This window comes from Streptomyces sp. NPDC050759, assembly GCF_044456945.1.
Taxonomy (GTDB): Bacteria; Actinomycetota; Actinomycetes; order Streptomycetales; family Streptomycetaceae; genus Streptomyces.
This window is the reverse complement of the sequence record NZ_JBITGI010000001.1, coordinates 1,236,892-1,283,026: the sequence shown is the minus strand read 5'-3', so window position 1 is coordinate 1,283,026 and position 46,135 is coordinate 1,236,892. Positions and strand designations below refer to the sequence as shown.

The 46,135-nt window shown below is 70.2% G+C and carries 38 protein-coding genes, 1 tRNA gene and 1 pseudogene (1 of these 40 cut by a window edge); 15 read left to right on the top strand and 25 right to left on the bottom strand.

Annotated elements, in window-relative coordinates; translation table 11 throughout:
- The 4 genes and pseudogenes from ACIBJB_RS05670 to ACIBJB_RS05655 form a co-directional block, all read left to right on the top strand.
- A pseudogene (locus ACIBJB_RS05670) lies at positions 1-94 on the top strand (carbohydrate ABC transporter permease); the annotation flags it as partial.
- A 26-nt stretch (positions 95-120) separates the two neighbouring features.
- Positions 121-1,434: a glycoside hydrolase family 36 protein gene (locus tag ACIBJB_RS05665; protein ID WP_398926777.1), complete on the top strand. Its 1,314-nt coding sequence runs from the start codon at positions 121-123 to the stop codon at positions 1,432-1,434.
- Positions 1,431-3,419 (top strand): beta-galactosidase, encoded by a 1,989-nt coding sequence (locus ACIBJB_RS05660; protein ID WP_398926775.1) that lies wholly within the window; start codon positions 1,431-1,433, stop codon positions 3,417-3,419. The genes ACIBJB_RS05665 and ACIBJB_RS05660 overlap by 4 nt, the downstream gene beginning before the upstream one ends.
- Before the next feature lie 75 nt (positions 3,420-3,494).
- Complete coding sequence (locus ACIBJB_RS05655; RefSeq protein ID WP_398926773.1) at positions 3,495-4,595, top strand: hypothetical protein; 1,101 nt, start codon at positions 3,495-3,497, stop codon at positions 4,593-4,595.
- A gap of 68 nt (positions 4,596-4,663) precedes the next feature.
- On the opposite strand, the gene ACIBJB_RS05650 is transcribed toward ACIBJB_RS05655, so the two are convergent.
- The 4 genes from ACIBJB_RS05650 to ACIBJB_RS05635 all read right to left on the bottom strand — a co-directional run bounded on the left by ACIBJB_RS05650 (position 4,664) and on the right by ACIBJB_RS05635 (position 9,479).
- Positions 4,664-6,103 carry a GH1 family beta-glucosidase gene (locus tag ACIBJB_RS05650; RefSeq protein WP_398926771.1) on the bottom strand — a complete coding sequence of 480 codons (1,440 nt, stop codon included), beginning with the start codon at positions 6,101-6,103 and terminating at the stop codon, positions 4,664-4,666.
- A 120-nt stretch (positions 6,104-6,223) separates the two neighbouring features.
- Complete coding sequence (locus tag ACIBJB_RS05645) at positions 6,224-7,129, bottom strand: carbohydrate ABC transporter permease (RefSeq protein WP_199873685.1); 906 nt, start codon at positions 7,127-7,129, stop codon at positions 6,224-6,226.
- The gene (locus ACIBJB_RS05640; RefSeq protein ID WP_398926769.1) at positions 7,126-8,157 is read right to left on the bottom strand and encodes a carbohydrate ABC transporter permease; all 1,032 of its coding nucleotides are present in this window, start codon (positions 8,155-8,157) and stop codon (positions 7,126-7,128) included. The genes ACIBJB_RS05645 and ACIBJB_RS05640 overlap by 4 nt, the downstream gene beginning before the upstream one ends.
- Positions 8,154-9,479, bottom strand: a complete 1,326-nt coding sequence (locus ACIBJB_RS05635; RefSeq protein WP_398926767.1) for an ABC transporter substrate-binding protein — start codon at positions 9,477-9,479, stop codon at positions 8,154-8,156. Before ACIBJB_RS05635 ends, ACIBJB_RS05640 begins: the two co-directional genes overlap by 4 nt.
- A 355-nt stretch (positions 9,480-9,834) precedes the next feature.
- Here ACIBJB_RS05635 and ACIBJB_RS05630 point away from each other — a divergent pair, with 355 nt between their 5' ends.
- Both ACIBJB_RS05630 and ACIBJB_RS05625 read left to right on the top strand, forming a co-directional pair.
- On the top strand, positions 9,835-11,124 hold the full coding sequence (locus ACIBJB_RS05630) for an RNA-guided endonuclease InsQ/TnpB family protein (protein ID WP_398926765.1): 1,290 nt from the start codon (positions 9,835-9,837) through the stop codon (positions 11,122-11,124).
- 119 nt (positions 11,125-11,243) lie between these two features.
- Complete coding sequence (locus ACIBJB_RS05625; RefSeq protein ID WP_326668117.1) at positions 11,244-12,299, top strand: LacI family DNA-binding transcriptional regulator; 1,056 nt, start codon at positions 11,244-11,246, stop codon at positions 12,297-12,299.
- Positions 12,300-12,611: 312 nt separating this feature from the next.
- Here the strand turns inward: ACIBJB_RS05625 and ACIBJB_RS05620 are convergent, their stop codons facing one another.
- Positions 12,612-13,508 carry an SDR family oxidoreductase gene (locus ACIBJB_RS05620; protein WP_398926763.1) on the bottom strand — a complete coding sequence of 299 codons (897 nt, stop codon included), beginning with the start codon at positions 13,506-13,508 and terminating at the stop codon, positions 12,612-12,614.
- Between the two features lie 159 nt (positions 13,509-13,667).
- On the opposite strand from ACIBJB_RS05620, the gene ACIBJB_RS05615 reads away from it, so the two are divergent.
- Complete coding sequence (locus ACIBJB_RS05615) at positions 13,668-14,543, top strand: LysR family transcriptional regulator (protein ID WP_398926761.1); 876 nt, start codon at positions 13,668-13,670, stop codon at positions 14,541-14,543.
- 49 nt (positions 14,544-14,592) lie between these two features.
- Here ACIBJB_RS05615 and ACIBJB_RS05610 read toward each other — a convergent pair.
- From ACIBJB_RS05610 to ACIBJB_RS05595, 4 genes are all read right to left on the bottom strand, one after another.
- Positions 14,593-14,668: transfer RNA gene (locus ACIBJB_RS05610), tRNA-His, on the bottom strand.
- A 77-nt stretch (positions 14,669-14,745) separates the two neighbouring features.
- Entirely contained in the window at positions 14,746-15,348 is a 603-nt protein-coding gene (gene orn / locus ACIBJB_RS05605) for an oligoribonuclease (protein ID WP_069764164.1), read from the bottom strand.
- 99 nt (positions 15,349-15,447) lie between these two features.
- The gene (locus tag ACIBJB_RS05600; protein WP_398926759.1) at positions 15,448-16,671 is read right to left on the bottom strand and encodes a GlxA family transcriptional regulator; all 1,224 of its coding nucleotides are present in this window, start codon (positions 16,669-16,671) and stop codon (positions 15,448-15,450) included.
- A gap of 386 nt (positions 16,672-17,057) precedes the next feature.
- Positions 17,058-17,363: a hypothetical protein gene (locus ACIBJB_RS05595; protein WP_398926757.1), complete on the bottom strand. Its 306-nt coding sequence runs from the start codon at positions 17,361-17,363 to the stop codon at positions 17,058-17,060.
- Between the two features lie 336 nt (positions 17,364-17,699).
- Here ACIBJB_RS05595 and ACIBJB_RS05590 point away from each other — a divergent pair, with 336 nt between their 5' ends.
- Positions 17,700-18,227, top strand: coding sequence for a universal stress protein (locus ACIBJB_RS05590; RefSeq protein ID WP_398926755.1), 528 nt, complete (start codon positions 17,700-17,702; stop codon positions 18,225-18,227).
- A gap of 246 nt (positions 18,228-18,473) precedes the next feature.
- On the opposite strand, the gene glmS is transcribed toward ACIBJB_RS05590, so the two are convergent.
- Positions 18,474-20,291, bottom strand: a complete 1,818-nt coding sequence (gene glmS / locus ACIBJB_RS05585) for a glutamine--fructose-6-phosphate transaminase (isomerizing) (RefSeq protein WP_398926753.1) — start codon at positions 20,289-20,291, stop codon at positions 18,474-18,476.
- A gap of 12 nt (positions 20,292-20,303) precedes the next feature.
- The gene (locus ACIBJB_RS05580; protein ID WP_057609677.1) at positions 20,304-20,561 is read right to left on the bottom strand and encodes a hypothetical protein; all 258 of its coding nucleotides are present in this window, start codon (positions 20,559-20,561) and stop codon (positions 20,304-20,306) included.
- Positions 20,562-20,726: 165 nt separating this feature from the next.
- Between ACIBJB_RS05580 and ACIBJB_RS05575 the strand changes: the two genes are divergently transcribed.
- Entirely contained in the window at positions 20,727-22,289 is a 1,563-nt protein-coding gene (locus ACIBJB_RS05575; protein WP_398926751.1) for a purple acid phosphatase family protein, read from the top strand.
- A gap of 11 nt (positions 22,290-22,300) precedes the next feature.
- Here the strand turns inward: ACIBJB_RS05575 and ACIBJB_RS05570 are convergent, their stop codons facing one another.
- The 12 genes from ACIBJB_RS05570 to ACIBJB_RS05515 all read right to left on the bottom strand — a co-directional run bounded on the left by ACIBJB_RS05570 (position 22,301) and on the right by ACIBJB_RS05515 (position 37,640).
- Complete coding sequence (locus ACIBJB_RS05570; RefSeq protein ID WP_398926749.1) at positions 22,301-23,194, bottom strand: DUF4429 domain-containing protein; 894 nt, start codon at positions 23,192-23,194, stop codon at positions 22,301-22,303.
- 23 nt (positions 23,195-23,217) lie between these two features.
- Positions 23,218-24,738: an RICIN domain-containing protein gene (locus ACIBJB_RS05565; RefSeq protein WP_398926747.1), complete on the bottom strand. Its 1,521-nt coding sequence runs from the start codon at positions 24,736-24,738 to the stop codon at positions 23,218-23,220.
- A gap of 84 nt (positions 24,739-24,822) precedes the next feature.
- Entirely contained in the window at positions 24,823-26,595 is a 1,773-nt protein-coding gene (locus ACIBJB_RS05560; protein ID WP_398926745.1) for an IucA/IucC family protein, read from the bottom strand.
- Positions 26,592-27,134 (bottom strand): GNAT family N-acetyltransferase, encoded by a 543-nt coding sequence (locus ACIBJB_RS05555; RefSeq protein WP_398926743.1) that lies wholly within the window; start codon positions 27,132-27,134, stop codon positions 26,592-26,594. The genes ACIBJB_RS05560 and ACIBJB_RS05555 overlap by 4 nt, the downstream gene beginning before the upstream one ends.
- Positions 27,131-28,408, bottom strand: a complete 1,278-nt coding sequence (locus tag ACIBJB_RS05550; protein WP_398926741.1) for a lysine N(6)-hydroxylase/L-ornithine N(5)-oxygenase family protein — start codon at positions 28,406-28,408, stop codon at positions 27,131-27,133. The genes ACIBJB_RS05555 and ACIBJB_RS05550 overlap by 4 nt, the downstream gene beginning before the upstream one ends.
- Positions 28,392-29,834, bottom strand: coding sequence for a lysine decarboxylase DesA (gene desA, locus ACIBJB_RS05545; RefSeq protein WP_398926739.1), 1,443 nt, complete (start codon positions 29,832-29,834; stop codon positions 28,392-28,394). Before desA ends, ACIBJB_RS05550 begins: the two co-directional genes overlap by 17 nt.
- Positions 29,835-29,972: 138 nt before the next feature.
- Complete coding sequence (locus ACIBJB_RS05540) at positions 29,973-30,800, bottom strand: siderophore-interacting protein (protein WP_398926737.1); 828 nt, start codon at positions 30,798-30,800, stop codon at positions 29,973-29,975.
- 33 nt (positions 30,801-30,833) lie between these two features.
- Positions 30,834-31,880: an ABC transporter substrate-binding protein gene (locus tag ACIBJB_RS05535; RefSeq protein ID WP_398926734.1), complete on the bottom strand. Its 1,047-nt coding sequence runs from the start codon at positions 31,878-31,880 to the stop codon at positions 30,834-30,836.
- Between the two features lie 129 nt (positions 31,881-32,009).
- Positions 32,010-33,170 carry an acyl-CoA dehydrogenase family protein gene (locus tag ACIBJB_RS05530; protein ID WP_398926732.1) on the bottom strand — a complete coding sequence of 387 codons (1,161 nt, stop codon included), beginning with the start codon at positions 33,168-33,170 and terminating at the stop codon, positions 32,010-32,012.
- Positions 33,171-33,177: 7 nt separating this feature from the next.
- Positions 33,178-34,098, bottom strand: a complete 921-nt coding sequence (locus ACIBJB_RS05525; protein WP_398926730.1) for a hydroxymethylglutaryl-CoA lyase — start codon at positions 34,096-34,098, stop codon at positions 33,178-33,180.
- The gene (locus ACIBJB_RS05520; RefSeq protein WP_398926728.1) at positions 34,095-36,017 is read right to left on the bottom strand and encodes an acetyl/propionyl/methylcrotonyl-CoA carboxylase subunit alpha; all 1,923 of its coding nucleotides are present in this window, start codon (positions 36,015-36,017) and stop codon (positions 34,095-34,097) included. The genes ACIBJB_RS05525 and ACIBJB_RS05520 overlap by 4 nt, the downstream gene beginning before the upstream one ends.
- Before the next feature lie 6 nt (positions 36,018-36,023).
- Entirely contained in the window at positions 36,024-37,640 is a 1,617-nt protein-coding gene (locus tag ACIBJB_RS05515; protein ID WP_398926726.1) for a carboxyl transferase domain-containing protein, read from the bottom strand.
- 97 nt (positions 37,641-37,737) lie between these two features.
- On the opposite strand from ACIBJB_RS05515, the gene ACIBJB_RS05510 reads away from it, so the two are divergent.
- The 3 genes from ACIBJB_RS05510 to ACIBJB_RS05500 all read left to right on the top strand — a co-directional run bounded on the left by ACIBJB_RS05510 (position 37,738) and on the right by ACIBJB_RS05500 (position 40,557).
- Entirely contained in the window at positions 37,738-38,331 is a 594-nt protein-coding gene (locus ACIBJB_RS05510; RefSeq protein ID WP_326668149.1) for a TetR/AcrR family transcriptional regulator, read from the top strand.
- A gap of 165 nt (positions 38,332-38,496) precedes the next feature.
- Positions 38,497-39,654, top strand: coding sequence for an acyl-CoA dehydrogenase family protein (locus ACIBJB_RS05505; RefSeq protein WP_307075651.1), 1,158 nt, complete (start codon positions 38,497-38,499; stop codon positions 39,652-39,654).
- A 36-nt stretch (positions 39,655-39,690) separates the two neighbouring features.
- A complete protein-coding gene (locus ACIBJB_RS05500) occupies positions 39,691-40,557 on the top strand; it encodes an acyl-CoA thioesterase (protein WP_398926723.1) in 867 nt (288 codons plus the stop codon).
- Positions 40,558-40,564: 7 nt separating this feature from the next.
- Here the strand turns inward: ACIBJB_RS05500 and ACIBJB_RS05495 are convergent, their stop codons facing one another.
- Positions 40,565-41,353: a phosphatase gene (locus ACIBJB_RS05495; protein ID WP_398926721.1), complete on the bottom strand. Its 789-nt coding sequence runs from the start codon at positions 41,351-41,353 to the stop codon at positions 40,565-40,567.
- A gap of 246 nt (positions 41,354-41,599) precedes the next feature.
- Between ACIBJB_RS05495 and speB the strand changes: the two genes are divergently transcribed.
- The gene (speB, locus tag ACIBJB_RS05490) at positions 41,600-42,568 is read left to right on the top strand and encodes an agmatinase (RefSeq protein WP_398926719.1); all 969 of its coding nucleotides are present in this window, start codon (positions 41,600-41,602) and stop codon (positions 42,566-42,568) included.
- A complete protein-coding gene (locus ACIBJB_RS05485) occupies positions 42,565-44,250 on the top strand; it encodes a thiamine pyrophosphate-binding protein (RefSeq protein ID WP_398926717.1) in 1,686 nt (561 codons plus the stop codon). Before speB ends, ACIBJB_RS05485 begins: the two co-directional genes overlap by 4 nt.
- 70 nt (positions 44,251-44,320) lie before the next feature.
- Here ACIBJB_RS05485 and ACIBJB_RS05480 read toward each other — a convergent pair whose 3' ends face one another.
- Positions 44,321-44,710, bottom strand: coding sequence for a peptidoglycan-binding protein (locus ACIBJB_RS05480; protein ID WP_398926715.1), 390 nt, complete (start codon positions 44,708-44,710; stop codon positions 44,321-44,323).
- Positions 44,711-45,396: 686 nt separating this feature from the next.
- Here ACIBJB_RS05480 and ACIBJB_RS05475 point away from each other — a divergent pair.
- A protein-coding gene (locus tag ACIBJB_RS05475) for a PaaX family transcriptional regulator C-terminal domain-containing protein (RefSeq protein WP_398926713.1) crosses the window boundary here: on the top strand, positions 45,397-46,135 show its 5' portion. It continues 113 nt past the right edge of the window; only the first 739 of its 852 coding nucleotides appear in the window; it begins with the start codon at positions 45,397-45,399; its stop codon lies beyond the right edge, outside the window.

Sequence of the window (46,135 nt, the reverse complement as noted above, 5' to 3'; positions counted from 1 at the left end):
CGCCCTGCTCACCGCGATCCCCACCCTGATCGTGTACTTCGTGCTCCAGCGCCAGTTCGTCAGCGGACTGACCCTCGGCGCCAACAAGGGCTGACCGCCCTCACCTGAGAGAGAACCACCGTGCCCCACCCCTTCACCCCGCTCGCCTCCGTGCCCGTGGATCCCCGAAAGGCCCGCGTCCACGAGGAGGGCTGGCAGTCCTGGAGCCCCAGCGGCGCCTACGCCCTCGGCGACAAGCCGTACCGCCCGACCAACGAGAACTGGGCGACGGTCTGCTACCGCCCGGGTGTCACCGTCCCCGAAGGCGCCTTCCAGGGCGAGGGGCTGCTGGCGCTCGACCCGGGCGACGGATCGCCGGTACGGCTGTGGGCGGCGACGGACCCGCTGCACGAGGTCCCGTCGATCCGCCTGGTCGCCGAGGGCTCCGTGGCGGAGATCGCCGCCGACGGCCCGGTGAAGGAGTTCACGGGTACGGACATCCAGTCGGCGCTGGCCGAGTGGGCCGCCGGACTCGGGGTCGACGCCCCGCGCCCGGCGCCCACCGTCTGGTGTTCCTGGTACGAGTACTTCACCAGCGTCACCGAGGACGACATCCACGAGAACCTCCGTGCGATGGACACCCTCGACCTGCCCGTCGACGTCGTCCAGATCGACGACGGCTACCAGAAGGCCCTCGGCGACTGGCTCACCCTCTCCGGCCGCTTCCGCTCCCGCGCGGGCATCGCCGACGCGATCCGGGCCCGCGGCCGCCGCGCCGGCATCTGGACGGCCCCCTTCCTGGTCGACCCGGCCAGTGACCTGGCCGCCGAGTACCCCGACTGGCTGGTCGAGGACCTCGACGGAGGCTTCCTGCACGCCGGCCGCAACTGGGGCCACGACCTGTGCGTCCTGGACACGACCCACCCCGAAGCCGCCGAGTACCTGGCGTCGGTCTTCAGGACCCTGGTGTCCGAGGGCTACGACTACTTCAAGGTCGACTTCCTGTACGCGGGGGCGCTGGACGGCGTACGGCACTCCTCCGTGGACGCGCTCACGGCCTACCGGGACGGCATCCGGCTGATCCGCGAGGCGATCGGCTCCCAGGCGTACCTGCTCGGCTGCGGCGCGCCCGTGTTGCCCTCCATCGGCCTGTTCGACGCGATGCGGGTCAGCCCCGACACGGCCCCGCACCGGCGCCCCGAGGCCGACGACTACAGCCAGCCCGGCCAGGACCCGGCCGAGTTCACCGGCGTCGGCCGCCAGTGGCAGCACGGCCGGCTCTGGGTCAACGACCCCGACTGCCTGATGGCCCGCCCGGCCGTGGAGACCCGCGAGCGCTGGGCGGCCCACGTGGCGGCGACGGGCGGCCTGATGGCGTCCAGCGACCGCCTGCTGTCGCTGGACCAGTGGGGCGTGGAGACGACCCGGCGACTGCTCGCGGGAGAGACCCGATGATCCCGGAGGGCATCGCCTACGGCGGCGACTACAACCCCGAGCAGTGGCCCGAGGAGGTCTGGGCCGAGGACGTACGCCTCATGCGCGAGGCGGGCGTGAACATGGTCAGCGTCAACATCTTCGCGTGGGCGCTCCTCGAGCCCCGCGAGGGCGCGTACGACTTCTCGCGCCTCGACAAGATCCTCGCCCTGCTCAACGAGAACGGCATCGCCGCCGACCTGGCCACCCCGACGGCGGCCCCGCCGGCCTGGTTCTTCCGGGCCCACCCGGAGGCGCTGCCGGTCGACAAGGACGGCAGGAGACTGTCGTACGGCAGCCGCCAGACGTTCTGCCCGTCGAGCCCCGCCTACCGGGAGGCGGCCCTGCGGATCACCCGGGTACTCGGGGAGCGGTACGCCGACCACCCGGCCGTCGTGATGTGGCACGTCCACAACGAGTACGGCTGCCACAACGCGGAGTGCTACTGCGACGTGAGCGCGGGCGCTTTCCGGGTGTGGCTGCGCGAGCGGTACGGCGACCTCGACGCCCTCAACCACGCCTGGGGCACGGCCTTCTGGAGCCAGTGGTACTACGACTGGGACGAGATCATCCCGCCCCGCGCCACCGGTGCCGTGCCCAACCCGACCCACCAGCTGGACTGGCGCCGCTTCTGCAGCGACGCACTGCTGTCGCTGTGCAAGGCGGAGCGTGAGGTGCTGCGGGAGGCCGCCCCCTCCGTGCCGGCCACCACCAACTTCATGGTGATGTACAACTTCGACGCGCTGGACTACTGGCGCTGGGCACCGGAGTTGGACGTCGTCTCCAACGACCACTACCTGCGGTCCACCGACCCCGAGTCGGAGATCGACATCGCGCTCAGCGGCGATCTGGTCCGTTCGCTGGCGGGCGGCCCGTGGCTGCTGATGGAGCACTCGACGGGCGCGGTGAACTGGCAGCCGGTCAACAGGGCGAAGAACGCGGGCGAGTTGCGCCGGAACGCCCTGGCGCACGTCGCCCGGGGTGCCGACGGCATCGCCTACTTCCAGTGGCGGGCCGCGAAGGCGGGCGCCGAACAGTGGCACTCGGCGATGCTCCCGCACGCCGGCACCGACAGCCAGATCTGGCGGGACGTGGTGGCGCTGGGCGCGGACCTGAAGGCGCTGGCGGAGGTGCGGGGCAGCACCAGCCCCGCCTCGGTCGCCGTCGTCTGGGACTGGAACGCCCGCTGGGCCCTGGAACTCCCCTCCCAGCCCAGCGAGTCGGTCCGCTACCTCGACCTGGTCCGCTCCTGGTACGAGCCGCTGTGGCGGTCCGGCGTGGCCGTGGACTTCGTCCACCCCTCGGCGGACCTGTCGCGGTACCGCCTCGTCCTCGCCCCCGCCCTCTACCTGGTCGACGACGAGGGCGCGGAGAACCTGACCGGCTTCGCGTCGGACGGCGGCACCCTGGTCGTCGGCTTCCACAGCGGGGCCGTCGACACCAACTGCCATGTCCGCCTGGGCGGTTACCCGGGCGCCTTCCGCGAGGCACTCGGCGTCAGCACGGACGAACTGTTCCCCCTGCTGCCCGACGAGACGGTGGCCCTCGACGGCGGCGGTACGGCATCCCTGTGGTCGGAGCGAGTGCGCCTGGCCGGCGCGGACGCCGTGACGTCGTACACGGAAGGCCCCCTGGCCGGCGTCCCCGCGGTGACCCGGCACACCTACGGCGAGGGCGTGGCCTGGTACCTGGCCACCCACCCGGACCCGGACACCCTCGCCGCTCTGCTGGACCGCGTCCGCACCGAGGCGGGTGTGGTGCCGGTACGGGAGACGCCGGAGGGCGTGGAGACGGTGCTGCGCAGGGGTGAGGACGCGGACTATGTCTTCCTGATCAACCACGGTGAGCGGAACGCCGAGGTGCAAGTGGCGTCGCAGGCAACCGAGTTGCTGAGCGGGAAGCGCGTCGACGGCGGCCGGGTGACGGTGGCGCCGGGCGACGTGGTGGTCGTACGGGAATCACGCTGACACGACCTTGCTGGCCGGGCAGGCCGCTCCTACCCTGATCGTCCGACCGTCCGGTCGTCGACAGGGGGAGCGGCCATGGACCGAAGACCGTCCGACGCGGAGATCCTCCAGGCGGTCGAGGCGTACACCCGCCGGCGCGGAGTCCCCGAGCGCCCGGCCGGTCCCGGCGCCGAGGACCCGACCTGGCAGGTCCTGCTGGACTTCCGTATCGTCCGGTCCGTCGAGACGCGGGGTGAGCGTCCGATGCGGGAGCCGGGCAGCCGGGACGACATCGCCGGCCGCCCGACGTACACCGAAATCGGCTCGCACCGGGTTCCTCCGCCCGACGATCCGGAGCTGTCCCGCACCTGGCTGCTGGTGCGTAGCGGGTCGCTCGGCGAGGAGCGGTGCGCGGACTGCGACGGCGGTACCAACAAGTGCGGAGCCTGCGGTGGGCGCGGTGTCCGTGACTGCCCCCGCTTCGTCGACTGCCCCGTCTGCGAGGGCGGCCCGGACGCCTGCTGGGAGTGTGAGGGCACCGGCCGCTCACGCTCCCGAAGGCCCCCGCACCTGCGGGCCGGGACGAGCTCCGCGGACCGGGCGGCGCGGGTCCGCTGCGCGCGCTGCCGCATCGACGACGTGGCCTGCCCGAAGTGCCGGGGCCGCCGCCAACTCGACTGCCCCGACTGCAAGAAGAGCGGCCATGTGGAGTGCACCGCCTGCTCGGGCACGAAACGCGTCACCCACCAGGAGTGCCAGGGCACCGGTCGCTTCACGGTGTGGACCGAGGGCTGGATCCGGCACAACCCTCACCGGGCCAAGGAACGCCGGCTCGGCCGGCTGGACCTCAGACGCGCGACGGGCAACACCGGCCACTGGCACGAGACCGTCCTGCGGAAGACCACCGACGAACTCCCGGACGACCTGGACGACTCCGACGAAGCCCTGCTCGCCCCCCACCTGACCCCGCGCAAGGACGAGGTGGCCCGCCGCGCGACCCTCCGCCGCCTCCCCCTGGCCCACGTCCGCGTCCCCGCCGACCCGCACCGCGACTACTTCGCCTTCCCCTCCCACACCGGCATCGAGGTCACCTCCCGCCCCACGACGGAACGCGTCCGCTACTTCGCCGCCGTCGCGGGGGCCTCGCTGACCCTGGTGGCCCTCGTCGCGGCGCTCGCGGTGGCGTTGCTGCGGTGAGACCGGCGGGGCGCGGCACCCCCCTCGGCTGCCGCGCCCCGCTCCCCCGACCCCCGTCTCCGCAGTGGCTACTGGATGCTCTGGACCTCCGGAAGCGTGCCCGTCCGGGCTGCCCGGCCGTACCAGAGGGCGCTGGACTTGGGTGTCCGCTCCAGCGTCGCGTAATCCACGTAGACCGCGCCGAAACGCTTCTCGTAGCCGTACGCCCACTCGAAGTTGTCCAGCAGGGACCACAGGTAGTAACCCCGGACGTCCGCGCCGTCGGCGATCGCGCGGCGGACCGCCGCGAGGTGGCCCTGCAGGTAGGCGATCCGCTCGGGGTCGTGGACACGGCCGTCGGGGTCGGGCTTGTCGTCGTAGGCCGCGCCGTTCTCCGTGATGTACAGCGGCAGACCCGGGGCCTCGCGCGTGTAGCGCATGATCAGGTCGTGCAGGCCCGTCGGGTCGATCGTCCAGCCCATCTCCGTGCGCTCACCGGGGGTCTGGTGGAACGTGACGTCGTCCGCCCCGGGCCACGGGGAGTGCGCACTGCTGCCGTGCCCGTCGGCGCGCGGCCCGCCGGTGTCCGCGTCGGCGGCCGAGACCAGTGCCGGCGTGTAGTAGTTGAGGCCCAGCGCGTCCAGCGGCTGGTTGATCAGCGCGAGATCGCCGTCCTCGACGAACGACCAGTCGGTGATCAGCTCCGTCGCCGTGAACAGCGTCTGCGGATACGCCCCGTGCAGGATCGGCCCGTGGAAGACACCGTTGGCCAGGTCGTCGATCTTCTGCGCCGCCGCCAGGTCGGCCGCGTCCTGCGAGAAGGGCCTGACCACCGAGGAGTTGAGGCTGAGCGCCACCGAGTTGCGGGCCGGCATCGACGCGCGCAGCGCCGACGTGCCCAGGCCGTGCGCCAGGTTCAGCGTGTGCGCCGCCTTCAGCGAGGCCGCGGGGTCCGTACGGCCCGGCGCGTGCACCCCGGACGCGTAGCCCAGGAAGGCCGCGCACCACGGCTCGTTGAGGGTGATCCACTGTTCCACCCGGTCGCCGAGCGCCTCCCCGACGATCTGCGCGTACTCCGCGAAGCGGTACGCCGTGTCGCGCTCCGGCCAGCCGCCCGCGTCCTCCAGCTCCTGGGGCAGGTCCCAGTGGTAGAGCGTCACGGCCGGCTTGATGCCGTGCGCGAGGAGCTCGTCCACCAGCCGGCGGTAGAAGTCCAGACCCCGCTGGACCGCGGGACCGCGGCCCGTCGGCTGCACCCGGGACCAGGAGACCGAGAAACGGTACGCCGTCAGGCCCAGGTCGGCCATGAGCGCCACGTCGTCGCGGTAGCGGTGGTAGTGGTCGACAGCGATGTCACCGTGGTCGCCGCCGGCCGTCTTGCCCGGGGTATGGCTGAAGGTGTCCCAGATGGAGGGCGTACGGCCGTCCTCCCGCACCGCCCCCTCGATCTGGTAGGCGGAGGTCGCGGCGCCCCACAGGAAGGCGGGGGGAAAGGTCACCGGGGTCGCCGGCGATTCGGGTTGAGGCATGGAAGCGCTCCCATTGGAGGTCGTCAGACCGACTGATGGAGGGGGAGGGGGAGGGGGGAAGGGGCCGAGGCGGCGCCGGCCCGGCCCCAGGAGAGATGGCGGAAAACCGTATGAAGGGTGTCAGCCCTTGATCGCGCCCTGCATGATGCCGCCCACGATCTGCTTGCCGAACAGGATGAAGGCGATCAGCAGCGGCAGCGTGCCGAGGAACGCGCCCGCCATGATCACGGCCTGGTCGGGGACATAACCGGTGCCCAGCGAGTTGAGGGCGACCTGCACGGTCGGGTTCTGCTGGTTCAGGGCGATGATCGGCCACAGGAAGTCGTTCCAGGCGAACACGAAGGTCAGCAGCCCGAGCACGGCCATCGCCGGCCGCGCGGCCGGGAACACCACGTGCCACACCACCCGGATGCTGCTCGCGCCGTCCACCCGGGCTGCCTCGATCAGCTCGCTCGGCAGCGCCTGCACCAGGTACTGCCGCATGAAGAAGGTGCCGAAGGCCGTCACCAGAGTGGGCAGGATGACCGTCTGGAGCTGGTTCGACCACCCGAGATCGGCCATCCACAGATACAGCGGTACGACCGCCAGCTGCGGCGGGATCATCATCGTGCCGATCGTCAGCAGCAGAAGAAAGCCCGAGAACCTGAACCGCAGCTTGGCGAAGGCGAATCCGGCGAGCGTGGAGAACAGCACCGTGCTGATCGTGATGGCGCCCGCGACGATCACGCTGTTGAGCATCGCGGTGCCGAGGCCGGCCTCGTCCCACGCGGTCTGCATGTTCTTGAACAGGTTCCCGCCGAACCACAGCGGCGGCGGTGTCTCGGCGAGCCGGTGGTCGGTGCGCGAGGCCGCGATCGCCGTCCACACCAGGGGCGCCAGCGAGACGAGCGCGAAGACCGCCAGGACCAGATAGGTCACCGGGCCCGCGTGCAGCTGCTTGCCCGCGCCCATCACCCGACGGGAGGGGCCCCGCTTCTTCCCCGCCTGAGGCTCTGCCTGAGGCAGCGTCAGTTCACTGGTGGTCATTGGGACTTCCTCAGACGTCGGGTGACCAGCAGGTTGATCGCGGCGACGATCAACAGGATCAGGAACATTGACCAGGCGATCGCGGACGCCTTGCCGAGGTTGCCGATGATCCAGCCCTGGTCGTACATGTACAGGCCGAGCGTCTGGTACTGGTGCTCGGAGCCGCCCTTGGAGCCGCTGACCCCGCCGAACAGCAGGGGCTCACCGAAGAGCTGGGTCGCGCCGATGGTGGAGACCACCACCGTGAACAGGATGGTCGGCCGAAGCTGCGGGACCGTCACATGGATGAACTGCTGCCAGCGGTTGGCCCCGTCGATCGCCGCCGACTCGTACAGGTCGGCCGGGATCGCCTGCATCGCCGCGAGGTAGATCAGCGCGTTGTAACCGGTCCACCGCCAGATCACGATCGACGACACCGCGAACTGCGAACCCCAGTCGGACTCCCGCCAGTTGATCGGATCGATGCCCACGAAGTCGAGGAGCCAGTTGACCATGCCGCCGTCCCACGAGTACAGCAGCGTGAAGACGAGGGTCGCCGCCGCCACCGAGGTGGCGTACGGGGTCAGCATCACGACCCGCCAGACGGTCGAGCCGCGCAGCCGGTAGTTGAGCATGTGGGCGAGCCCGATCGCCGCCATCAGCTGCGGCACGGTCGAGATGAGACCGATGGTGAAGGTGTTCTTGAGGGCGTTCCAGAAGAAGTCCGAGGACAGCAGGTTCTTGTAGTTGTCCAGGCCTGCCCAGGTCTGCGTGTCCAGCGAGGACAGCTGCACGTCGTGCAGCGAGTACCAGGCCGTGTACAGCAGCGGGATCAGCGAGAACGCCCCGAAGATGATGAAGAAGGGGGCGATGAACACGTACGGAGACGCCTTCATGTCCCAGCGGTACAGCCGGCTGCGCCAGGGGCCCTTGCCCTCGGGCGGCAGCGTACCGCGACCGTGAGCGCCCCGGGCCGCGCCCGGCTGGGAGCCGGGCGCGGCCTCGGCGCTCGACGCGGGATGCGCGAGTGCCTGCTTGGGGCTTGTCACTGGCCGAGCACGTCCTTGATCTCGTTCGTGGCCGCGTCCCAGCCCTGCTCGGGCGACTTGCCCTTCTGCTCGACCTGGAGGATGCCGATGTCGGTCAGCGCGGTGTTGATCGGCTGGTCCTTGACGCCGAAGACCTGCGCCGGGATCGTCTTCGCCGCGTCGGAGAAGATCTGCGTGATCGGCGCGTTGCTGAAGAACTCCGTGGTGGCGGGGGCCGGCTTCAGGGTCGAGTAGGCCGCCGGGGCCGACGGGAAGCTCGCCTGCTTGGCGAAGACCTTCGCCTGCTGCTCGGGCGCGGTCAGCCACTTCGCCAGCGCGATGGCCTCCTTCTGGTGCTTGCCCGCCGTCGGCACGCCGATGAAGGCACCGCCCCAGTTGCCCGCGGTCGGCGCGGCCGCCACGTCCCACTTGCCCTTGCCCGCGTCACCGGACTTCTCCTGGATGTAACCGATCATCCAGGCGGGGCAGGCCACGGTGGCGAAGGAGGCGTTCGCGTAGCCCTGGTCCCACGGCTTGTCGAACTGCTTGAGCTTCGCCGACATGTTGCTGGTCGCCACGGACATCGCGACGTCCCAGGCGTTCTTCACGCCGCTGGACTTGTCCCAGACGACCTTGCCGCTCTTGTCGTAGTAGCGCTCGCTCTCACCGTTGAGCACCGCGTTGTAGACGGAGGAGGCCGAGTCCACGAACTTGGTGCCGCTCGGCGCCTTCTTCATGTACTGCTTGCCGAGGTCGACGTACTTGTTCCAGTCGCCCTTCCACTGTGCGGCGAGCTTGGTGCGGTCGGTCTCCAGACCGGCCTTCTGGAACAGGTCCTTGCGGTAGCAGATCGCCATCGGGCCGATGTCGGTGCCGAGCCCGATGAGCTTGCCGTCCGCGGTCGTGGCCTGGGCGTTCTTCCAGTCCAGCCACTGCGACTTGTCGACGTCCTTGCCGAGGTCGACGAACTTGGAGCCCTGCGTCTGCACGGCCTCGGTGATGTTGCCGACCTCGATGGCCTGGATGTCGTCGGTGCCGGAGCCGGCCTGCAGCCGGGTGAGGACCTTCGGCCAGTAGACGTCGGTCCGGGTGGTGACGTTCTCCTTGATGGTGATGTCCGGGTGCAGCTTCGTGTACTCGTCGTAGAGACCGGCCTGCTTGTAGCCGAAGACTCCGAAGGTGCCGACGGTCAGCGTGGTCTTGCCGCCGCCGGAGTTGTTGCCCGACCCCGACGAGTCGCCGTCGTCCGAGTCGCCGGCACAGCCGGCCAGCACTCCCGTAGTCAGTGCGGCGACGGCCGCCAGGGCCAACAGCCGGTGGGACCGGCGGGTAGTCGTGCGCATTGCGTCCTCCTGTTGCCTGACGTGCCGACCCCCCGGCCAACTGCGTTGTTGGACCCGTTACTTGACTGCTGCGGCTCGGGCGGGGAACGTGCGGGATGTTTATGTGTCAGGTACCGTGGGAGCGCTCCCACTCGTGATGTGTTGAAGGTTCGCGGGTTGGAGCGAGGGTGTCAAGGGAGCGTGCAGGGCGATATCGCTTTGAGATGTTTCCTTCGCTGGGGTCGGGTCTTTGGCCGCTGCGGAGGGTGGCGCCGTCGAAGCGGGTGGACGGAGACTGTTCGGTGGCGATCACTCATTCGAGGGAGGCTGATCTGTTCTCATGCGACGTGGTCGTGGCGCCGATAGCTTCCTTGTCGTGAAGCTGGTCGTGCAGGTCAAACTCCTGCCGACGCCTGTTCAGGCGGCGGCTCTCGAGACGACCCTGCGCGCCTGCAACGAAGCCGCCTCATGGGTGGCCGAGGTGGCGTTCGAGAGCTCGGTGTACAAGAACTTCACACTGCGCAAGCACTGCTACGCCGAGCTCAAGAGCCGGTGGGGGTTGGGCGCGCAGGCCGCCCAGCACGTGATCAAGAAGACGGCCGACGCATACACAGCTCTGCATGCAAACCTGAACACACACAGTTCCGGCAAGAGGAACTCGAAGCGGAAGCGGAGGGATGCGAAGCGTCCCCTCGCGTTCCGTCCGGAATCTGCGCAACCTTACGACGACCGCATGCTCTCCTGGCAGACGGAAGCACGCACCGTCTCCGTGTGGACGACGCGCGGCAGGATCAAGGACGTCGCCTTCGTTTGCGGTCCTGAGCAACTCGCCACACTGTCCCGGTACCGCAGGGGCGAGTCGGACCTGGTGCACCGCGACAATGCCTGGTTCCTGCTGGCCACGTGCGAGGTACCGGAAGCGGCGCTCAAAGACAGCCCTGTGGACTTCCTCGGAGTCGACCTGGGGATTGTGAACATCGCTACCACCAGTGACGGCGAGATCATGTCCGGGCGTCGGCTCAACCGCTCACGGGCCCGTGACGGCGCGCTGCGGAGGAAGCTACAGAAGAAGGGCACCAAGTCCGCCAAACGACGCGCGCAGCGTCGACGCCGGAAGGAGGCGCGGCGGACTCGGGACATCAATCACAAGATCGCGAAACATGTGGTGGCCGAGGCGGAACGCACCGGTCGTGGGATTGCCCTGGAGGACTTGACGGGCATCCGCGAGCGGGTACGGCTTCGTAAGCCCCAACGGGCCACGCTCCACTCTTGGGCCTTCGCCCAGTTGGGGAGGTTCATCGCGTACAAGGCCCGCCGGGCGGGTGTGCCGGTGGTGCACGTCGATCCGGCGTACACCTCGCGCACCTGCGCCGAGTGCGGCCACGTGGACAAGGCGAACCGGGTCTCCCAGGCGTGGTTCGCGTGCCGGTCCTGCGGATTCGTTGATCACGCGGACCGGAACAGCTCCCGCAACATCCGCGCCCGTGCGTGGGAGTTGTGGCGAAGCGGGGCCCGGTCAGTGGCCCCTGCCGGCCCCGGACGGGGCCGGCTGAACGCGGGCGAAGCATCACCGCCAGTGGTGCCCGCAACGCAAGCTTTGCCGCGCAAGCGGCGGGCGGCTGACTTATCAGCCTGTTACCGGCCCACCGAGGCTGTCAGCGTTTGAGGTCAGGCCGATCAGGCTGAGCGCGGATCGGTGGAGGTAGCCCCCGCGACCGTCACGCCCGCACGCGGGACTGTTAAATTCCAGGCCAGCCTAGAGAACATGGTGGGAAGGCGGAGCCCATGGCAAGCCACGGAGCGCGGAGCCGAAGCGGTGGCCGGCCCACCCTCGAAGAGGTCGCCGCGCGCGCCGGCGTCGGCCGCGGGACCGTTTCCCGGGTGATCAACGGCTCGCCCCGGGTCAGCGACGCCACCCGCGCGGCGGTCGAGGCGGCGGTGGCGGAGCTCGGGTACGTCCCGAACACGGCGGCGCGCGCCCTGGCGGCCAACCGCACGGACGCGATCGCGCTGGTCGTGCCGGAACCGGAGACGCGGTTCTTCGCGGAGCCGTACTTCTCGGACATGCTGAAGGGCGTGGGCGCCGAGATCTCGGAGACCGAGATGCAGCTCCTGCTGATCTTCGCGGGCAGCGACCGCGAACGCCGGCGCCTGGCCCAGTACCTGGCGGCACACCGGGTCGACGGTGTCCTGCTGGTGTCGGTCCACGCCGACGACCCGCTTCCCGACCTGCTGTCCCAGCTGGAGATCCCGGCGGTGATCAGCGGCCCGCGCTCGGCGGCGGAAACCCTCCCCTCCGTGGACTCCGACAACTACGGCGGCGGCCGCTCGGCCGTCGAGCACCTCCTGGCCGGCGGCCGCCGCGCGATCGCGCACATCACCGGCCGCCTCGACGTGTACGGCGCCCAGCGTCGCGTCGACGGCTACCGGGACGCGCTGCGCGACGCGGGTCACGAGGTGGACGAGCGGCTGATCGAACCCGGCGACTTCACGGAGGAGGGCGGCCGCAGGGCGATGACGAAGCTGCTCGCCCGCCGCCCCGACCTGGACGCGGTCTTCGCCGGCTCGGACGTCATGGCGGCCGGCGCCCGCCAGGTCCTGCGCGAGGAGGGCCGGAGCATCCCCTCCGACGTGGCCCTGATCGGCTACGACGACTCGGCCATAGCGCGCCACATGGACCCGCCCCTGACCAGCGTCCGCCAGCCCATCGAGGAGATGGGCCGCCACATGATCGACCTCCTCCTCACGGAGATCGCCGACCGCCGCCCGGCGGTCTCCCGGGGTCTGGAGCGCAGGCAGGTGGTGCTGGCCACGGAACTGGTGGCGCGGGCGTCGTCCTGACCTCGGCGGCAGAGGTCGCCGACGCGACCACGAGCCGCAGCGGCATCAAGAGGTTGAACGCAACGATCTCCCACCGGACGGTCCGGCACCCGGCGATCGTCCCCCAGCTGCACCGGATCACCGCGGGAGATCGCCGTACGACACCCGCACCGCCCGCCTCCTCCTGGACGTCGGCCCGGGTGAGGACGTCTTTCGCGGTACGGCCGCACAGCTCGCGGTCGTCGAAGGGCCAGGCGTCCGGGACAGGGCGAACGGTTCGACGGTGTACGGGAGTTGGTCGAGGCGTGGCGGGCGGTGTCGTAGCCCGGTGGCTCAGGCGGTCTTGAAGTAGTGGCCCGCCTCCAGGTCCGGGATCAGTGCGGGGTGCTCCGGCTGCCAGTTCAGCAGCTTCCGGGTGAGCGTGGCGGACGCCCGCATGTCGACGGCGGCGAAGTGGCCGAGCCAGCCGAAGTGGTCCGTCGCCTCCTCGGGGGCCACGCTCGTGACCGGCACATCGAGTCCCCGCCCGATCGTCTCGGCGATCTCGCGGAACGGCACCCCCTCGTCCCCGATCGCGTGCAGCCGTACGCCCGCCGGTGCCGCCTCCAGGGCCAGCCGGAACAGCCGGGCCGCGTCGAGCCGGTGCACGGCCGCCCAGTGGTTGGAGCCGTCGCCCACCATGGCCGAGACGCCCTTGTCGCGCGCGAAGTCGATGAACATGGGCACGAAGCCGATGTCGCCCTCGCCGTGCACGCTCGGGGGAAGTCGCAGCACCGACGAGCGCACCCCGCGCTCGGCGAGCGCGAGCGTCGCGAACTCCGAGGCGTGCCGGTGCTTGGCGGGGGAGTCCGGGTCGGCCGGGTCCTCCTCGGTGCCGAGGCGCCCCGGTGCGGTCAGCAGCCCCGAGGTGACCACGAAGGGTTTGCCGGTGCCTTCGAGCACGGACCCGATGGCCTCGATCGCCCGCAGGTCGGCCTCGCCCGAGGCGGTCAGGTTGGTGAAGTCGTGGATGAACGCCAGGTGGGCGACCCCGTCGGCCGCCTCGGCACCCCGGCGCAGACTGTCGAGGTCGTTGAGGTCCCCGCGGTGCACGTCCGCTCCCGCGGACTTCAGTGCCTCCGCGGACCGGTCCGAACGGGCCAGGCCCAGGACCTCGTGCCCGGCGTCGAGGAGTTCACGGGTGACGACGGAACCGACCCAGCCGGTCGCGCCGGTGACAAATACACGCATGGTGATCCTTCGCTGTGACGAGTGAGGGTTCCAGCGTGCGGAGGAGCGACCGGGCGAGTCCAAAGCTTGTTCCGTATGGCGCAATACGGATCAGGCATGACCGCAGGTGGAGGCCTTTTCGGCGGGGACCGGCCGTGAACACCGGCGTACGCTTCGGGCATGACCGACCTCGACCTCCGGCTGGTCCGGTACTTCACGGCCGTCGCCGAGCACCGGCACTTCGGCCGGGCCGCCGACGCGCTGCACATCACCCAGCCGTCGCTGAGCCGGCAGATCCGGCGCCTTGAGCAGCAGCTGGGCGCGCGGCTGCTGGAGCGGACCCCGCAGGGGAGCAGTCTCACCGAGGCGGGGGAGGTCTTCCTGCCCCGGGCGAAGGCGCTGCTGCGCTCGGCGGCCCAGGCGGCGAGCCTGGCCCGGGCGGCCGCCGAGCCGAGCCGGATCACCGTGGGGTACACGGCGGGGATCATCGTCACCCCGGCGGTGCGCGCACTGCGCGAGCGCTTCCCGGACGCCGACGTCAGGACCGCGCACGTCGACTGGGGTGAGAGGACCACGGCCCTGTCCGAGCTCAAGGTCGACGTCCTGGTGACCCGGCTGCCCTTCCCGACCGACGGGGCGCAGGTGACGGTCCTCTACGACGAGCCCCGGGCCCTGGTGCTCCCGGTCGGTCACCGCCTCGCCGGCAAGGAGTCCGTCACCCTCGACGACATCGCCGACGAGCCGCTGGTCCGGGTGGCCGACCCGGTCTGGAACGCGTACTGGCGCATCGACCCCCGCCCGGACGGCCGGCCGGCACCCGACGGCCCCCTGGCCGACGCCCTGGAGGACAAGTTCGAACTCGTCGCCTCGGGACAGGCCCTGGCCATCACGGCGTTGCCCCGGGCCGGTGCGCTCCGCCCCGACGTCACCGCGGTCCCGCTGCACGGTGTCGATCCGGCCCATGTGGTCCTCGCGACCCGCGCCGAGGAGCGGAGCCGGCTGGTCGCGGCCTTCCGCAAGGCCGCGCGCGCCTTGCTCAGGGCGTCCGACTCCTGAAACGACCTCAGCCGGTGACCCTGTCTCCAGGATCACCGGCTGAGGTGAGTGGGGTGAGTGACGGGACTTGAACCCGCGGCCACCTGGACCACAACCAGGTGCTCTACCAACTGAGCTACACCCACCATGTTCGGCTGTCCTGGGTTTCCCCGACCGGCCGAGAAAAAGTGTACAGGGTCTGAAGGGGTGCTCGCGCCCGGCTTTACCGCCCGGGCAGCACGTGCTTCGCGGCGATCGTCTTCGCGGTGTCGGAGTCGGGTCCGGGCTGCGGGACGAAGATCGCCTCGCGGTAGTAGCGCAGCTCCGCGATGGATTCGCGGATGTCGGCGAGGGCGCGGTGGTTGCCGTTCTTCTCCGGGCTGTTGAAGTAGGCCCGCGGGTACCAGCGCCGGGCGAGCTCCTTGACGGAGCTGACGTCCACGATCCGGTAGTGGAGGTACTCCTCCAGCGTGGGCATGTCCCGGAGCAGGAATCCGCGGTCGGTGCCGACGGAGTTGCCGCACAGCGGGGCCTTGCCGGGTTCCTTGACGTGCTCGCGGACGTAGGAGAGGACCTGGTCCTCGGCGTCGGCGAGCGTCGTGCCGCCGGACAGCTCCGTGAGCAGTCCGGACGCGGTGTGCATCTGACGCACCACCTCCGGCATCGTCTCCAGCGCCTGGTCCGGCGGCCGGATGACGATGTCCACACCGTCGCCGAGCACGTTGAGCTCGGAGTCGGTGACGAGGGCGGCAACCTCGATGAGCGCGTCGTCGGACAGCGAGAGGCCGGTCATCTCGCAGTCGATCCACACCATGCGATCGTTCATGCGAACACCCTACGGCTGACGTCTGTTTTTGGGTGCCCCGCGTCGGCGCGAGCACCGGTGGCACCGGGCGGGCCGTGGGGCCCGCCCGGCGTCAGGACGTCATGTGCCGCTGCGCTGCCCCGGCAGGCTCGCCCGGCCTCCGACGTACAGCTCGCGGCCGTTCTCGGAGTGCGGGCCCACGGGAGCCGGGGTGCGGCGGGTCTGGATCGGCACCGGACCGCTGTCCGGGTGCAGCTGCACCGGCGGGCTGGGCGCGGGACCCGTCGGACCCACCGAGCTCTCGTTGTCCACCGGCTTGTCGCCCTGCGGACGGCGGGCCCGGTACGCGGCCCGGTAGGCGGCCGGGGACGAGCCCAGCTGCCGCCGGAAGTGCCCGCGCAGCGCCACCGGCGAGCGGAAGCCGCAGCGGCCCGCGACCTCGTCCACCGAGTAGTCGGACGTCTCGAGGAGGCGCTGCGCCTGCAGCACCCGCTGCGTGATGAGCCACTGCAGCGGGGCCGAACCCGTGAGCGAGCGGAACCGGCGGTCGAACGTACGACGGCTCATGTACGCCCGCGCCGCCAGCGTCTCCACGTCGAACTGCTCGTGGAGGTGCTCCAGCGCCCAGGCGACGACCTCGGCGAGCGGGTCGGCGCCGATCTCCTCTGGTAAAGACCTGTCGAGGTAGCGCTCCTGACCGCCCGAGCGGCGCGGCGGGACCACCAGCCGGCGGGCCAGCGCGCCGGCCGCCTCGTTGCCGTGGTCCGTCCGCACGATGTGGAGACAGAGGTCGATTCCGGCCGCGGTACCGGCCGAGGTCAGTACGTCGCCGTCGTCCACGAAGAGTTCTCGCGGATCGACGTGCACCGACGGGTAGCGCTTGGCCAGCGTCGGTGCGTACATCCAGTGTGTGGTCGCGGGGCGGCCGTCCAGCAGGCCCGCCGCGGCCAGAACGAAGGCGCCGGTGCACAGTCCGACGATGCGGGCGCCTTCCTCGTGCGCCCGGCGCAGAGCGTCGAGCGCTTCCTCCGGCGGCGGTGAAGTGATCGAGCGCCAGGCCGGTACGACGACCGTGCCCGCGCGTGAGATCGCTTCCAGGCCATGCGGTGCGGTGAGTTCCAGGCCCCCTGTGGTCCGCAGTGGGCCTTCTTCGCCGCCGCACACCAAAAGGCGGTAGCGCGGCACGCCGGCGTCCTGGCGGTCAATCCCGAACACCGACAACGGTATGGAACTCTCGAAGATGGGGCCGCCGCTGAACAGCAGCACCGCGACGATCTCCTTGCGGCGTCGCCCGGAAAGCTTCCGGGCCGCGGCTTCCGGCGCGGCAGTGGAGTCGTGGCTCATACTGCTAAGCCCCCCTCGGTGGTCGCGGCGCCCCTAACTTGTCGGGCATGTCGCTCCAGCACGTTTCCCCTCGGTCCTGCACGAGTCCCCCGCCGTAAGACGTCAAGATCGAATCTACTGTGTCCCGTGGTGTCGGCGTGGCCAGTTCGTCATCCGGCACATTGTCGACATGGCAACTTGGCGTAAAGCATTCGATCACGAAGCGTTGCACTCGTGGGCCGTGCAGGGAAGTGCGCCTTGTGGCGGTGGCTAATCCACGTAGGGTGCGCAGGGCGCCGGAGACCCTATCCGTGCAGGTGGAACGGGGGTTGAGGGGTGGTCGGACCAAGGGACACGCCCAACGCGGAAGTTGGCTGAAAAGAATCGTCCGCGTGCATGGAAACCGGTCAACCGACCGGTGTATTTCCCCCGGTGTGACGACCGCCTCGATGGGCCCCGGCGCCGCTCCTGTGACGACGGCCACGACGGGGCGCCCGCTCCTCGGCCCGCAGTCGGGCCGCGCCGCGTTCCGACTGGCGCAGGAGGATACGGCAGACGGCCGTGACGGCGGCGAGACCGAGGGCCGTGCCCGCCGCGCCGGCCAGCGAGGTGCCGTAGCAGACGAGCACCACGGGAACGAGGACGCAGCTGAAGGCCGCCCAGCGGACCACGTCCGTGGTGGAGTCCTCGGAGGGCGGTCGGTGTCCGGTCATCGCGTGCTCCCTGTGGCGTCTCCCTGCGGGGTGGCTCACGGAGGTCAACGCGCGTTCGACCGGTCGGTCACTGTATCGAGGGGCCGTCCGGTGGTCCGGGGCAGGAGCGGCCGCGTGAACCCTGTGCAAACCGCCTGTACAGCGCAGCAACCATTGCGTTACGGGCGCCCCCTCGTGCATGCTCCCTGGAACCCCCACGGACCGGGGACGGGCTCTGGGCGAAGGAGGCTTGCCGCCGTACCCTTGGGGGTATGGGGTTGGGAAGATGATTCCCGGACACAGCTCCGCCGCACACTGTCGTCCCTCCCACACAAGGATCACAACGCCGAGACAGCCATGGCCGGTCACGAATTCTTCGAACCAGCGGACCGCAAGCGGCCCGTCGCCGACCCCACGGCGGCCGAGCCCCTGGCGGCGGACGAGCCACGCCACTCCTGCGACCCCGCCTTCAAGCACGGCGTCGTGGTCGGCTTCGACGGCTCCACATCCAGCGAGCGCGCCCTCGCCTACGCGATCGGCATGGCCCATCGCTCCGGCTCGGGCCTGATCATCGTGCATGTCGCCAACCGGCTGCCCACCACCGTGTGGGCCGGCTGTGAGCCACCGGTCTTCGTCGACGTGCCGGATCACCGCACCGAGGTGCTCGGCCTCGAGCTCGCCTGCGCCGACTACCTGGCCGAGGTGCCCTGGATCCTCGTCGAGCGCGGCGGAGACATCTGCCACGAGCTCGAGGAGGTCGGGCGGGAGTACGAGGCGGACGCGATCGTCGTCGGCTCCACCCACGGCATCGTGGGGCGGATCTTCGGCTCCGTCGCGGGGCGGCTCGCCAAGCGGGCGAAGCGGCCCGTCATCGTCATTCCGTAACTCGCCCTTCAGTCAGGCGAGATGGGCGAATCTACCCGCGCGTAGAGGTGTTTGTGCCCTTGTGAAGGGCATATAGCCGTCACCGCACCACCGCACCACCGCACCACCGCACACCGAAGCGTGCTGCCGGCCGGGGCGTGACGGCCACCGGTCAGCCGCGCGGGGCCGGGAGTCGGGCGGCTTCCCGGCGATGAGACGGACCCCCGTGAAGGGTGGCATCACGTGGGGTCCGTCCTCTTCGGGGTGCTACTCGACCGTCACCGACTTGGCGAGGTTCCTGGGCTTGTCGATGTCCCGGCCCAGCGCCAAGGCCGTGTGGTACGCGAGGAGTTGGAGGGGGATGCCCATGAGGATGGGGTCCAGTTCGTCCTCGTTCTTCGGGACCACGATCGTCTCGTCGGCCTTCTCCTGATGCTGGTGGGCGACCGCCAGGATCCTGCCGCTGCGGGCCTTGATCTCCTCCAGGGCGGCGCGGTTCTTCTCCAGGAGGTCGTCGTCGGGGACGATCGCCACCGTCGGAAGGGCCGGCTCGATCAGGGCCAGGGGACCGTGCTTGAGCTCGGAGGCGGGGTAGGCCTCGGCGTGGATGTAGGAGACTTCCTTGAGCTTCAGGGAGGCCTCGCGGGCCACCGGGTAGCCACGGACCCGGCCGATGAAGAGCATCGAGCGGGACTCGGCGTACTGCTCGGCCAGCTTCCTGATGTGCTCCTCCTGCTCGAGCATCTCGGTGATCTGCGCGGGGAGTTTGCGCAGGCCCTCGATGATCCGCTTGCCGTCGCGGACCGAGAGGTCACGGGTGCGGCCCAGGTGCAGCGCGAGGAGGGCGAAGGCCACCGTCGTGTTGGTGAAGCACTTCGTGGAGACCACGCAGACCTCCGGGCCCGCGTGCACGTAGATGCCGCCGTCCGCCTCCCGGGCGATCGCCGAGCCGACCACGTTCACCACGCCCAGGACGCGCGCGCCCTTGCGCTTGAGCTCCTGGACGGCCGCGAGGACGTCGTAGGTCTCACCGGACTGGGAGACCGCGATGTAGAGGGTGTCCGGGTCCACGACCGCGTTGCGGTAGCGGAACTCCGAGGCGGGCTCCGCGTCCGCGGGGATGCGGGCCAGCTCCTCGATCATCTGGGCGCCGATCATGCCCGCGTGGTACGAGGTGCCACAGCCGAGAATCTTCACCCGGCGGATCTGGCGGGCCTCGCGGGCGTCCAGGTTGAGGCCGCCCAGGTGCACGGTGGAGAAGCGGTCGTCGATGCGGCCGCGCAGGACGCGGTCCACGGCGTCGGCCTGCTCGTGGATCTCCTTGTGCATGTAGGTGTCGTGGCCGCCCATGTCGTAGGAGGCGGCCTCCCACTCGACGGTGGTGGGCTCGGCCGTCGTGCGGGTGCCCTCCGTCGTGTAGGTGCGGAAGTCGTCGGCCTTGAGGGTGGCCATCTCGCCGTCGTCCAGCGTCACTATCTGCCGCGTGTGGGCGACCAGTGCGGCGATGTCCGAGGCGACGAACATCTCCTTCTCGCCGATGCCGAGGACGACCGGGGAGCCGTTGCGGGCCACCACGATGCGGTCGCCGAAGTCGGCGTGCATCACGGCGATGCCGTAGGTGCCCTCGATCACCCGCAGGGTGTCGCGGACCTTGTCCTCCAGCTTCTCCGCCTGGGAGCGCGCGATGAGGTGGACGAGGACCTCGGTGTCCGTCTCGGAGAGGAACTCGACACCGTCCGCCTCCAGCTTGCGGCGCAGGTCGGAGGCGTTGTCGATGATGCCGTTGTGGACGACGGCGACCTTGCCCTCGGCGTCCAGGTGCGGGTGGGCGTTCACGTCGGACGGGGCGCCGTGGGTGGCCCAGCGGGTGTGGGCGATGCCGGTCGTTCCCTTGAAGCGGGCCGGGACCTTCGCCTCCAGGTCGCGCACCCGGCCCTTGGCCTTGACCATCTTCAGGCCGGCCGTCTTCGGCGAGGTGACGACTATGCCGGCCGAGTCGTAGCCGCGGTACTCCAGGCGCTGCAGGCCCTCCAGGAGCAGGGGGGCGACATCACGCTTCCCGATGTAACCGACGATTCCGCACATATAGGTGTATTCCTAGCCGTAGACGATGCGCCGTAGCTGCCTGAGCGTGAGCTCGGGCGGTGCCACCGCTCGGTATTTCAGATCCGCCTCGATCCGTCCGAAGATCTCCGTGTTCACCAGGCCCTGTGCCTGGAGCTCGCGGTGGCGGCGACGGACGAACTCCACGGTCGTCTCGTCGAAGTAGGCGAGCACGTCCTGGATCACCCGCAACGCCTCGCCCCGGCTCAGGGGCGTGGACCGCGTCAGATGATCAACCAGGTCGTCGTGCACCCGGTAGATCCTGGGGTACCGCGAGCCGTTTCGCAAGAAACCTGCCCGATATCGGGCAGAGTGCTGTTGATGTTCTTATGGACGTCTGTTCGCAAGCTGTCCATCCTGCGTCCCACACCTCGTTGCTCATGGCGACCAGTTTCAGACGTCATGGACATTCCTCGTATGGGCGTACCCGACCAGCTCGCCGAGCACATGAGCATGGCCGAGCAGCACGAGTACCTGCGCGCCAGATTCTCCCGGCGCACCATGATCAGGGGCGGCGCCGTCACGCTGGGCGCCGTCGCGGGTGGCGCGTTTGTGCCGGGCGCCGTCGCCCAAGCCGCCACGCCGACCCAGACCTTCGCCAGTACCGAGAGCGTCGACGGCGCCCTCGTCGCCCCCTTCGGCCGACACCTCGCCTACGGCAACGACGCGCGCACCGAGATGACCGTCTCGTGGCAGGTGCCGGTCGCGGTCAAGAAGCCGTTCATCCGGATCGGCGCCCGCCCCTGGGACCTCTCCCGCAAGATCGAGGCCGAGGTGCGCACCCTGTACACCCCGGCCGGCGTCGGCGCCAGCGGCGACCACACGCAGTACTACCTGCACGCCAAGCTGAGCCACCTGCGCCCCGGCCAGACCTACTACTACGGTGTCGGCCACCAGGGCTTCGACCCCGCCGAGCCGCACCTGACCGGCACCCTGGGCACCTTCACCACCGCGCCCGCCCACAAGAAGCCGTTCACCTTCACGGCCTTCGGCGACCAGGGCGTCAGCTACCACGGCCTGGCCAACGACAGCCTGCTCCTCGGCCAGAACCCGGCCTTCCACCTGCACGCCGGCGACATCGCCTACGCCGACCCGGCCGGCCAGGGCAAGTCCGCCGACACCGGCTTCGACTCGCGCGTGTGGGACCAGTTCCTCGCCCAGACCGAGTCGGTCGCCAAGTCCGTGCCGTGGATGGTGAGTTACGGCAACCACGACATGGAGGCCTGGTACTCGCCCAACGGCTACGGCGGCGAGGAGGCCCGCTTCACGCTCCCCGACAACGGGCCGGACAAGGCGCACCTGCCGGGCGTGTACTCCTTCGTCTACGGCAACACCGCGGTCATCTCGCTGGACCCGAACGACGTCTCCTTCGAGATCCCGGCCAACCTCGGCATCTCCGGCGGCACCCAGACCACATGGTTCGAGGGGCAGCTGAAGAAGTACCGGGCCTCGAAGGACATCGACTTCATCATCGTGTTCTTCCACCACTGCGCCTACTGCACCTCCACCGCGCACGCCTCGGAGGGGGGCGTGCGCCAGGAGTGGGTGCCGCTGTTCGACAAGTACACGGTGGACCTGGTCATCAACGGCCACAACCACCAGTACGAGCGCACCGACGTCATCAAGGGCGACAAGGTCGCCAAGAAGCTCCCGATCGGTGAGACGGCCTACTCCGAGACCGAGGGGGTCGTCTACGTCACGGCGGGCGCGGCGGGCCGCAGCCTGTACGCGTTCAGCGCGCCGGACTCGTACGAGGGCCACCTCAACGAGCAGGACTCGGTCGCCTCCTTCATCAACACCAAGGACGGCAAGGTCAATGAGACCGTCGCCTGGTCCCGGGTGCGCTACCTCAACTACTCCTTCCTGCGCGTGGACGTGGAGCCCGCCCCGCGGGGCCACTACGCCAAGCTGAAGGTGTCGGGCATCGCCGAGACCGGTGACCGCATCGACCACTTCACGGTGGCCCGCAAGGCGAAGTAATCCGCCTCGGATCACATCCGCTTGAGGATTGCCTGCTTGGCCATGGTGAACTCCTCGTCCGTCAGGACACCCGTGCGGTGCAGCTCGCCGAGCTCGCGCAGCCGGCGCAGGAGGGCATCGTGACCGTCCTCGGCGGTGCCGACCGGAGAAGAAGGCGTTTCCGGTCGTACGTCCCGCGTTGTGCGTACGTCGATGGCGGCGGCCCGGGCCGGGTGCGGAAGCCTGGCCTGGACCGCCGCCGCGACCAACGCCATCAGCGGGTCCTTCTTGAAGCCCCACAGCTCCACCGCGTTGGGGTCGTACTTCGGCGGGGCCTTCGTCGGGGCGTGCCGCACGGTGAAGCGCAGGTGGCCGTTCTCCAGGCCGGCCGCGGGCTGCCACTCCACGGCGACGACGTCGGTCAGGGCGAGGGTGCGGGGCCCCGCGGAGGCCTTGGCGTCCTCCGTCTTCCAGTTCCACTCCAGCCGGATGTGCTCACCGTCGAAGGCGGCGGTGCCGTCACCCGCGGACACGGCGAGGGGGACGGCCGGACCCGGGAGCAGATACCCGTCCACGGGGTCGGTGGGGACCTGGTCCAGGAGCAGTGCGCTGCGGACCTCGTCCACGAAGTACTCGGCCACGCCGTAGCGGTCCGACTCCACGGTCAGCTGGTAGGGGTCGTGCGGCTCGGTCAGCCGGCCGCCGGTCGCGTGCAGCAGGGGGTCGGCGCCGTCGCGCAGCCGTAGCCTCAGCCGGCCCGTCTTCTTGCCCTGTTCGAAGGAGATGCCCGCCAACGCGCCGAGCGGGACGACGAGTTCACCCAGTTCTCGGCGCAGCAGCCCGACGTTCTTGTCTCTTCCCGGAGTCAGCCGCAGAGCGTCGCCGTCGAAGACCCATGTGCCGTCCTTCTGGAGGATTTCCGCCATGGGGAAATTCTGGCATTCGGGGCTCAGTTGCCCAGCGCCTTGTCCAGGACGTCGTCGAGGGCGAAGCGGGTCGCCGGGCCGGAGGTCCCGGTCGGCAGCATGCGGATCTCGCCGTTGGTCATCCCCACGGCGATGGCGGGCTTGTCCTGGCAGACCAGGGTGAAGGTCTTGTCCTGGTGGGTCTTGAGGAGGAACGCCTGGTCCTCGGGGTAGGGGGCGGCGTCCCCCTGCGCGTAGGCGCACGGCCGCAGCTGCATGGGGTCGCCCACCGCCCGGTCGCCCGCGATGTCCAGACAGAACGTCGACGCCACGTGCTGCAAGGCGACGGCCCCGCCCCCGATGTCGACGACCCGCCACCGCTGTGTCGTACCTCCGTCGCAGGCGCTAGGCGCGGGGACGCCGTCCAGGGCCGCACCGGCGGCTGCGCCGACGCAGGTCCCGGGCCCGGCCGCGCTCGTCAGCGTGACGGCGGCGAGCACGGTCCCCGTCCCCTGGGGGACCGCGGGCGAGAGGGAGGGCGAGGCCGAGGGGGACCGCTGGGGCCCGGCGGGCGGCGGACCGTAGGAACGGGCGGTCCGCTCGCTCTGCCCGACCCCGGACAGCAGATTGAGCGCTACGGCGGTGGCGGCGGCGGTCACCACGACGGCGACGGCGATGGCGAGCACCGGTCGGCGGGGGCCGGGGTCGGCGGGGAGGGGTTCGGTGGGGGTGGCCGGGGCGCCGGGGGCTGAGGGTGCTTTCGGTGCGCCGGGGGCGCTCGGCGCGTCGGAGGCGAGGAGGTTCGCGGCGGTGTCCCGGATCCCGGGCCGCGCGGCGCGGTAGGCCGGGCCGCCCCACACCAGGAGCCGGTCGACGAGCAGGGGCCGCAGCTCCTGGGTACTCCCCGAGGTGAGCGTGCGCAGCAACGCGATGTCGTGGGCGCAGAACTCGCAGTTCCCCAGGTGCTGTTCGAGATCCGCGGGGGTCTCGCGATGCGTGCCGCGGGCGATAGCGCCGAGCATGCCGCCGTAGTGGACGCAGCGGGCGTCGGCCGTGTGCTCGGCACGCAGCCGCAGGAAGGTGTCGGCGAGACGGTTGCGGGCCGACTCCGCCATCGACTCGGCGAATTCCCGCGAGGTGTGCAACGCACGGGCGGCGAATTCCGGTTCGCCCTCCGCCAGGCACAGCCACAGCGCGGCCTGGGACTGGTCGGCCAGTTCCCCGAACGCCCGCAGCAGTGGCGCGTCGTGTTCCACGAGCCGCAGCGTGTCCGTCGTACCGAAGGTCTCGTCCGTGCGCCGGGCCCAGTCCCGGAAGTCGCGGCGGAGCAGTCCTGAACGGCTGTCCCGCAGCCATCCGAAGGCCGTGCGCCGTACGTCGGCCAGGAGCGCCGGACGCGCGGCGGGCCCCCGCTGTCCGGCCAGCGCCTCCGCGGCGAGGTCCGCCGCCGTGGCGGGCCTGCCGCAGAAGGCGCCCGCGTAGGCGTGGACGGCCGCGACGTCCTCCGCCGGTAACCCGGTCGCCGGGTCGTGCAGGACTTGCTGTGGCGTGTGCTCGGACGTCATCGTCTCGTCTCCCAAGGAGCGCGGTCACGGCAAGATGTGGACCGTCACCGTACTCCCGGGCCCCGCCTGGCTGCCGAGGCCGTACTACAGCCCCGCGATGGGGTTGTGCAGCGTGCCGACCAGCTGGAGCGCACCCGAGGGATCCGTCAGGTCCACCATCTGCTTGTTGTCGCGCAGCTGGAGGCGGTTGAGGCAGGACAGGGCGAATTCGGGCGCGAACATGTCGTACTGCCGGAACTTGTCGGCCAGTTCGGGCACCGACTGCTGGTAGTCGCGGGTGACCTCGGCGACCGTGCGCCAGAAGTCCTCCTCCTCCAGGATTCCCTCGGCGGCGAGGTTCGCGGCGAGGAAGCGGAAGAAGCAGTCGAAGACGTCCGTGAAGATCGACAGCAGTTTCTTGTCGTCGGGGACCTCCACGCGCAGCCGCTCGACCGTCGGCGGCAGCACCGCCTCCGGGTCCATGACGGCGATCTCCTCGGCGATGTCCTTGTAGATCGCCCGCTCGACCACGCCGTCCTTCAGGACCAGGATGACGTTCTCGCCGTGCGGCATGAACACCAGGTCGTAGGCGTAGAAGCTGTGCAGGAGCGGGGTGTAGTAGGCGCGCAGGTAGCGGCGCAGCCAGTCGGTCGGGGTGAGTCCCGACCGCTCGACGAGGGCGCCCGCGAAGGATCGGCCCTCGTGGTCGACGTGGACCAGCGAGGCCATGGTGGCGAGCGACTCGCCGTCCTGGAGGGACGGGACCGGGCTCTCGCGCCACAGTGCGGCGAGCATCTTGCGGTACGGCGAGTAGCGGTCGGTGGCGGCCTCGTACTCCAGGTGCCGGTAGCCCACGGCCGCGCGCTCGCGGATGATCGTGAGGCCCGTGGCCTTCAGTACCGGGTCGTCCTCGATCAGCTGGGCGAGCCAGTCGTTGATGGCCGGGGTCGCCTCCATGTAGGCGGCCGAGAGTCCGCGCATGAAGCCCATGTTGAGGACGGACAGGGCCGTCTTCACGTAGTGCTTCTCCGGGTTCGACCGGTTGAAGAAGGTCCGGATGGACTGCTGGGCCAGGTACTCGTCGTCGCCCTCGCCCAGGCAGACCAGCAGCCCGCGGGCGACCTCGGCGGCGAAGGTGACGGTGAGCTTGTTCCACCACTGCCAGGGGTGGACCGGTATGAGGAGGTAGTCGGCCGGGTCGAGGCCCTTGTCGCGCAGGACGCCGTGGAAGCGCTCGACGGTCTCCTCGCCCAGCTCCTGGCGTACGAAGGACTCGTACTCGATGCCCACCCCGGCCGTGAACGCGGCGCGGGAGCGGTGTGCGGCGAGCCAGACCAGGCGGACCGGGCTCGCGGTCTCGGGGGCGTACGAGAGGTACTCGTGGACGCCGAAGCCGAGCCGGCCGTTGTTGGCGACGAAGCAGGGGTGGCCCTCGGTCATGCCGGTCTCGATGTCCTGGAAGGAGCTCTTCGCGAGCTCGGCGACCGGGATCTGGGGCTTGGTGAGCTTGTAGCAGGTGCCCGAGAGGGTGGAGGAGATCTCCTCCAGGTAGACCGGCAGGATCTCGTCGCTCAGACCCAGGGTCTGCCGCAGTTCGATGAAGAAGTCCAGGGCGGCGAGGGGGAGTTCGGTGCCGTCCCGGTGCCGGGTGATGGAGTCGGCGTCGATCTGCCAGTGGTCCAGGGCGCGGCGGACGGCCGTGAAGTCGTAGCGGGTCTTGCCGTCGTCGCTGCGGACGACGTACTGGTCCTTGTCGGTCTCCTCGGGCTCGATCAGCCGCTCGTGCGCGAACTCGGCGAGGCCCTTGCGGACCAGCAGGCGGTTGGCGGTCTCCCAGCGCTCGGAGGACAGGTGGGCCACGGCGTCGGCGAGGCTCATGCGGTCACCCCCGTCGCCGCGAAGAACTGCTCCCGCGTGCAGAAGCTCAACAGGGCCGTCTTCTCCGGCTTTTGGATCTCGCGTTCGGGCACGAACCCGACGGCCTCGTTCAGGGCGTGGACCGCCTTGTTGGAGACGTCCGGCTCCACGACGACGCGCTCGACGGCCGGGTCCTCGAAGAGATGGGCCATCACGGCGGTGATGACGGACCAGGTGAACCCGTGGACGGGCGTGTCGGTCGCCGGGGTCAGGAAGTGCATGCCGACGTCACCGGGCCGGGGCTCGTACAGCCCGACGAGCTCGCGGTGGGCGGGGTCGTACTTCTCCGTGAGGAAGGCGGGCTCGCCGTTCTCGCGGAGCCCCAGCAGCGCGTGGTGGTGCTCGTCGGCCGCGATGTCCATGTACGCGCGCTCGACGTCCTCGAGCTTCGCGTCCTGCATCATCCAGAAAGCGGCCTTGGGATGGGTGACCCACCGGTGCAGGAGCTCGGCGTCCTTCAGGGGGTCGAGGGGGCGGAAGGTGAAGGTCGTCCTGCTCATACGGAGAACTCCTGGAACGCGATCGTCTTCTCGACCGGGTAGTACTCGGTGCCGAGCAGCTCGCGGATGATGTAGCTGTTGCGGTAGGCACCCATGCCCAGGTCGGGGCTGGTGATGCTGTGGGTGTGGACGCCGGCGTTCTGGAGGAAGACGCCTCTGCCCGTCACGTCGATCGCGTAGTTGCGGGACACGTCGAAGTTGCCCTGGGAGTCGTACACCAGACGGTCCTTGACCGGCGCCAGGAACTCCGGCTCGGCGTACTTGTAGCCGGTCGCGAGGACCAGACCCTGCGACTGGATCTCGAAGTCCTTCTCCTGCTCCTCCTGGCGGAAGGCGAGCGTGTACGTGCCGTTGTCGTGACGCGCGCTGTTCAGCGAGGAGTTGGTGAGCAACCGGGTGGGGACCGGGCCCCCGAGGTTCTTCTGGTAGAGCAGGTCGAAGATCTCGTTGATCAGGTCGCCGTCGATGCCCTTGAACAGGCCCTTCTGCTCGGCGGTGAGCCGGTAGCGGGTGGCCTCGGGGAGCTCGCGGTAGTAGTCGATGTACTCCGGGGAGGTCATCTCCAGTGTGAGCTTGGTGTATTCGAGGGGAAAGAACCGCGGGGAGCGGGTCACCCAGTTCAGCCGGTAGCCGTGGACGTCGATCTCACCGAGGAGGTCGTGGTAGATCTCGGCGGCGGACTGACCCGAGCCGACGACGGTGATCGACTCCTTCTTCACCAGCTCGCTTCTGTGCTGCACATAGCGGGAGTTGTGGATGAAGTCGCCGTCCAGCCCCTGGCAGGCCTCCGGGATGTACGGCGGGGTACCGGTGCCGAGGACCAGGTGGCGGGCGCGGAACTCCTCACCGGCCGCGGTCTTCACGACGTAGAGGTCTGACTCGTACGTCACCTCGGTGACCGTCGTGCCGAAGCGGACGTTGCTCAGTTTGTTCGCGGCCCAGCGGCAATAGTCGTCGTACTCCACCCGCAGCGGATAGAAGTTCTCGCGGATGTAGAACGAGTACAGCCGGCCCTTCTCCTTCAGGTAGTTGAGGAAGGAGTACGGCGAGGTCGGGTCGGCGAGGGTGACCAGGTCCGACATGAACGGGGTCTGGAGGTGGGCGCCGTCGAGGAACATGCCGGCGTGCCACTCGAAGTCGGGCTTGGAGTCCAGGAAGATCCCGTCGAGTTCGGCGATGGGCTCGGTGAGGCAGGCCAGGCCGAGGTTGAAGGGGCCCAGCCCGATGCCCACGAAGTCGTAGGTCTTGGACGGGGTTTCAGGACGCGCGGTCAAGGGACTCTCCCAGGTACTGCTCGGCGTGGCCGGCGATCAGGTCGAGGACGACGGACATGTCCTCGACCGTCGTCTCGGGGTTGAGCAGGGTGAACTTCAGGTAGTGGCGGCCGCTCACCTTGGTGCCCGCGACCACCGCGTCGCCAGAGGCGAACAGGGCCTTGCGGGCGTACAGGTTGGCGCGGTCGATCTCGGCCGGGTCGGTGACGGAGGCCGGGATGTAGCGGAAGACGAGCGTGGAGAGACTCGGTTCGACGACCACGTCGAAGCGCGGGTCGGCGGCGAGCAGTTTCCAGCCCTCGGCGGCCAGGTCGCAGACCTCGTCGAAGAGCTGTCCGATGCCGTCGGCGCCCATCACGCGCAGGGTCATCCACAGCTTGAGCGCGTCGAAGCGGCGGGTGGTCTGGAGGGACTTGTCCACCTGGTTGGGGATACGTTCCTGCACCATGCGGCGCGGGTTGAGGTACTCCGCGTGGTAGGTGGCGTGACGCAGGGTCGAGGAATCCCGTACCAGCACGGCGGACGAACTCACCGGCTGGAAGAAGGACTTGTGGTAGTCCACGGTGACCGAGTCGGCGCGTTCGATGCCGTCGATGCGGTTCCGGTGCCGGAGGGAGGCGAGCAGCCCGCAGCCGTAGGCCGCGTCCACATGCATCCAGGCGCCGTACTGCTCGCACAGCTCGGCGATCTCGGGCAGCGGGTCGATGGAACCGAAGTCGGTGGTGCCCGCGGTGGCGACGACGGCCATCGGGACCAGGCCGTCGCGACGGCAGCGCTCCAGCTCACGGGCGAGGGCGACGGTCTGCATGCGCTTGTCGTGGTCGACGGGAATGGAGACCACGGAGTCCTGGCCGAGGCCGAGGAGCTTGGCCGACTTCTTCACGCTGAAGTGGCTGACCTCGGAGGCGAAGATGCGCAGTCGGGCTGTGGTGTCCGCCTTGGCCTCCTCACGGGCGAGCAGCAGCGCCTGCAGGTTGGACTGCGTCCCGCCCGAGGTGAACACCCCGTCCGCGTTGTCGCCGAGGCCGATGCGCGCGGTCGTCCAGTCGATCAGCTTGCGTTCGATGAGGGTGCCGCCGGCCGACTGGTCCCAGGTGTCCAGGGAGGAGTTGACGGCCGAGAGGATGGCCTCGCCGAGCACGGCCGGGATGACGACCGGGCAGTTGAGGTGGGCGAGGTAGCGGGGATGGTGAAAGTAGACCGCGTCCCGGAGATATACCTCCTCCAGCTCGTCGAGCACCGCCGCCGTGTCCAGCAGGGGCTTGTCGAGGTCGATCCCGTCGATGCGGGGACTGAGAGCGTCGACGGTGACTCCGGTGAACGGCCTTGTGGTGGTGGCGAGTTTGGCCGCCACCCGCTCGATTCCTTCGGTCACGGAGCGGCGGTAGCTCTCCGCGGTCGTGTCATTGAGCAGGTGCGAGCGCATGTGGGGGCCCTCCGGTGGGGAATCCGTGCGGGACGGGGCAGAGCGGGGCAGGGCCCCGGCTTCAACTTAGGTAAGCCTAACCTAATTAACTCGGGCGGAAACCTGCCTCAGCAGTGACTGGCGTCACGTGGACGGGAGTTACTCGGCCGCCCGCAGCTGCTCTTCGGTCATCCCCTGCCGCCAGTACCCCACGAAGGTGACCCGACGCCGGTCGATCCCACGCTCCCGCACGAAGTGCCGCCGCAGCTCCTTCACACACCCGGACTCGCCCGCGATCCAGACGTACGGCCGCTCGGCGGACGGGAGTTGGGCGTCACGGATGACGTCGAGGGCCTTTTCCCCGATGTCCCCGATGTCCCCGACGAGCCAGGTGATCTCGGCGTCAGCATCGGTCACCAGGTCCTGGATGTCCCCCGCGTGGGGCACCTCCAGCCAGACCCGGGCCCGAGTGCCGGCCGGCAGCGACTCGACGATCGCGGAGGCGGCCGGTACAGCGGTCTCATCGCCCCAGATCACCACGAGATCGGTGTCCTCCGGCGGCCGGAACCGGATCGCCCGGTTGTCGGCGACGGCGGGCCCGAGCAACTGGACCTTGTCGCCCGCGGCGGCCCGCGCGGCCCACGCGGAGGCGGGCCCGGCGGGCTCGTGCAGCACGAAGTCGATGTCGATCTCGTCGGGATCCCGGCGGAGCGAGCGGAGCGTGTACGACCGCATCACGGCCCGTACGTCGTCCGGGAGTTCACGCCACGCCTGCCACCAGCCGTCGCCGAGCTCGACGGGAACCCCGGGCTCGGTCCGGCCTTCGGCGGGGAGGAAGAGGGACAGTGACTGATCGCGTCCGTCGGAGAAGAAGTGCTGGAGGTCCTCTCCGGTGAAGCTGACCCGCACGAGAGACGGGCCGAGCCGCCTCGTCCGTACGACCTGGAGGGAGAAGAAACGGAACGGGGCGGCCACGGCCGTAGTCATGGGGCTACTCCTGAATCGGCGTCAATAAGGGGCCTAGCTGACCTTCTTCGCGGTCTCGATCGCCTTCGCGAGGTTCTCCACCATCGCCACGCACTTGTCGTACGACGGAATCGGCTCCGGCGACCGCGAGATGACCTGCCCCGCCTTCACCGCGGGCAGCTTCTTCCAGGTCGCCTCGGTGATGTCGGCCGGCTGGATGGTCGCCGTACGGTCGTCCATCATGATGATGTCTGCCGCGTACTTGTCGACGTTCTCCCAGCTCAGCGACTCGAACCAGCCGCCGGACGCCTTGAGTACGGACGCCGGGGGCTCCACGAAGTTCACGCCGAGCGCCTTGAAGTACTCGAGGTCGATGGACAGGTTGGTGCCGGAGACGTAGAAGACGTCCTGCGCCGCGGACCCGGCCAGCACCTTGATGTCGGGGTGGGCCTTGGCGGCGGTGCGCAGTCGCTCCGACGCCGCTTCGAACCGCTTCTTCGCGTCGGTGACCTTCGGCGCCGTCATGTCGGCGCCGAGGGACTCGGCCAGCTCCCACATCCGCTGGAGCGGCGTGGTGATCTGACGGTCGTAGACGGAGATCGCGACGCTCGGCGCCAGCTTGGCTATCTTGGACGCGGAGGCCGCGGGGACGTACCAGAGGGTGCCGGCGCTGTCGAAGGTCGTGGTGATGAGGACCTCGGGCGCGAAGGCCGCGTACTGCTCGACGTTGAACTGGTCCCAGACGTTGCCGAAGACCGTCAGCTTGCTGACGTCCATGTCGCCGGCCTGGACATCGGCCTTGCCGTCCTTGGTCTTGGTGGGGCCGAAGACGCCCTTGACCTCGATGCCGTAGTCGTGGAGCGCGGCGGCGACGCCGACGAAGGCGACGATCCTCGTGGGAACCTTGTCGAGCTTCACGGTCGTGCCGCGGTCGTCCTTGAAGGTCCAGGGTCCGGACTTCGCGGCCGTGGTCTCCTTGCTCGAGCCCTCGCTGCCGGAGTCGTCGTCACCGCAGGCCGCGAGCACGGCGCCGAGGCCGAGTGCGCCGCCCGCGGCGAGGATGCCACGGCGGGTGAGATGGGCGGCTCGTGCGTTGGACATGTGTGGCTGCTTTCGAACGGGGCGAAGCGCCCGCCGGACAAGTTCGAATGTAGGTTAGCCTAACCTCATTGAATGTCCAGAGGGCGGGCGCCGCCCCGCCGAAGCTGTGGGTGCCCTGGGAGTTGCGGTCTAACCCGGCAGCCCCAACTCCCGTGCGATCAGCATCCGCTGGACCTCACTGGTGCCCTCGCCGATCTCCAGGATCTTGGAGTCGCGCCACATGCGGGCGACCGGGTACTCGTTCATGAAGCCGTACCCGCCGTGGATCTGCGTGGCGTCGCGGGCGTTGTCCACGGCGATCGTGGAGGAGTACAGCTTGGCGAGGGCCGCCTCCTTCTTGAAGGGTTCGCCGGAGACCAGGCGGGAGGCCGCGTCCCGCCAGGCGAGCCGGGCCGTGTGGGCCTTCATCTCCATGTCGGCGATCTTGAACTGGATGGCCTGGTTGGCGCCGATGGGCCGCCCGAACGCCTCCCGCTCTTTCGCGTACTTCACCGACTCGTCCACACAGCCCTGCGCTAGGCCGGTCGCGAGGGCCGCGATGGCGATCCGGCCCTCGTCGAGAATGCGCAGGAACTGGGCGTAGCCGCGCCCCTGTTCACCCAGCAGGTTCGCCGCCGGGACCCGGACGTCGGAGAAGGACAGCTCGCGGGTGTCGGAGGCGTTCCAGCCGACCTTCGAGTACGGCGCCGCGACCGTGAAGCCCGGGGTGCCCGAGGGGACGATGATCGAGGAGATCAGCGGCTTGCCGTCCGGCTTGCGCCCGGTGACGGCGGTGACGGTGACCAGGCCCGTGATGTCGGTACCGGAGTTGGTGATGAAGCACTTGGTGCCGTTGATGACCCACTCGTCGGTGTCCGGGTCCAGGCGGGCCGTCGTCCGGGTCGCCCCGGCGTCGCTGCCGCCGTCCGGTTCCGTGAGGCCGAACGCGCCCAGGATCTCGCCCGAGCACAGCCGGGGCAGCCATGCGCGCTTCTGCTCCTCCGTGCCGAACAGGTGCAGGGGCATGGCGCCGAGGGAGACGCCGGCCTCCAGGGTGATCGCCACCGACGAGTCCACGCGCGCGAGTTCCTCCAGCACGAGGCCCAGCGCCAGGTAGTCGCCGCCCATACCGCCGTACTCCTCGGGGAACGGCAGTCCGAACAGGCCCATGCGGCCCATCTCGCGGACGATCTCGTAGGGGAACTCGTGGTGCTCGTAGTACTCGCCGATCTTCGGCGCCACTACGTCATGGGCGAACTCCTCGACCGTACGGCGGAGTTCTTCCAGCTCGGGGGAGAGGCGGTGGTCCATCGGGGGTTCACTCCTGGTGGGAGAGGGCGCGGACGGTACGGGACGGGCTGGGTCGGCCCAGGTGTTCGGCCATCCACACGCTGGTGGCGACGAGACGGCCGAGGTCGACGCCGGTGTCGATGCCGAGGCCCTGCAGCATCCACACGAGGTCCTCGGTGGCGAGGTTGCCGGTGGCGGACTTGGCGTACGGGCAGCCGCCGAGGCCGCCCGCGGAGGCGTCCACGGTGGTGACGCCGTGCTGGAGGGCGGCGTAGGTGTTGGCGAGGGCCTGGCCGTACGTGTCGTGGAAGTGCACGCCCAACGTGTCCACGGGGACGTCGAGTTCGGTGAGCAGAGCCCGTACGTGGCCCGGGGTCGCCACCCCGATCGTGTCGCCGAGGCTGAGTTCGTCGCAGCCCATGTCGAGCAGGGCCCGGCAGACCTTCGTGACCTGGGGGATCGGGACGGCGCCCTCCCAGGGGTCGCCGAAGCACATCGACAGATAGCCGCGGACGTGGACGCCCTCGGCCTTCGCCCTGCCGACGACGGGTTCGAACATCGCCAGGGCCTCGTCCACCGTGCGGTTGAGGTTGGCCTTGGCGAAGGACTCGGTGGCGCTGGCGAACACGGCGACCCGGCGGGCCCCGAGGGCCAGCGCGCGGTCCAGCCCGCGTTCGTTCGGGACGAGCACCGGGAGGTCCGCGGGCAGGTCGGCGACCTGCGGGAACAGCTGTTCCGCGTCCGCGAGTTGGGGCACCCACTTGGGGTGGACGAAGCTGGTGGCCTCGATCGTCGTGAGGCCCGCTTCGGCGAGGCGGCGCACGAACTCCGCCTTGACCTCGGTGGGCACCGTCGACTTCTCGTTCTGCAGGCCGTCGCGGGCGCCGACCTCGTGGATACGGACACGGGCCGGCAGGCCGTGCTCAAGAACGGTCATGGGCAGGGTCACTGCGCCACCTCCTCGTGCGGTGCGATCACGGCCAGCACCTGGTCCATGGCGACGGTCGTGCCCGCCGTGACGTCGAGCTCGGCGACCGTGCCGGCGTGGGGGGCGGAGATGACGTGTTCCATCTTCATCGCCTCGACGACGAGCAGACTCTGACCGGCGGCCACCTCGTCCCCGACCGCCACCTTCACGACGGTCACCGTGCCGGGCATGGGGGCGGTGAGGGAGTCGGCTCCGGCGTGCCCGCCGCGGGTGAGGGACGCGGCCACCGGGTCGTGGTCGCGCACCTGCCAGGCGTCGCCGTCACGGCCCACCCAGTCACCGGCGCGGTGGAAGGTGTGGCGGACGCCGTCGAGGGTGACGGTGACCTGGTCGTCGGTGACGGTGTGGGTGCCGCGGCTGTGGTGAGTGACCGGTTCGAGCCCCGTCACCCGCAGCGGGAACCCGACGGGCTTGCCGAGGCCCCCCATCCGCCAGCCGCTCGGCACCGAGAACGGATCGGTCCAGCCCTCCTGGTGAGGACGCAGTGCTTCGAGCCGTACGGCCGCCGCCGCCTCGTACACCTCCTCCGGTACGTCCGTGGAGACCAGGTCGTCCACCACGCGCTCGACGAGCCCGGTGTCCAACTCGCCCGCGACCACCGCCTCATGGGCCAGCAGCCGCCGCAGGAACCCCGCGTTGGTCTGCACGCCCAGCGTCACCGTCTGAGCGAGGGCCGCCCGGAGCTTCCTGAGCGCCGTCGCGCGGTCCGGGCCGTACGCGATGACCTTGGACAGCATCGGGTCGTACAGGCTGCCGACCTCCGTGCCCTCGCTGAGCCCGGAGTCGGTGCGGACGCCGTCGCCCTGGGGCTCGTGGAGGCGGAGGACGGTGCCGCCGGAGGGGAGGAAGCCCTTTGCCGGGACCTCGGCGCAGATCCGGGCCTCGATCGCGTGCCCGGTGAGCGTGATGTCGTCCTGCCCGTACGGCAGTCGCTCGCCCGCCGCCACCCGCAGCTGCCACTCCACCAGGTCCAGGCCGGTGATCAGCTCGGTGACCGGGTGCTCCACCTGGAGGCGGGTGTTCATCTCCATGAAGTAGTACGACGACGGGTCGTCGCCCGGGACGATGAACTCCACGGTGCCCGCGCCCCGGTAGCCGCAGGAGCGGGCCGCCTCGACCGCGGCCTTGCCCATCGACGCGCGCGTGCCCTCGTCGAGGAGGACGCTGGGCGCCTCCTCGATCACCTTCTGGTGGCGGCGCTGGAGGGAGCACTCGCGCTCGCCGAGATGGATCACGTTCCCGTGGCCGTCCGCCAGCACCTGGATCTCGATGTGCCGGGGCCGGTCGACCCACCGCTCCACGAGCAGGGTGTCGTCGCCGAAGGAGGCACGGGCCTCGCGGCGGGCGGCGGCGATCTCCTCTTCGAGGGCCGTCAGGTCCCGGACCAGCCGCATGCCCTTGCCGCCACCGCCCGCGCTCGGCTTCAGCAGTACGGGGGCACCCAACGCGCGCGCGGCCTCGGCGAGATCGGGGTCACGGCCGCCGGGCACCACGGGCACCCCGGCCGCCTCCACGGTCTCCTTGGCACGGATCTTGTCGCCCATCAGGGCGATGGAGTCCGCCGACGGCCCGATGAAGACCAGCCCGGCGTCGGCGCACGCGCGCGCGAAGGCCGCGTTCTCCGCGAGGAAGCCGTACCCGGGGTGGACCGCCTGGGCGCCGGTGCGGGCGGCCGCCTCCAGGAGCCGCTCGACGGACAGATAGCTCTCCGAGGCCGGCGCCGGGCCCAGTCGTACCGCTGTGTCCGCCTCCCGGACGTGCCGGGCGTCGGCGTCCGCGTCGGAGAAGACGGCCACCGAGCGCACGCCCAGGGCGCGCAGGGTGCGGATGACGCGGACCGCGATCTCGCCCCGGTTGGCGACAAGCACTGTGTCAAACATGGGTCCTCACATCCGGAAGACGCCGAACTGGGGGTCGCCCAGCGGCGCGTTGGCGCATGCGGTCAGGGCCAGGCCGAGCACCTGCCGGGTGTCGAGCGGGTCGATGACCCCGTCGTCCCAGAGGCGGGCGGTGGCGTAGTAGGCGTTGCCCTGGCGCTCGTACTGGGCGCGGATCGGGTCCTTGAAGGCCTCTTCGTCCTCGGCGGGCCAGGACTCCCCGCGGGCTTCCAACTGGTCACGCTTGACGGTCGCGAGGACCGACGCGGCCTGCTCGCCGCCCATGACGGAGATCTTGGCGTTGGGCCACATCCACAGGAAGCGGGGGGAGTAGGCCCGGCCGCACATGGAGTAGTTCCCGGCGCCGTACGAACCGCCGACGACCACGGTCAGCTTGGGCACGCGCGTGCAGGCGACCGCGGTCACCATCTTGGCGCCGTGCTTGGCGATGCCGCCCGCCTCGTAGTCCCTGCCGACCATGAAGCCGGAGATGTTCTGGAGGAACAGCAGGGGGATGCCGCGCTGGTCGCACAGCTCGATGAAGTGCGCGCCCTTCTGGGCCGATTCGGAGAACAGGATGCCGTTGTTGGCGACGATCCCCACCGGGTGGCCGTGGATCTGGGCGAAGCCGGTCACCAGGGTCTGCCCGAACTCGGCCTTGAACTCGGCGAACCGCGAGCCGTCGGTGATGCGCGCGATGATCTCGCGTACGTCGTAGGGGGTGCGGGAGTCGGTGGGCACGGCGCCGTAGAGGCCGTACGGGTCGACCTTGGGCTCCACGGCGGGCCGGACGGACCAGGGCAGCGGCCCGCGCGCGGGGAGCGTGGCGGCGATGTTCCGCACGATCCTCAGGGCGTGGGCGTCGTCCTCGGCGAGGTGGTCGGTGACGCCGGAGATCCGGGAGTGCACCTCGCCGCCACCGAGCTCCTCCGCGGTGACGACCTCGCCGGTGGCGGCCTTCACCAGGGGAGGGCCGCCGAGGAAGATCGTGCCCTGGTTCCGGACGATGACGGCCTCGTCGCTCATCGCGGGGACGTAGGCGCCCCCGGCCGTGCACGAGCCGAGCACGGCGGCGATCTGCGGGATGCCCGCGCCGGACATCCTGGCCTGGTTGTAGAAGATCCGCCCGAAGTGCTCGCGGTCCGGGAAGACCTCGTCCTGCATCGGCAGGAAGGCGCCGCCGGAGTCGACGAGGTAGATGCAGGGCAGGCGGTTGTCGAGGGCGACCTCCTGCGCGCGCAGGTGCTTCTTCACCGTCATCGGGTAGTACGTGCCGCCCTTGACGGTGGCGTCATTGGCGACGATCACGCACTCGCGCCCGCTCACCCGCCCGATCCCGGCGATGACCCCGGCGGCCGGGGCCTGTCCGTCGTACAGCCCGTCGGCGGCGAGGGGAGCGAGCTCCAGGAAGGGCGAGCCGGGGTCGAGGAGGGCGTCCACCCGGTCCCGGGGCAACAGCTTCCCGCGTGCGGTGTGCCGCTCCCGCGCCCTCTCCCCGCCGCCCAGCCGGGCCGCGGCGAGCTTGTCCCGCAGCTCCTCCACGAGGGCCCGGTGGGCCGCCTCGTTGGCCTGCCAGGCCTCCGACGCGGGGTCCGCCGCGCTCGTCAGCTCGGGTGCCTGATCCATGTCCCGCGGTCCCCTCACCCAGTGATCGCCTGTTAATGAGCGTTAACCATTTCCTCTAGGTTAACGACCGCTAACCTCCCTGTCTAGAATTGCTTCCATGGCCACGAGAACCGACGCACCCACCCGCCGCGAGCAGATCCTCAAGGAGGCCGCGCGGCTGTTCGCCGAGCGTGGGTTCCACGGCGTGGGGGTGGACGAGATAGGCGCCGCGGTCGGCATCAGCGGGCCCGGCCTCTACCGGCACTTCGCCGGCAAGGACGCGATGCTGGCGGAGCTGCTGGTGGGGATCAGCGGGCAGTTGCTGACGGGGGCGAAGCGGCGGCTGGCGGAGTCGGACGGAACACCCGCCGAGGCGGTCCTCGACTCGCTCATCGAGGGGCACATCGACTTCGCGCTCGACGACCGCCCCCTGATCACCCTGCACGACCGCGAGCTGGACCGCCTCCGGGACAGCGACCGCAAGCTGGTACGGCAGCTGCAGCGACAGTACGTGGAGCTGTGGGTGGAGATCCTGCGCGGGGTCTACCCCGGCCTCGCCGAACCCGCCGCCCGCTCGGCGGTGCACTCCGTCTTCGGGCTCCTGAACTCCACCCCGCACCTGGGCCGCCCCGGCTCACTCCCGGGCCGAGGCGCCACCGCGGAACTGCTGCACCGCATGGCGAGGGGGGCGTTCGCGGCCGCGGCAGCGTGACGAGCGTTACGGGATCACCTCTGGACGGCTCTCCTTACCGACCGGTACCTTTTTCTATGAGCAAGCGCTTAGCCATGGGACCACAGCCATCAATTGAGCAACCCCCACGGCGAGCAACCACATACGCGAGAGCGGCGCCGGCTTAGGCGCAGAGAGGTGTCGGCGGTGCGCCGTACTGTGTTCAACGAGGACCACGAGGCGTTCCGGGAGACCCTGCGCGCCTTCATCGAGGCCGAGGTCGTCCCCGTCTACGACGAGTGGTTCGCGGCCGGTCAGGCGCCGCGCGACTTCTACTACAAGCTCGCCGAGCTCGGCGTCTTCGGCATCCGCGTGGACGAGGAGTTCGGCGGCGCCGGCATCGACTCGTACAAGTTCGAGGCCGTGATGTACGAGGAGACCGCGCGCGCGGGCGTGCAGTTCGGCGGCTCCGGTGTGCACGTCCTGCTCGGACTGCCGTACATCAAGATGCTCGCGACGGACGAGCAGAAGAAGCGCTTCCTGCCGAAGTTCGTCACCGGCGAGGAGATGTGGGCTCTCGCGATGACCGAGCCGGGCACCGGCTCCGACCTCGCGGGCATGAAGACCACCGCCAAGCTGTCCGAGGACGGCACGCACTACGTCCTCAACGGCTCCAAGACCTTCATCACCGGCGGCGTCCACGCCGACCGCGTGATCGTCTGCGCCCGCACCTCCGCGCCCACCGCCGAGGACCGCCGCCACGGCATCTCCCTCTTCGCCGTGGACACCAAGTCCGAGGGCTACTCCATCGGCCGCAAGCTCGACAAGCTCGGCCTGAAGACCTCCGACACCGCCGAGCTCGCGTTCGTCGACGTCAAGGTCCCCGTCGAGGACCTCCTCGGCGAGGAGAACAAGGGCTTCTACTACCTGGGCCACAACCTCGCCTCCGAGCGCTGGGGCATCGCCTTCGGCGCCTACGCGCAGGCCAAGGCCGCCGTCCGGTTCGCCAAGGAGTACGTCCAGGAGCGCACCGTCTTCGGCAAGCCGGTCGCGTCCTTCCAGAACACCAAGTTCGAGCTGGCCGCCTGCCAGGCCGAGGTCGACGCGGCCGAGGCCGTCGCCGACCGCGCCCTCGAGGCCCTCGACGCCGGCGAGCTCACCCCCGCCGAGGCCGCCTCCGCCAAGCTGTTCTGCACCGAGGTCGCCCACCGCGTCATCGACCGCTGCCTCCAGCTGCACGGCGGCTACGGCTTCATGAACGAGTACCCGATCGCCCGCCTGTACGCGGACAACCGCGTCAACCGCATCTACGGCGGCACCAGCGAGATCATGAAGACGATCATCGCGAAGGACATGGGTCTGTAAGCCGCCCGCAATCACCGGCCGGTACAAAAGAACCCCATGAGCCAGGCACTTCAGGATCTCCTCGATCTGCTCGACCTCGAGCAGATCGAGGAGGACATCTTCCGCGGCCACTCCCGCGCCGCCGTCGTCCCCCGCGTCTTCGGCGGGCAGGTCGCGGCGCAGGCGCTGGTCGCCGCCGGGCGGACGGTCCCCGAGGACCGGCTCGCCCACTCCCTGCACGCGTACTTCCTGCGCCCCGGCGACCCCGGCGCGCCGATCGTCTACACCGTCGACCGCATGAACGACGGCCGGTCCTTCACCGCCCGCCGCGTCCTCGCGATCCAGCACGGCCAGCCGATCTTCGCCCTCTCCGCCTCCTTCCAGCGGCACGAAGAGGGCTTCGACCACCAGGCCGCCATGCCCGCCGCCCCCGACCCGGCCACACTGCCCACCTCGGCGGACCGGCTGCGCGGCTACGACCACCTGGACCCGGCGGTCGTGGAGCGGTTCCTGGAGGCCCGCGAGGCGATCGACCTGCGCTACGCCGACGACCCGCCGTACGGAAAGTTCGGCGAGCCGCGCGAGCCGCACTCCCAGGTCTGGTTCCGCACCAACGGCAAGCTGGCCGACGACCCTCTCCTGCACGTCGTCCTCGCCACGTACGTCTCCGACATGACGCTCCTCGACTCGATCCTCCTCGCGCACGGCCGCGGCGGCTGGGCTGTCGGTGACGTCGTCGGGGCCTCGCTCGACCACGCGATGTGGTTCCACCGCCCCTTCCGCGCCGACGAGTGGCTCCTGTACGACCAGGAGTCCCCGTCGGCCCAGGGCGGCCGCGGCCTCGGCCAGGCCCGCATCTACACGCAGGACGGCCGGCTGGCCATCTCGGTGATCCAGGAGGGCGTGGTCCGCGCGCCCAGGTGACCGACGCCTACGACAGGCCGGACTCGCTCAGCAGGTACGCCGTCATCGGGTCGTAGTAGCGCGGGCTCACCACGTGGTCGTCCAGCGGCACGGTCACCTGGACCGTCCCCTCGGCCTCCGCAAGGAACAGCGCCGGGTCGTTGGAGTCGGCGTAGCCCACCGAGTCCACGCCGTGCTGTCCGGCGTAGCCCGCCCAGCCGTGGTCGGCGACGACCAGGTCGGGCAGCGGACGGCCCTCGCGCTCCAGGGCCGTGAGGATGGCCTTCATCGGGTCGCCGGAATGCGTGTGCCACAGCGTGGCGCCGTGCTCCAGGACCGCCACGTCCGCGAACTGCATCACGTACCCCTCGTCCGTCTGCAGCCCGTCCGGGATGACCACGATCTCGCAGCCGGCCGTGCGCAGCGCGGCGGCCGTGGCGTGGTGGACGTCGAGCATGCCGCCGGGGTGGCCGGTGGCGAACAGCACCCGCTGCTGTCCGTCCGCCGCCTTGCGCAGCCGGGCCGCCATGCGCTCCAGGCCGCCGACGGTCAGCTCGGGGTCGATGGTGTCCTGGCCGTACCGGTACTCCGGGTCGTCGTTGACGCCCACCCGCTCCGCCATCACCGCGAGCACGTCCTGCTCGTCGCTCCAGCGGTCCCCGAGCTCCAGGCCGAACCAGTAGTGGCGGTTGCCGTTCGCCAGCTGGCGGTAGTGGGAGAGGTTGTTCTCACGCGGCGTGGCGACCTCACCCGCGATACGGGTCTTCACAAGGTGGTCGACGAGCTCGGCGCGGCTGGGTGTCCCGGGTATCGGCATGTCTCCCATTCTGAAGCACGCCTTCACGGGATCGCCGCGCATCCCGCACGCTGGGACGCGGGTCACCCGATCATGGTCGCCGCAGCGCGAACCACAGCTCCGGGGTCCCGCTTGATGGACGTTTCCTCCATCCCGTCGCACTGCTGTGTACGAAACGCACAATTCGCGATCGCCTTCCGGACACCTAGTGTCGACTCGGACCGGCCGGCCAGGATCTGGGAAGCACAGGAAAGAAGGCATCACCCCATGAGCAGCAACGAGACCCCCCGCGGCCCCGTCGACTCCTCCCGCATCCCGCGGTACGCCGGACCCGCCACCTTCGCCCGGCTGCCGCGCCTCGACGAGGTCGGGCGGGCCGACGTCGCCGTCGTGGGTGTGCCCTTCGACTCGGGTGTCTCGTACCGGCCGGGCGCCCGCTTCGGCGGCAACGCGATCCGTGAGGCGTCCCGGCTGCTCAGGCCCTACAACCCCGCGCAGGACGCGTCCCCCTTCGCGCTGGCGCAGGTGGCGGACGGCGGCGACATCGCCGTGAACCCCTTCGACATCAACGAGGCCGTCGAGACGATCGAGGCGGCCGCGGACGACCTCCTCGGCACCGGCGCGCGCCTGATGACCCTGGGCGGCGACCACACCATCGCCCTCCCGCTGCTCAGGTCCGTCGCGAAGAAGCACGGCCCGGTCGCCCTACTCCACTTCGACGCCCACCTCGACACCTGGGACACCTACTTCGGCGCCGAGTACACGCACGGGACGCCGTTCCGGCGGGCCGTTGAGGAGGGGATCCTGGACACCTCCGCCCTCTCCCACGTGGGCACCCGAGGCCCGCTCTACGGCAGGCAGGACCTCACCGACGACGAGAAGATGGGCTTCGGCATCGTGACGTCCGCGGACGTCATGCGGCGCGGCGTCGACGAGATCGCCGACCAGCTCCGCCAGCGCGTCGGCGACCGTCCGCTCTACATCTCCATCGACATCGACTGCCTGGACCCGGCCCACGCGCCCGGCACGGGCACCCCCGAGGCGGGCGGCATGACCTCCCGCGAGCTGCTGGAGATCCTGCGGGGTCTGGCATCGTGCAACCTGGTGTCGGCGGACGTCGTCGAGGTGGCCCCCGCGTACGACCACGCGGAGATCACGGCGGTGGCGGCCTCCCACACCGCCTACGAACTGACCACGATCATGTCCCGCCAGATTGCAGAGGCCCGCACGCAGTGACCCACGACCACGACCTGGTGCTCCGCCCGACGGAGGCGCAGATTTCCGCTGCTCTCAGCCCTCCTCCCGGCCGCAACGGCGGAGACCTGGTCGTGGAGACGCTGGCCGCGCTCGGCGCGACGACCGTCTTCGGCCTGCCCGGCCAGCACGCGCTCGGCATGTTCGACGCGCTCCGGCGGTCCGACCTGCGCTACATCGGCCTGCGGGTGGAGAACAACGCGGGCTTCGCGGCGGACGCGTACGGCAGGATCACGGGGGAGGCGGCGCCGCTGCTGCTGTCGACGGGACCGGGGGCGCTGACGTCCCTGGCCGCGCTGCAAGAGGCGGCCGCGGCCTCGGCCCCCGTGCTGGCGATCAGCAGCCAGATCCCGGTGGCGGGCCTGGGCGGCGGCAGGCACGGCTATCTGCACGAACTCCCGGACCAGGCAGCTTCCTTCCGGGGCGTGGTGAAGTCGGTCCACACCGTCCGCGCCCAGTCCCAGATCCCGTCCGCGATCGAGGCGGCCTGGAAGTCGGCGCTGACCGCCCCGCACGGCCCGGTGTGGGTGGAGATCCCGCAGGACGTGCTGCTGTCCCCGACGCCGATCCCCGTGGTGACGGGCGGCGACGCGTTCCCCGAGGAGCTGCCTCCGCGCCCCGAACTCACCGCGGTGGCGGCCGACCTGCTGTCGAACGCGGTCCGACCGGCGATCATCGCGGGCGGGGGAGTCGTACGGGCGGACGCTTCGGGGAAGCTGCGGCAGCTGGCGGAGGTTCTGCAGACCCCGGTGGTCACGACTCCCGGCGGCAAGGGCGCCTTCCCCTGGAAGCACCCCCTGTCCCTCCAGTCCTGGATCGAGGACCGCCACACCACGGACTTCCTGGAGGACGCGGACGTACTCCTGGTGGTCGGCTCGGGGCTGGGCGAACTCTCCTCGAACTACCACACGTTCAAGCCGCGAGGCCGGGTCGTCCAGATCGAGGCGGACCTCGGCAAGCTGGAGTCCAACCACCCCGCGCTGGGCATCCACGCCGACGCCCGCCTGGCGTTGCAGGCGCTGCTGGAGACGGTGTCACCGAGGGAGGACGCGCAGGCTCCGGAGCGGGTACGTGACGTGCTGGCTCGCGTTTCGGACCGCATCGCCGCCCAGGAACTCACCCTGGAACAGGAGTTGTTGGCGTCGATCCGCAGGGCCCTCCCCACCGACTCCCCGTCCTTCTGGGACATGACGATCCTGGCGTACTGGGCCTGGTCGGCCTTCGACGCCAAGGGCCCCAACCACATGCACTCGGCCCAGGGCGCCGGCGGCCTCGGCTACGGCTTCCCCGCGGCCCTGGGTGCGGCGGTGGCCGACCCTTCGCGCCCGGTCCTGGCGGTGTCGGGCGACGGCGGCGCCCTGTACACCATCGCGGAGTTGGCGACCGCCCGCCAGTACGACCTGAACGTCACCTGGCTGATCGTCGACGACGGCGGGTACGGCATCCTGCGGGAGTACATGACGGACGCGTTCGGCGAGGCGACGGCGACCGAGCTGACCCGCCCCGACTATGTGGCACTGGCGGAGTCCTTCGGCGTGCCGGGGGTGCGGACGACCCCCGAGACGCTGGAGGCGGACCTGGTGAAGGCACTGGGCGAGCCGGGTCCCTCCGTGGTCGTACTCGCGGCTGTGCTGCGGATGTTCGCGCCGACGCATCTGGGCTGACGGCACGAGGAGGCGGCCCGTTCCCTCCCCCGAGGGGGAACGGGCCGCCGTGCGGTGGAGGTATGGCGGGTTACTTGGCCCGCAGCACCTTCCAGGTCTTCGGACCGACGATGCCGTCGTACGGCTTGATCTTGAACTCGTGCTGGAACCACAGCACGGCCTTCTTGGTCTTCGAGCCGAACTGGCCGTCGACCTTGAGCTTGGGCTTGTAGTCCGTGGTCTGGTTGATGTTCGCCTGCACCTCCTTGACGGCCTGGCCGCTGCTGCCGAACTTCAGCGTCTTGTGGCCCTTGTAGTAGCCGCAGTACCAGCCGAGGTCGACCTGGGGAGGGTCGGGGACCAGGCGGGGTTCCTCGTACCGGGCCAGGCCCCGCGGCGGATCGTGGTCAAGGACCAGGTCGACGCCACGGACTCGCTGTCCACCCCGATGGTCGCCGCCACCGGGTCCGAGCTGGCCCACGTGCGGGCCTGCCTGGTGCGGGACGGGGAGCGACACTGCTTCGGCACGGCGCCCACGGCGGGTCCCACGGCCGTCGGCGGACAGCGGCCGCGGCCCCTGACCGGAAGGCCGGAGTCGCGGACAAGTTCGATGCGCACAGCTCCCTGTCGACCCCGATGACCGCGGTCTCCCGGGACGACCTGGACGGCGTCCGGGCATGCCTGCTGCGCGGCGGCGAGCGGAACGGGGTCCCGCCCGGCGGTGCGTGCCGGGAGCCGCGTGCGGACTGTCGGCGCGGTGGTGTGTGATCGGCGGTATGGCATTGGTGTTCGGCAAGCCGGGTGTCGACGGGTTGAGCGAGGCCGTGGGCGTGCTGCGGGAGTGGCAGTACGACGGGGGCGCCCATGCCACTGCATCCGGGGGACCTGGGCGGGTTCTGGCGTTCGGCGCGGAGGTGACGGCCGCGGCGGTCCGGACCGGGAGCCGCCCGACTTCGTCAACGAGCCCACCACGATGCCCTGGGGCAACCGGTCGCCGCTGTTCTGCGACCCCGACGGCACCAAGTCGCCCTGGAGGACAGCGTGTTCGCGGAGTGAGACAACATGGTCACCGCGACGGCGGTGACGGCGGCGAAGCCGTCCTGACGGCGCCGGTCCACCCCCACCCCCTACCTGCCCGGCAGCGGGAACTGGTTCTACCCTTGCGCCGTGACCAGCTTCGATCAGCCCGAACAGGCAGGCAGCGCACCCCGGCCGCAGTCGTTGATGCTGAGCTTCTTCGGCATCCACGCCCTCGGCCGTGACGTCGCCCTGGCCGCCGGCAGCCTGATCGACGTGTTCGGCCAGGCCGGGATCACCGAGGATGCCGTACGGTCCACGCTCACCCGGATGGTCAAACGCGGCCTGCTCGAACGCCACCGGCGCGGCCGCAAGACGTACTTCGGCCCGACTCCCAGGGCCGTCGGCGTCCTCCAGGACGGCCACGACCGCATCTGGCACACCGGTGCCGTCAACCGTGACTGGGACGGCACCTGGACCCTCGTCGGCTTCTCCCTCCCGGAGGCCTGGCGCAGCGAACGCCACGACCTGCGCTCCCGACTGGTGTGGAACGGCTTCGGCCCCCTGCAGAACGGACTGTGGGTGGCACCGGGCACGGTGGACGTCCCCGAAGTGGTGGCAGGCCTGGGCCTCGACTCCTACCTCCGGGTCTTCCAGGGCTCCACGGCGGCCGCCCCCACCGACGCCCGCACCATCCTGCATACGGCGTTCGACGTGGAGTCCATCGCCAAGGGGTACGAGGCGTTCCTGGTCCGCTGGAGCGGCGCCGCCCAGGAGCCCGCGGACGCGGACCCCCTCGTACGACAGCTGCTCCTGCACACCGACTGGCTGGGCCAGGTCCGCCAGGACCCGCATCTGCCCGCCGAGCATCTGCCCGAGGGCTGGCCGG

What these genes read in the sequence shown, in the direction of transcription:
- ACIBJB_RS05660 (WP_398926775.1), top strand. Translation starts at nt 1,431, where the DNA reads ATGATCCCGGAGGGCATCGCCTACGGCGGCGACTACAACCCCGAGCAG.
- orn (WP_069764164.1), bottom strand. Translation starts at nt 15,348, where the DNA reads ATGAACGATCGCATGGTGTGGATCGACTGCGAGATGACCGGCCTCTCG.
- desA (WP_398926739.1), bottom strand. Translation starts at nt 29,834, where the DNA reads ATGCGCTCGCACCTGCTCAATGACACGACCGCGGAGAGCTACCGCCGC.
- ACIBJB_RS05510 (WP_326668149.1), top strand. Translation starts at nt 37,738, where the DNA reads ATGGCCACGAGAACCGACGCACCCACCCGCCGCGAGCAGATCCTCAAG.
- ACIBJB_RS05650 (WP_398926771.1), bottom strand. Translation starts at nt 6,103, where the DNA reads ATGCCTCAACCCGAATCGCCGGCGACCCCGGTGACCTTTCCCCCCGCC.
- ACIBJB_RS05620 (WP_398926763.1), bottom strand. Translation starts at nt 13,508, where the DNA reads ATGCGTGTATTTGTCACCGGCGCGACCGGCTGGGTCGGTTCCGTCGTC.
- ACIBJB_RS05575 (WP_398926751.1), top strand. Translation starts at nt 20,727, where the DNA reads ATGGGCGTACCCGACCAGCTCGCCGAGCACATGAGCATGGCCGAGCAG.
- ACIBJB_RS05560 (WP_398926745.1), bottom strand. Translation starts at nt 26,595, where the DNA reads ATGAGCCTCGCCGACGCCGTGGCCCACCTGTCCTCCGAGCGCTGGGAG.
- ACIBJB_RS05570 (WP_398926749.1), bottom strand. Translation starts at nt 23,194, where the DNA reads ATGGCGGAAATCCTCCAGAAGGACGGCACATGGGTCTTCGACGGCGAC.
- ACIBJB_RS05615 (WP_398926761.1), top strand. Translation starts at nt 13,668, where the DNA reads ATGACCGACCTCGACCTCCGGCTGGTCCGGTACTTCACGGCCGTCGCC.
- ACIBJB_RS05595 (WP_398926757.1), bottom strand. Translation starts at nt 17,363, where the DNA reads ATGACCGGACACCGACCGCCCTCCGAGGACTCCACCACGGACGTGGTC.
- ACIBJB_RS05535 (WP_398926734.1), bottom strand. Translation starts at nt 31,880, where the DNA reads ATGTCCAACGCACGAGCCGCCCATCTCACCCGCCGTGGCATCCTCGCC.
- glmS (WP_398926753.1), bottom strand. Translation starts at nt 20,291, where the DNA reads ATGTGCGGAATCGTCGGTTACATCGGGAAGCGTGATGTCGCCCCCCTG.
- ACIBJB_RS05520 (WP_398926728.1), bottom strand. Translation starts at nt 36,017, where the DNA reads ATGTTTGACACAGTGCTTGTCGCCAACCGGGGCGAGATCGCGGTCCGC.
- ACIBJB_RS05645 (WP_199873685.1), bottom strand. Translation starts at nt 7,129, where the DNA reads ATGACCACCAGTGAACTGACGCTGCCTCAGGCAGAGCCTCAGGCGGGG.
- ACIBJB_RS05590 (WP_398926755.1), top strand. Translation starts at nt 17,700, where the DNA reads ATGGCCGGTCACGAATTCTTCGAACCAGCGGACCGCAAGCGGCCCGTC.
- speB (WP_398926719.1), top strand. Translation starts at nt 41,600, where the DNA reads ATGAGCAGCAACGAGACCCCCCGCGGCCCCGTCGACTCCTCCCGCATC.
- ACIBJB_RS05500 (WP_398926723.1), top strand. Translation starts at nt 39,691, where the DNA reads ATGAGCCAGGCACTTCAGGATCTCCTCGATCTGCTCGACCTCGAGCAG.
- ACIBJB_RS05515 (WP_398926726.1), bottom strand. Translation starts at nt 37,640, where the DNA reads ATGGATCAGGCACCCGAGCTGACGAGCGCGGCGGACCCCGCGTCGGAG.
- ACIBJB_RS05635 (WP_398926767.1), bottom strand. Translation starts at nt 9,479, where the DNA reads ATGCGCACGACTACCCGCCGGTCCCACCGGCTGTTGGCCCTGGCGGCC.
- ACIBJB_RS05530 (WP_398926732.1), bottom strand. Translation starts at nt 33,170, where the DNA reads ATGGACCACCGCCTCTCCCCCGAGCTGGAAGAACTCCGCCGTACGGTC.
- ACIBJB_RS05540 (WP_398926737.1), bottom strand. Translation starts at nt 30,800, where the DNA reads ATGACTACGGCCGTGGCCGCCCCGTTCCGTTTCTTCTCCCTCCAGGTC.
- ACIBJB_RS05555 (WP_398926743.1), bottom strand. Translation starts at nt 27,134, where the DNA reads ATGAGCAGGACGACCTTCACCTTCCGCCCCCTCGACCCCCTGAAGGAC.
- ACIBJB_RS05655 (WP_398926773.1), top strand. Translation starts at nt 3,495, where the DNA reads ATGGACCGAAGACCGTCCGACGCGGAGATCCTCCAGGCGGTCGAGGCG.
- ACIBJB_RS05565 (WP_398926747.1), bottom strand. Translation starts at nt 24,738, where the DNA reads ATGACGTCCGAGCACACGCCACAGCAAGTCCTGCACGACCCGGCGACC.
- ACIBJB_RS05600 (WP_398926759.1), bottom strand. Translation starts at nt 16,671, where the DNA reads ATGAGCCACGACTCCACTGCCGCGCCGGAAGCCGCGGCCCGGAAGCTT.
- ACIBJB_RS05625 (WP_326668117.1), top strand. Translation starts at nt 11,244, where the DNA reads ATGGCAAGCCACGGAGCGCGGAGCCGAAGCGGTGGCCGGCCCACCCTC.
- ACIBJB_RS05495 (WP_398926721.1), bottom strand. Translation starts at nt 41,353, where the DNA reads ATGCCGATACCCGGGACACCCAGCCGCGCCGAGCTCGTCGACCACCTT.